The sequence below is a fragment of the Xanthobacter oligotrophicus genome (assembly GCF_008364685.1).
GTDB classification, from domain to species: domain Bacteria; phylum Pseudomonadota; class Alphaproteobacteria; order Rhizobiales; family Xanthobacteraceae; genus Xanthobacter; species Xanthobacter oligotrophicus.
This window is the reverse complement of sequence record NZ_VTTL01000004.1, coordinates 377,743-421,558: the sequence shown is the minus strand read 5'-3', so window position 1 is coordinate 421,558 and position 43,816 is coordinate 377,743. Positions and strand designations below refer to the sequence as shown.

Below are 43,816 nucleotides of genomic sequence, written 5' to 3'. Positions count from 1 at the left end.
GTCTTGCCATGATCCACGTGACCGATCGTGCCGATGTTGCAGTGCGGCTTCGAGCGGTTGAACTTCTCTTTGGCCATTGGACTCTCCGTTGGGTCTCTCTGGCGAACCTGAAGGGTGAAACTCGTGAGGCTCAGACCGACGCCGTCAGGCGTACTTGGCCTGGACCTCCTGGGCGACGTTCGACGGCACCTGCTCGTAGTGGTCGAACTGCATGGTGAAGGTGGCACGACCCTGACTGAACGAGCGCAGGGTGTTCACGTAGCCGAACATGTTGGCGAGAGGCACCATCGCGTTGACCACGTTGGCGTTGCCGCGCATGTCCTGGCCCTGGATCTGGCCACGGCGGGAGTTGAGATCGCCGATGACGGAGCCGGTGTAATCCTCCGGCGTCACCACCTCGACCTTCATGATGGGCTCGAGCAGGACCGGGCTGCCCTTCTGGAGGGCCTCACGGAACGCCGCGCGAGACGCGATCTCGAACGCCAGGGCGGACGAGTCCACTTCGTGGAAGGCGCCGTCGATGAGCTGCACCTTCACGTCCACCACCGGGAAGCCCGCCAGCACGCCGGCGCCAAGCACGCTCTCGAGGCCCTTCTGGACACCCGGGATGTACTCCTTCGGCACCGCACCGCCGACGATGGCGCTCTCAAAGGCAAAGCCCTTGCCCACCTCGTTCGGCTCCACGATGAACTTCACCCGCGCGAACTGGCCGGTACCGCCGGTCTGCTTCTTGTGGGTGTAGTCCACCTCGTACTTCTTCGTGATGGTCTCACGATAGGCGACCTGGGGAGCGCCGATGTTGGCGTCCACCTTGTAGGTGCGCTTCAGGATGTCGACCTTGATGTCGAGGTGCAGTTCGCCCATCCCCTTGAGGATGGTCTGGCCGCTCTCGAAATCGGTGGACACGCGGAAGGACGGATCCTCGGCGGCCAGCTTGGAGAGGGCGATGCCCAGCTTCTCCTGGTCGGCCTTGGACTTCGGCTCGATGGCGATCTCGATGACCGGCTCCGGGAATTCCATCTTTTCCAGGATCACGGCCTTCGTGGGATCGCACAGCGTGTCGCCCGTGCGCACATCCTTGAGGCCGGCGAGGGCGACGATGTCACCCGCATAGGCTTCCTTGATGTCTTCCCGGTTGTTGGCGTGCATCAGCAGCATCCGCCCGACGCGCTCACGCTTGTCGCGGGTGGAGTTGAGCAGGCCCATGCCGGTTTCCATCTTGCCGGCATAGACCCGGCAGAAGGTGATGGTGCCGACGAAGGGATCGTCCATGATCTTGAACGCGAGAACCGCGGTCGGCTCCTCGTCCGAAGGCAGGCGAACCGTGTCTTCCTCGGTCTTGAAGTCGATGCCCTTGATGGCGCCGCGATCGATGGGGGACGGCAGGAAGTCCACCACCGCGTCGAGCAGGGGCTGAACGCCCTTGTTCTTGAAGGCGGAGCCGCAGAACACGGGGTTGAACTTGCGCCCGATCACCGCCTTGCGGATCAGCGACTTGAGGGTCGCCTCATCCGGCTCGACGCCGTCGAGGTAAGCGGTCATGGCGTCGTCGTCGAGCTCGACGGCGGCTTCCACCAGCTTGTTGCGGTATTCGGCAGCCTTATCGGCGAGATCCGCGGGGATCTCCTCGTCGTGATACTTGGCGCCGAGGGCTTCATCTTCCCACACGACCGCCTTCATGCGGACGAGGTCGATGATGCCCTTGAAGTTGTTCTCGGAACCGATCGGCAGCTGGCAGCACACGGGGTTGCCGGCCACGCGGTCGATGATCATCTCGACGCAGCGGTAGAAGTCGGCGCCGATCTTGTCCATCTTGTTGACGAACACGATGCGCGGCACGTTGTACTTGTCCGCCTGGCGCCACACGGTCTCGGTCTGCGGCTCGACGCCCTGGTTGCCGTCCAGCACGCACACGGCGCCGTCGAGCACGCGGAGCGAACGCTCCACCTCGATGGTGAAGTCCACGTGCCCGGGGGTGTCGATGATGTTCAGGCGCTTGCCCGACCAGATGGCAGTCGTCGCGGCCGACGTGATGGTGATGCCGCGTTCCTGCTCCTGGGTCATCCAATCCATGGTGGCGGCGCCATCATGGACTTCACCGATCTTGTGGCTCTTGCCGGTGTAATAGAGGATCCGCTCCGTGGTCGTGGTCTTGCCGGCATCGATGTGCGCCATGATGCCGAAGTTGCGGTAGTCCTCGATCGCGTGAGTACGGGGCATGGAAGTCGTCCTCTCCGATCACCAGCGATAATGCGAGAAGGCGCGGTTGGCTTCCGCCATCCGGTGCGTATCTTCGCGCTTCTTCACGGCGGCGCCGCGATTGTTGGCAGCATCGAGCAGCTCGGCGGAGAGACGCTCCACCATGGTCTTCTCGTTGCGGGCACGGGCCGAGGCGATGAGCCAGCGGATCGCCAGGGTCTGGCGACGCTCGTTCCGCACTTCGACGGGCACCTGGTAGGTGGCACCACCCACGCGGCGGGAGCGAACTTCCACCGCGGGAGCCACGTTTTCGAGCGCCTGGATGAACACATCCACCGGATCGTGCTTGGCCTTGGTCTCGACCACGTCGAGAGCGCCATAGACGATGCCTTCGGCGACCGACTTCTTGCCATCACGCATCACGGAATTCATGAAGCGGGACAGAGTGGTGGACCCGTACTTGGGATCCGGAATGACTTCGCGGCGCTCGGCCTTGTGACGACGGGACATCGTTCAGTTCCTCAACCTAGCCGGATCACTTGGGCCGCTTCGCGCCGTACTTCGAACGGCGCTGCTTGCGGTTCTTGACGCCCTGGGTGTCCAGCACGCCGCGCAGGATGTGGTAACGCACACCCGGAAGATCCTTCACGCGGCCGCCGCGGATCATCACCACGGAGTGCTCCTGAAGGTTGTGGCCTTCACCGGGGATGTAGCCGATCACTTCGTAGCTGTTGGTGAGCCGCACCTTGGCGACCTTACGCAGAGCCGAGTTCGGCTTCTTCGGGGTCGTCGTGTAGACGCGGGTGCAAACGCCGCGCTTCTGGGGGCTCGCCTGAAGCGCCGGCGCCTTGTCGCGCGCCTTCTGCGCTTCGCGCGGCTTACGGATCAGCTGGTTGATCGTCGGCATGTACGCCTTCGCCTCGTCCTGATCTGCGGCCTGGGGCCGCATTCTTCATTCGACGACCTTTTTCAGGGGCCGCCACGATTGACCCCTAGGGGCCTCAAATTCCGCTCGCACCAACGAACACGAAAGGCGCCGTCCACGGCCCAAACGGGTGCGGACACGCCTTTCTCGCGACAGAGGATCACAGCGCGCAATTCCCGTGAGGGACGACGCCGCGATCATGCACCTGAAGTTATCGCAGTGCTGTTCCTGGCAGCGTTTCGGCTCTTGGGATCGTCTCGCTCCCGGCTGGGAAGCCTTGGGAGGTGAGAAACCGATCACTCAGACGCCGACCGCCTGCCGCGAAGTGGGCTGCTTCTAGCCGCAGAGTCGCTGTGCGTCAAGCCTTCGTTGAGAAATGGGCGGAGAGAAACGCCCGATTCAGAAGGCTTCGGACCACCATCTGGCCATCCAAAGGGGCTGGCGACGGCAAACCTGGCCGAATTACGCCTGCGAAGGCGGCAGAATCGGCCACCGCCCAAACAAATGGCACCGTATTGGGTGGTGTCTTCGGCTGTGTCCCTGCCCCATCACGCGATGCGACGGGGCAGGGACACAGATTCGCGATGAGTCGAAACGACCGGATCAGCCCAGGAGGGCGGCGACGCCGTCGCGCTCTTCGAGCAGCTCGTTCAGGGTCTTGTCGAACATGGTCTTGGAGAAGTCGTCCAGGGGCAGGCCCTTGACCACCTCGTACGCGCCCCCGCTACACACCGCCGGGACACCGAACACGATGCCCTCGGGCACGCCATAGGAGCCGTCGGAGGCGACGCCCATGGAGACCCACTTGCCATCGGTGCCGTGGATCCAGTCATGCATGTGGTCCACGGCGGCGTTGGCGGCCGAGGCGGCCGACGACAGGCCACGGGCCTCGATGATGGCGGCGCCGCGCTTGCCAACCTTGGGCAGCAGGGTCTCGCGGTACCAGGTCTCGTCGTTGATGAGCTCCGGCAGCGGCTTGCCGTTCGCGGTGGCGAAGCGGTAGTCGGCGTACATGGTCGGGGAGTGGTTGCCCCACACCGCCACCTTCTCGATGTCCGCCGTGGCGATGCCGGCCTTGGCCGCGAACTGCGACAGGGCGCGGTTGTGGTCCAGGCGGAGCATGGCGGTGATGTTCTTCGCCGGCAGGTCCGGGGCGCTCTTGGCGGTGATGTAGGCGTTGGTGTTGGCCGGATTGCCCACCACCAGCACCTTCACGTCGCGCTTGGCCACCTCGTTCAGCGCCTTGCCCTGGACCTTGAAGATCTCGGCGTTGGCGGACAGCAGGTCGGCGCGCTCCATGCCCTTCGAGCGCGGACGGGCGCCGACGAGCACCGCGGCGTCGATGTCCTTGAACGCCACCTTCGGATCGTCGGTGATGACCACGCCGGCCAGGTTCGGGAACGCGCAGTCCTCAAGCTCCATCACGACGCCGCCAACGGCGGCCTGCGCCTGCGGCAGGTCCAGAAGCTGGAGGATGACCGGCTGGTCCTTGCCGTACATGTCGCCGTTGGCGATGCGGAAAAGCAGCGAATAGCAAATCTGACCGGCGGCGCCCGTGACAGCGACGCGAACGGCGGGTTTGGTCATGAGAAGAAGCCCTTTGCCTTAGGTCGAGCCCCGAAGGCTCGGGCGCGCAATCTATGCCGCAGCGCGGCGGAAGGAAAGGCGCGAGGCGGAGCCGATTCGGGGCTTGCCGTGGGACCTTGGTCTTAGGTGGGGCGGGCACGCCACGCGTCCGCCCGAGCGATGGCAACGAGGGATGTCCCGCGCCCAAGAGTTCGGGCACAGGACATCGGCGTTGGGCAGCGCGTATTCAGGTTTGGCGCGTGCGGCGAGCGCCCATTGCGCCAAATGGCCCAGTTCAGGACTTCGGAAACTTCGATTGCTTCAGGAAAACCACCAGTTCCTCGAAGTCGTCCTCACCGACGGCATATTGCGCGTCGATGATGCGGGGCACGGTGATCGCGATCACGCCGCCGCCCGCCGTGGCCACGAGCCGGCAATCGACGGGCGGGTCGAACGGGCCTGGACCGTCAGCCGTGCAGGAAATCTCCGAGTCTGAGACGGCCCGGATATTGTAGAGGTCATAAGCGATGAGACTCTTGGGACGATCAAGGCTCGGATTTTGGCCCACGCCCCATGTCGCCATTTGGATAAAGGCGGTCGTCTGGGTCTTTTTTTCCAGATAGATCCGAATTTTTTCGCCGGACCTGCCACTCGACCAGACGGTTGCTGTTGGCATGCTTCCCCCCGTCCGAGCGGAAAAGCGGGATCGTAAAGCCCCCTGCCCTGCAGATGACATGAGCGCATCCACAGCACTGCCGCGCCCCGCCCGGAAACAAGCGCGACCGTGTCCCCAAGCATGTAGGGAAGCTGAAAGCAATCTTAGATTGTAGTTATCGACGACACAACTTGAAACCGCGCTGCGCGGCGGCACTTGTCCCGGCGCGCACGGCAACCCAGACCGCTATTGATGCCGTCGGCCTCTTCAGGCCATCGCGAAAGGCCGTTCCCCCGCCCTCACAGCACGATCACGTGGTTGGCGAGTTCGTTGCGGTCCTCGGGGCGGCACGGCAGGGGGCCGGAGAGAAGTTCGCCCGCCTTCTCCACGCCGCAGACCAGTCCATCCGCCAGGCTTCCCTTCCGGGCGCGGGAGGCCACGGCATCGCAGATGTCCTGCCAGGCGCCGTGGCCGAGGGGCGTGTGGACGCCCTCGTCCGCCACCACCTCCACCAGCCGCTCGCGGGCGGCGGCATAGATGAGGATGCCGGTGCGCCCCACCGTCTGGGGAATGCCATAGGCGAGGAAGGTCTCGATGGCGGCGCTGCGGGCGGCCGCCTTCAGGGCAAGGCGGGGGATCACCCGGTGGACCACGCCCGGCAGCATGAGGAGCGAGGCCAGCGCCACGAACAGCACCGCCTGCACGGCGAGCAGCTCCAGCGCCGGCAGGGGCCAAAGCAGGGCGACGAACCAGGGCACGACCAGCGCCGCGAGGGAGGCCCACAGCACCGAGAAGAAGGGGTGCTGCACCAGCGGCGCGCGGGCCACCACCACGCGAATCTCGGCCGAAGTTTTCGTTTCGGCGGCCGCAATGGCATCGGCGATGCGCGCCAGCGCCGCGTCCGACAGGCCGGCGACGCTGGCGTCGGAGGACGGCAGATCCCGTTCGGCGGCGCTCATGGCGTGTTCCCTTCCCTCGGCGGCCCTGCCGCTCATGCTGAATGGGCAGCCCGCCCATTGCCGGCATGCCTCACCTTTTTACCACACTCGACGAATCGCCTCACCAGTCGCCGGAGGCACCGCCGCCGCCGGATGAGCCGCCGCCACCCGACCAGCCCCCGCCGCCACCCGATCCCCCGCCGGACCCGGAACCCCAGTCCCAGGTGGACGCGGAGCCGCCGGCCCACGCGCCTCCCGCCGACCTGCCGCTCCGCCTGCTGGCCGTCGCGCCGCCGCCCGGCCCGCCCCTGCCCCGCGTCACCCGCCAGATGATGAAGCCCCAGAAGGCAATCATGGCGATGAGGAAGATGAGATTGTCCACCTCCTCCTCGGTCCAGCCGCTCTGCTCCAGCCGCTTGGCGCGGGCACGGGCCTCGTCGGGATCGAGATTGAGGATTTCGAGGATGGCGTCGGTGCCCTTCACGATGCCGCCGGCCATGTCGCCGGCCTTGAAGGCGGGCACGATGGCGTTGCGGATGATGGTGGAGGACACCGCGTCGGTCAGGATGCCCTCAAGGCCGTAGCCGACTTCGATGCGCACCTTGCGATCGGTTGGAGCGACGAGCAGGAGCACGCCGTTGTTCTTCTTCGCCTGCCCGATCTGCCAGAAGCGGAACAGGCGGTTGGCGTAATCCTCCACCGAGGTGCCCTGGAGCGAGGGCACGGTGGCCACCACCACCTGGTCGGTGGCCTTGGCCTCCTGCGCCGCGAGCTTGGCGTCGAGGGTCGCGAGGGTCCCCGCGTCGAGCACGTGGGCGGCATCCACCACCCGGCCGGTGAGCGGGGGAAACGTCAGCTCCGCCCGCGCCGGCGCCCCGGCAAGGAGCACAAGCGCGAAAAGGACCGGCACCAGCACCTGGACGGATTTGGACAGGCGGAGCATGGCCGCCTCCCTCAGGTTCAGTTGAACTTCACCTTGGGCACCTGCATCTGCTGCTCGGAGATGGTGAAGGTCTCCATGGGCCGGTAGCCGCGATAGAAGGTGGACGCCCACAGCAGGCCGGGGAAGGTCTTCAGCTCGGTGTTATAGACCCGCACCGCCTCGATATAATCGCGCCGCGCCACGGCGATGCGGTTCTCGGTGCCCTCGATCTGCGATTGCAGGGCCAGGAAGTTCTGGTTCGACTTCAGGTCCGGATAGGCTTCCGACACCGCGATCAGCCGGCCGAGTGCGCTGGAGAGGCCCGCCTGCGCATCCTGGAACTGCTTGAACTGGGCCGGGTCGGTGACGGTGGAGGCATCCACCCGGATCGAGGTGGCCTTGGCCCGCGCCTCGATGACCGAGGTCAGCACGTCCTTCTCCTGGGCGGCATAGCCCTTCACTGTTTCCACCAGGTTGGGAATGAGGTCGGAACGGCGCTGGTACTGGTTCATCACCTCGCTCCAGGCGGCCTTGGCGCGCTCCTCCTCGGTGGGAATCACGTTGATCCCGCAGCCGGCCAGCATCAGCCCGGCGAGCACGGCGAAGAGCGGCGCCCGCAACCGGGCGAAATGCTGGAGTGCGGTGGACTTGAGCGCGATGATCATGGCGGCCCCTTCCCTGTCTCGGCGCGCTTATAACACGGCAAGGCTCGGGAAAGGTCCCTGGGAGGATCCCTCAGGGAGGCACCCTCGGAGAGGCACCTTCGGAGAGGCACCTTCACTTGGGTCCGAGATAGCCCGGCAGGTCCTGGGCCTCGTCGAGGCGGGAGAGCTTCACCGCCAGCTTCTCCGCCAGCACACTGTCGCTCTGGAGCAGCCGCGTGGTCATGAAGGAGCGGTAGTAGTTGCCCCACATGAACTCCTGGAACGGCGTGTCCTCGTTGGAATAGGCCCGCCCCCGCACGCCGCGGGCCAGCGTGCGCCACGGGTTGTCGGTCAGTTCGCTGATGTGCTCGGGGATCTTGATGCAGGGCCGCCGGTTGCCGTCCACGTCGATGGGCCAGCAGAAGCCCTGCGTCTCCATCTGGTGCCAGAAGGTCGGCACGTCCAGGTCGGACCAGTCGGCCCGGGGCGCGCCCACCATCACCGTATCGTGGCCGATCTCCAGCAGCGCCCGGCACAGGTGGTGGTGGTCGATCATGTAGAGGCGCTTCCTGGGCCCGAGCACGCAGGGCACCGCCTTCTCCTCCAGCAGCGTCCGCAGCTCGCGCCGGGAGAGCGAGGCCATGGTCTTCGCCCGGCGCCGCACCTCGGAAAGCCCGAGGGTGAGCTGGGTGGGGCGAAGCCCATCGATGGCCACCTCGCGCAGGCCGTTCTGCATCGAATCAGGGGGCCTCTGGTCGGTCATGGTCTTCTCCCTTGAGCGTCTTCAGCAAAAACGGATCCGGCGCGGGGCCAGCTTGGCCGAAAACGCACGCGGCGGCACCCCGCCCGGGATGCCGCCGCGCCGATGCCTGATGCCAGACCGATATCAGCCGGGCGAGATCATGTTCTCGGGGCGCACGACAGCGTCGAACTCCTCGTTGGTCACATAGCCGCCGCCGACGGCCTCCTCGCGCAGGGTGGTGCCGTTCTTGTGGGCGGTCTTGGCGATCTTGGCGGCGTTATCGTAGCCGATCTTCGGGGCCAGCGCGGTGACGAGCATGAGCGAGCGCTCCAGCGCCGCCTTGATGTTGTCCTCTCGCGCCTCGATGCCGACGACGCAATTGTCGGTGAAGCTCACCGCCGCGTCCGCCATCAGCCGCACCGACTGGAGGAAGTTGTAGGCCATCACCGGGTTGTAGACGTTCAGCTCGAAGTGGCCCTGGCTGCCGGCGAAGGTGAGAGCGGCGTTGTTGCCGAAGATCTGCACGCAGACCTGGGTCAGCGCCTCGCACTGGGTGGGGTTCACCTTGCCCGGCATGATGGACGAGCCAGGCTCGTTCTCCGGCAGCGACAGCTCGCCGAGGCCCGAGCGCGGGCCCGAGCCGAGCAGGCGGATGTCGTTGGCGATCTTGAACAGGGAGGCCGCCACCGTGTTGATGGCGCTGTGCGAGAACACCATGGCGTCATGTGCCGCCAGCGCCTCGAACTTGTTGGGTGCCGAGGTGAAGGACAGGCCGGTGATGGCGGCGATCTTGTCCGCCACCGCTTCGGCAAAGCCCACCGGCGCGTTGAGGCCGGTGCCCACCGCAGTGCCGCCCTGGGCCAGCTCCATGAGTGCCGGCAGGGTCATCTCCACGCGCCGGATGCCGTTCTCCACCTGCTGGGTGTAGCCGGAGAATTCCTGGCCCAGCGTCAGGGGGGTGGCGTCCTGGGTGTGGGTGCGGCCGATCTTGATGATGCCCGCCCACTGCTGCGCCTTGTCGTTCAGGGCGTTGCGCAGCTTCTGCAGGGCCGGCAGCAGCCGGTGGACGATCTCCTCCGCGCAGGCGATGTGCATGGCGGTGGGGTAGGTGTCGTTGGACGACTGGCTCATGTTGACGTGATCGTTGGGATGCACCGGCTTCTTGGAGCCCATCTCCCCGCCGAGCATCTGGATGGCCCGGTTCGAGATCACCTCGTTGGCGTTCATGTTGGACTGGGTGCCCGAGCCGGTCTGCCAGACGGCGAGCGGGAAATGGGCGTCGAGCTTGCCCTCGATGACTTCCTGGGCGGCGGCGACGATGGCGTCGGCGATCTTGGGATCGAGCCGGCCGAGGTCGCGGTTTACTTCCGCTGCGGCACGCTTGACGATGCCAAGGGCGCGCACCACCGGGAGCGGCTGCTTTTCCCAGCCGATCTTGAAGTTCCCCAGCGAGCGCTGCGCCTGCGCACCCCAATAACGATCGGATTCAACTTCGATGGGACCGAACGTGTCGGTCTCGATGCGGGTGCTCATCGCCTTAGCCTTTCCATGGTCTCGCGGGCGGCGGGCTCATAGCACGGCTGGCGGCCTTCGGGGGAGTTAGACATGTAGGCTAAAATAATTCCAAGGCGGTAGCCGGGGGATGTTACCTCTCCAAGAATTCGCCATATCTTTAGCGTGTCCTGAGGTATTAGTATCTCATAGGGCTCGTGGGCCTGACGCGGTGCGCCGGCCGTAGAAGATCACCGGCCGCCGGGTGCGGAGGAAACCGGCGACAAGGTGAGGGAAGAGTTGGGCGACGTGGTCAATCTTCATCGGGCGCGCAAGGCGCGGGTCCGTCAGGCGGCGCAGACGGCGGCCGATGAGAACCGGATCCGATTCGGACGGACCAAGGCCGATCGTCAAAGGCTGGCAGACGAGCTTGAGCGGCAGCGACGCCACCTTGAGGGCCACGCCCTGACCGAGAGGGAAGAACATGAAAAGCCCCGTGGTTAAGAGATCCATCGTCATCGCCGGCCACAAGACCAGCGTCAGCCTCGAGGACGCCTTCTGGGAGGCGTTGAAGGAGATTGCCAGCGGCCGCCGGCTCACCCTGTCCGACCTCGTGGCGACCATCGACTCCGCCCGCACTCAGGGCAACCTGTCGTCCGCCATCCGCCTCTTCGTCCTCGATTACTATCGCGGCGTGGCAACGGCGGCCCGGACCCAGGCCGTGGGAGAACGCATTCCCGCGGCAAGCCCTCCCGTTGCGTAAAGCGCGGCTCGACCTTATCTGCGAACGAGGCTGCCGCGCGTCGCGTTGAAAGGCGACGCGCGGTTTCCTATAACCGCCAGACCCGGCGGGGTGGCTCAACGTGCTGGCTTCCGCCGGCGCCGGGCTGGCCACCTCGAATGGGTCCGCCTGTCGGATCGGGTTCGGTGCGGCATGCCGCATGGGCCCGGCGGAGGCTCGCAGCGACGCGTGTGCCGATGGCGGCACCGCTCACGGGAGACGACGGATGTCGTGGAAGAATCAGAGTGGCGGCCCATGGGGTAATGGGCCGCGGGGTCCCTGGGGTTCGGGACCGTCTTCATCAGGACCGACGCCGCCAGATCTCGAAGACTTGATCCGCCGCAGCCAGGACCGCCTGCGCACCATGATACCCGGCTCCTTCGGCGCCAAGGGCATCATCCTGGTGGTCGCGCTCGTGGTTGCCGGCTGGTTCCTCTCCGGCTTCTATCGCGTGCAGCCCGACGAGCAGGGCGCGGTGCTGCGCTTCGGCAAGTTCGTGGGTGTCACCCAGCCCGGCCTCAACTATCACTGGCCCTACCCGATCGAGACGGTGCTGACCCCCCGGGTCACCTTCGTCAACCGCATCGACATCGGCATGCGCACCGGCGAGGACACCCGGCGCGGCACCTCGGTGATGCGCGATGTCCCGGAAGAAAGCCTCATGCTCACCGGCGACGAGAATATCGTTGATGTGGATTTCGCCGTGTTCTGGCGCATCTCCAACGCTGAGCAGTATCTGTTCAACGTCCAGAACCCCGAGGGCACCATCAAGGCGGTGGCCGAGAGCGCCATGCGCGAGGTCATCGGGCGCACCAACATCCAGCCCATCCTCACCGGCGCCCGTCAGGGCATCGAGACCGGGGTGCAGGAGCTGATGCAGTCGGTGCTCAACAGCTACAAGGCCGGCGTTGAAGTCACGCAGGTGCAGATGCAGAAGGTGGACCCCCCCAGCCAGGTCATCGACGCCTTCCGCGACGTGCAGGCCGCGCGCGCCGACGCCGAGCGCTCCCAGAACGAGGCGCAGACCTACGCCAACCGCGTCCTCCCCGAGGCCCGTGGCGAGGCGTCCCGCATCGAGAATGCCGCCCAGGGCTATCGCGAGCGCACTGTGGTGGAAGCCCGCGGCCAGGCGGCGCGCTTCCTCAAGATCTATGACGAGTACCAGAAGGCCAAGGTGGTGACGCGCGAGCGCATGTATCTCGAGACCATGGAGCGCGTGCTCGGCGGCGTGGACAAGGTGATCGTGGATTCCGCCGGCACCCGACAGGGGCCAGGGGGCGTATCCGCCGGTGGGCCGGGCGGCGTCGTGCCCGTGCTGCCGCTCAACGACCTCCTCCGCCGCCAGCCGGCGCCTGCCGCCCAGACCCAGGGAGCCACGCGATGAGAAACCCGATCCTCGGCGGGGTCGTCGCCATTCTCGGCGTCGTCGCCCTCGTCCTCATCTATTCCGCGGCCTTCATCGTCCAGCAGACGCAGCAGGCGCTGGTGCTGCGGCTCGGCGAGCCGCTGGCCCCCGTGACCACGCCGGGACTGCACTGGAAGGTGCCGTTTATCGACAGCGTGGTCTATATCGACAACCGCATCCTGGACCTGGAAAACCCCTCCCAGGAGGTGATCGCCTCGGACCAGAAGCGGCTGGTGGTGGACGCGTTCGCGCGCTACCGTATCACCGCTCCGCTGCGCTTCTTCCAGTCGGTGGGGACGGTGCAGGGCGCCAACTCGCGCCTCTCCACGGTGCTGAACTCGGCGCTACGCCGCGTTCTGGGCGAGAACAGCTTCATCAGCCTGGTGCGTGACGGCCGCGAGGGCCTGATGCACCAGATCGCCGAGCAGGTGAACCGGGAGGCGGCGAACTTCGGCATCACCGTGGTGGATGTGCGCATCCGCCGCGCCGACCTGCCAGAGGCCAACAGCCAGGCGGTGTTCCAACGCATGCAGACGGAACGCCAGCGTGAGGCCGCCGAGATCCGCGCCCAAGGCAACGAGGCCGCCCAGCGGTTGCGCGCCCGGGCCGATCGCGAGGTGACCATCGTGGTGGCGGAGGCCAACTCGAAGGGCGAGCAGCTGCGCGGCGAGGGCGACGCGGAACGCAACCGCATCTTCGCCGACGCGTTCGGGCGCGATCCGGACTTCTTCTCCTTCTACCGGTCCATGCAGGCCTATGAAGCCAGCATCAAGCCCAGCGACACCCGGATGGTGCTGAGCCCGGATGCTCGCTTCTTCCGCTACTTCCAGGACCCCGTGAGCGCGGTGGCTCCCCCCGCTCCCGCGGCCGGAAACTGAAAAAGGGGCCGGGTGCGGCATGAAGGACCTGATCGCCGCGCTCGGCCTCATGCTGGCCATCGAGGGCCTGTGCCTCGCCGCTTTTCCGGCGGCGTGGCGCCGGGCCATGGAGGCCATCCTCCACGCCCCGGAGACGCCCATGCGCCTCGCCGGGCTGGGGGTCGGCGCCCTCGGCGTGCTGGTGGTGTTTCTCATCCGGACCTTTTGAGCCCGGGACCTTGGCCCCTGACCGGGGTCGAGACGGCCTCAATCGTGCCTGAACGCCCGACCGCCCCGCCCGCCCATGAAACGGCGGGCGGGGCGGTCGCGTTTTAGCCGCATTGCGACCGCACCGATTCGCATCGGAGCAGGCGCTCTCCGGCCGCCTTGCGGTCAGGGGTCCCTGCTCCAGTCTTGAATGCGGAGACGACGCCTGCGCCGGGTCGGTCGGACCTGGGTGGACCCGCCTCCGGTGCAGCTGACGCCGGATCGTGACCGCCCGGGGCTTGCGCCCGCGCGGCGGCCGGTTCAGCCTCAAGGAACGACCGCCGCGTCGAGGAGAGACATGCCCCACCCGCTTCGTTCCTCAGCTCCTGCCGCCCGCCTGCCCGCATTCGTCCTGGCAGCCGCCCTCGCACTCCTCACCGCAACCCTCGCCCCGGCTCCCCTCCTCGCCGCGCCCGGCAAGGGGCCGGACACCGTGGCGGACGTGGCCGAGCGGGTCATGGACGCGGTGGTGAACATCTCCACCTCGCAGAACGTGGCGGCCTCGCGCTCGGTGCCCCAGCCGCAGCTGCCGCCGGGCTCGCCGTTCGAGGACTTCTTCGACGAATTCTTCAAGCGTCGGCAGGATGACGGCGGCGAGCAGCGCTCGCGGCGCGTGTCCTCCCTCGGCTCGGGCTTCGTCATCGACCCGTCCGGCCTCATCGTGACCAACAATCACGTGATCGCCGACGCCGACGAGATCTTCGCCAATTTCAACGACGGCTCAAAGTTGAAGGCCGAGCTGATCGGCCGCGACACCAAGACCGACCTCGCCCTGCTGCGGGTGAAGCCCGACAAGCCGCTGGTGGCGGTGAAGTTCGGCGACAGCGAGAAGCTGCGGGTGGGCGACTGGGTGATGGCCATCGGCAACCCGTTCGGCCTCGGCGGCACGCTCACGGTGGGCGTGGTCTCCGCCCGCAACCGCGACATCAATTCCGGCCCCTACGACAATTTCATCCAGACCGATGCCGCCATCAATCGCGGCAATTCCGGTGGGCCGCTGTTCAACATGGATGGCGAGGTCATCGGCATCAACACCGCCATCATCTCCCCCTCGGGCGGCTCCATCGGCATCGGCTTCGCGGTGCCGGCCGCCACCGCCAAGCCGGTGATCGCCCAGCTCGGCGAGTTCAAGGAGGTCCGTCGCGGCTGGATCGGGGTGCGCATCCAGCCGGTCACCGACGACATCGCCGAGAGCCTCGGCCTCGGCAAGCCGCGCGGCGCGCTCATCGGCGTGGTCTCGGAGAACAGCCCGGCGGCCAGGGGCGGCATCAAGGCCGGCGACGTGATCGTGAAATTCAACGGCCGCGACATCAAGGAGGTGCGCGACCTCACCCGCACCGTGGCCGACGCCATGGCCGACACCGACGTGGAGGTGGTGGTGGTCCGCAAGGGCAAGGAAGAGACCCTGCACCTGAAGGTCGCCCGCATGCCCGAGGACGACAAGCCGGAGACCCCCAAGCCCGCCAGCGACTCCCAGAAGGTGGCGCCCAAAAAGGCCCTCGGCATCGAGCTGTCGGCCATGAGCGACGAGCTGCGCAAGCGCTATTCCATCAAGAGCGAGATCAACGGCGTGGTCATCACCGGCGTCGATGCCTCCACCCCCGCCTCGGACAAGGGGCTGAAGGCTGGTCAGGTCATCGTCCAGGTGGGCCAGGAGGCGGTGGCGAGCCCCTCAGACGTGGAGAAGCAGGTGGACGCCCTGCGCAAGCAGGGCAAGCGCTCCGCCCTGCTCCTCGTCTCCGATGGCGAGGGCAAGCAGGAGTTCGTGACGATCCCACTGAATTGACGGCGGTGGCGCCGCCCTCATCCCCGGGACTGTCCAGGGGCATGGCGGCGGCGCAACGGCATGGGGAGAACCCATACCGCCTCAGGCGGTGTGGAACTCGCTCAGCGCATATCCCTGCATGTACAGCAGCGCGGTGAGGTCGCCGTGGTCGATGCGCACGTGGGCTGCCGCCGCCACCGCCGGCTTGGCGTGATAGGCGACGCCGATCCCCGCCTCCTGCAGCATGGCGAGGTCGTTGGCGCCATCGCCCACCGCCATGGTCTCGGACGGGGCGAGGTGCATGCGGTCGCGCAGCTCCTCAAGGGCGGCGAGCTTGGCGTCGCGGCCGAGGATGGGCTCTTCCACCGCGCCGACAAAGCGGCCATCGTCGATGAGCAGGATGTTGGCCCGATGCTCGTCGAAGCCGATGCGCTCGGCGATGGCGCTGGTGAACACGGTGAAGCCGCCGGAGACCAGCGCCGTATAGGCCCCATTCGCCTTCATGGTGCCCACCAGCTCGAGCCCGCCGGGGGTGAGCTTGATGCGGTCGCGCAGCACATCGGCCACCACGCCGGCAGGCAGGCCGCGCAGCAGCGCCACCCGCTCGCGCAGCGCCGGCTCGAAGGCGATCTCGCCGCGCATGGCCCGCTCGGTGATGGCGGCCACATGGGCCTTCACACCCACGAGGTCGGCCAGTTCGTCGATGCATTCCTGCCCGATCATGGTGGAATCCATGTCGGCGAGGAAAAGCTGCTTGCGCCGGGCAGCCTCTAGCTGCACCACCACGTCGATGGGCGCATCCCCGAGGGCGGCGCGCACGGCATCGGCCAGTTCCCGGGCATCGGTGCCCAGCGGCGGGGCGAAATGGATATCCACGGCCACGTCGGGGGCGAGCACCAGCGCTTCCTGCGCCTCGGGCAGCACCGCGCGCGCATCGTGGATTGCCTCCCGGGTCAAAGCCGGGGCAGATGGGTTTGAGATCAGCGTCGCGACATAGGCCATGGCAGGATCGGTACTCGAACAGGGGAATGGGCCGCAGGCGGTGCTCATCGCAGGTCCCACCGCCAGCGGCAAGTCGGCCCTCGCGATGGCGCTCGCCGAGCGACTCACGGGCATCGTTCTCAATGCAGATTCCATGCAAGTCTATGGCGATCTTCGGGTCCTCACGGCGCGGCCGACCGTCGCGGAGGCCGCGCGGGTGCCCCACGGCCTCTACGGCCACGTGGATGCGGACACCGACTATTCCGTGGGCCGCTGGCTCGCGGACGCCACCTGCGCCCTCGCCGCCGCGCGAGGACAGGGCCTTGTGCCGATCTTCGTCGGCGGCACCGGCCTCTATTTCCGCGCGCTGACACAGGGCCTTGCCGAAATCCCGCCGGTGCCGGAAGCGGTGCGGATCGAGGTGCGCGGCGCGGCGGAGGACCTCGACAGCGCCGCCCTGCATACCCGCCTTGCGGACATGGACCCGCAGACCGCCGCCCGCCTCCAGCCGAACGACCGCCAGCGGGTACTGCGGGCACTGGAGGTCATCACCGCCAGCGGACGCTCGCTTTCGGACTGGCAGAAGGATGCGCCGCGCCCGGTGCTGGATGCCTTCCGCTGTGTGCGTCTCGTGCTGGAGATGGACCGCGCGGTGCTGCGCCAGCGCATCGATGCGCGCTTCGAGGCCATGATGGCGGACGGCGCGCTGGAGGAGGTTCGGGCGCTGGCGGCGCGCCGGCTCGATCCCGCTCGCACGGTGCTCAAGGCCCACGGCGCCCCGGCTCTGACCCGTCATCTCGCCGGCGAGATGACGCTGGACGCCGCCATCGCCGAGGGCCAGAGCGACACCCGCCGCTACGCCAAGCGGCAGGAAACCTTCTTCCGCCACCAGATGGCGGACTGGCCCCGCGCCACGCCGGAGACGGCGCTGGATGCATTGCTTGGCATGATCAAGCACCCCACGCCCTGAGGCGGCAGCAAGGGCTCAGCGGCCTTCGGGGGGCGTCCCCTCCCCTTCCGCCAGAAGCCGCTTGAAGTGGGCCTCCTCGTCGGCGGAGAGGCGCTGGGGCGCGACCGCGCGGCGACGCTTCAGGCCGAAGACCGCGGCAAGCGCCCCCAACACCAGCACCAGCACCGGCGCCGCCCACAGCAAAGCGTTGCGCCAGGACATGACCGGGCGCAGCAACACGAACTCGCCGTAGCGCGCCACCATGAAGTCCATCACCTGCCCGTCGCTGTCCCCCGCCTTCAATCGCTCGCGCACGATGAGGCGCAGGTCCTTGGCGAGCGGGGCGTCGGAATCGTCGATGGACTGGTTCTGGCAGACCATGCAGCGCAATTCGGCCGAGATGGCGCGGGCGCGACTTTCCAGCACCGGATCGCCCAGCACCTCGTCCGGCTGCACCGCAAGGGCGGGCAGCGCGAAGCTGGCGACGAGGAGAAGGGCGGCGAGGAGGCGGCGCATGCCCATCACTCCGCCGGCACCGCGGCGCGGGGGCGCTTGGTGGCGGGGCGGGGGGCGCCCACGCGCAGGCGGCGGTCGGCCAGCGAGAGCGCGCCGCCGAGCGCCATCACCACCGCGCCGAGCCAGATCAGCGTCACGAACGGCTTGTAGGTGGCGCGCATGGAGATGTGGCCGTCCGGGCTCTCCTCGCCCATGCTCACATAGAGCTGGCTGAGGCCGAAGGTGCGGATGCCGGCTTCGGTGGTGGCCATCTGCCGGGCCGCGAACATGCGGCGGGAGGCCTCGATGGTGCCCTGCGGCTCGCCGTCCTCGCGGATGGAGAACACCGCCGTGCGGGCGCGGAAATTGGCCCCGGTGCGGTTCTCCAGCCGGTCGAGGGTGAGGCTGCGGGCGCCGATGGTGACGGTGTCGCCGAGCTTCACCGAGGCGATCTTCTCCAGGCTCCAGCCGGTCTCGCACACGATGCCGAGCAGGCACACCCCGACACCGAAGTGGGCGATAGCGGTGCCATAGGCGGAACGCGGCGTCCCGGCAAGGCGCGCCAGCGCCACCCGCGCCGTCACCCGGCCGAGGCCCGCGCGCTCGGCGATGTCGGTGAGCGCCCCCAGCATGATGAACACCGCGAGCCCCACCGCCAGCGGCGCCAGCACCGGCCCGCCCGTGGTGGCGGCGGCGATGACCACCGCGGCCACCACCGCGAGGGCGGCGGCCAGCATCAGGCGCTGGGCGACGCCCATGAGGTCGCCGCGCTTCCAGGCCAGCAGCGGGCCGAACGGCATGGCGAACACCAGAGGCACCATCAGCCCGCCGAAGGCGAGGTTGAAATAGGGCGGCCCCACCGTGATCTTCGCCCCCGTCAACGCCTCCAGCGCCAGCGGGTAGAGCGTGCCCACCAGCACCGCAGCCGTGGCGGCGGTGAGGAACAGGTTGTTGAGGACGAGGGCGCCTTCCCGCGAGATGGGCGCGAACAGCCCGCCCTGCTTCAGCTCCGATGCGCGGAACGCGAACAAGGTCAGCCCGCCGGCGATGAAGAAGGTGAGGATGGCGAGGATGAACACGCCCCGCGCCGGATCGGTGGCAAAGGCGTGCACCGAAGTCAGCACCCCCGAGCGCACCAGGAAGGTGCCCACCAGCGACAGCGAGAAGGCGAGGATGGCGAGGAGAATGGTCCACACCTTCAGGGCGTCGCGCTTCTCCATCACCACGGCGGAATGCAGCAGCGCGGTGGCCGCGAGCCACGGCATGAGGGAGGCGTTCTCCACCGGGTCCCAGAACCACCAGCCGCCCCAGCCCAACTCGTAATAGGCCCAGTAGGAGCCCATGGCGATGCCCAGCGTCAGGAAGATCCAGGCGGCCAGCGTCCACGGGCGCACCCAGCGCGCCCAGGCGGCGTCGATCCGCCCCTCGATCAGCGCCGCGATGGCGAAGGCAAAGGAGATGGAGAGCCCCACATAGCCGAGATAAAGCAGCGGCGGATGGATGGCGAGGCCGGGGTCCTGGAGGATGGGGTTGAGGTCACGCCCCTCCGCCGGCGCCGGCACCAGGCGCGCGAACGGGTTGGAGGTGAACAGGATGAACGAGAGGAAGGCCGCCGCCACCGCGCCCTGCACCGCCAGCACCAGCGCCTTCAGCCGGTCCGGCAGGTTGGTGCCGAACAGCACCACCAGTGCGCCGAAAAAGGCGAGCACGAACACCCACAGGAGCATGGAGCCCTCGTGGTTCCCCCAGGTAGAGGTAACCTTGTAGATGAGCGGCATCTGGGAGTGGGAATTCTCAGCCACGTTCACCACGGTGAAGTCCGAGGTGACGTAGAGCTGCACCAGCGCGCCGAAGGCGAAGGCGATGAAGCCGAACAGGGCCAAGGCGATGGGCCCGGCCGAACTCATCAGCACCGGGTCGTTGCGCCGGGCGCCCCAGGCCGGCAGCACCACCTGCGCCAGCGAGAGGGCGAAGGCGAGGGCGAGGGCGTACTGGCCGATTTCCGCGATCATGGCTCAGCTCCCCGGCGCGCGCTGGACGGGCGAAGCGGTGCCGGGCGTGGGGCCTCCTTCCTGCCAGCGGCCCTGCTTCTTCAGGGCGTCGGCCACCTCGCGGGGCATGTATTTCTCGTCGTGTTTGGCGAGCACGCTGTCGGCCTTGAAGCTGCCGTCGCTCTGGAGCGCGCCTTCGGCCACCACCCCCTGCCCTTCCCGGAACAGGTCCGGCAGGATGCCGGAATAGGCCACCTTCACCGCGGCGTTGCCGTCGGTGACCTTGAAGGTGGTGACGGTGCCGGACTTGACGACGCTGCCGGTCTCCACCAGCCCGCCGAGGCGCAGGCGCGCGCCGGGGGCCACCTGCTGCTGCGCCACTTCCGTGGGCGAGCGGAAGAACACGATGGTGTCGTTGAGGGCGGACAGGATGAGCCCCGCCGCGAGCGCGAGCACGCCGAGTCCTGCTCCGATGAGAACCAGCCGCCGGCCTTTGCGCGTCATCCTTTGTCTCCCGGTCCCGTCCTTGCCGCGAGCTCCTTCTCGGCGGCATCGAGCCGCCCGAGAGCTTCTGCATTGTCCTTGAAGGTGGCGCGTGCCGTTTTCAGGGCCTCCGCCGCCTTGTCCTTGTCGCCGAGCACGCCATAGGCCCGCACCAGGCGCAGCCAGCCCTCGATATCGTTGGGCTCGGTGGAAAGCCGCTCGGCGAGACGGGCCACCATGCCACGAACCATGGCGTTGCGCTCGTCGGTCGACAGGGAGGCAGCCGCCGCCACATCCGCCGCGGCGGGACCGGGCTGGACGGGCGCACCTGCAACCGGGGCCGCCGGAGCGACCCCGCCCACCCGTGCGAGGGCGGCCGCCACCATGGGCCGATAGGGCGCGTTGGCCGGCGTGCGGGCGAGCAACTGGCCCCAGATCCGCGCCGCATCCTCGGCGCGGCCGTCCTGCTCGGCGGCGAGGCCGAGGAAATAGGCCGAGCGCGGCTCATTGGGGTCGAGGGCCAGCGCATCGGCGAAGGCGCGGGCGGCATCGGCGGTCACGAGGCCGTCGGAGGCGACCACCAGCGCTTCGCCTCGGGACGAATGGCGCACGGCGGAGGGACCGAGGATGCGGATGGCCTCGGCATAGGCGCGGGCGGCATCCTCCGGCCGCCCAATGCGCAGGTAGACCGGCGCCAGGATCTCGTATCCGGCCCCGTCATTGGGATTCTTCTGGAGATGCTCCTCCACCCGCCGCACCAGGATGGCCACGTCGCTGCGGTCGGGCGCCGCCGTCAGGCGCTCGGCCAGCGGCGCGCCGGGAAGCCGGGGGGAGCCGAGCCTCCCATAGAGGCCGGCCGCGAAGACGGGCACGAACAGCAGCGCGAACACGGCGGCAGCGCGACGACGCCGTGTGACCTGGCGCGCGACGCGAGCCGGATCCTCGATCGCGGCCGCCTCCTGCGCGGAATCGGCCGCGAGCATGCGCCGCGCCACCTCGATGCGCGCGGCTTCCGCCTCCGCCTTGGGCAGGCGGCCGGACTTGGCGTCGCGGGCGATCTCGGCGAGCTGGTCGCGATAGACCGCAAGGTCGGCATCATGCGCGCCCCGCGCGGCGCGGACGCGCGACAGGGGCCACAGCACGGCAAGCGCCGCGAGGGCGGTCATGAGCGCAAAGGCTGCGAACAGGGACAGTGAGATCATCACCTCAGAGCCGTTAGCGGGTGAAAGGATGGCTGCATAGGCCACATGCCGTCCCAGCGGCGCGGAGCCGCAGGGTGCGCTCCGACTTGTGATCGGCCCCAAGGGCACGGCGGGCACAATCGACTTCGCACAGCCGATCCGGTACACCAACCCTTACCGCGCCGCATCATGCAGTGCAGCGGAGCACCATAGGACGCGCGAGCGCGCGCCACGGGACCAACGGAGCGTCGGCCATGGGCCTCTTCGACAATATGGTGGGTGGTATCCTGAGCAATATGCTGAGCAAGGCCGGCACCGACGGCGCCGGCAGTCTGCTGGAGACCGTGCTGAACGGCCCCATGGGGCAGATGCTGCCCGGCCTGCTCAACTCCGCCTTTGCCAAGACCCCCTTCGGCAGCCTCGACGGCGTGCTGGAGCAGCTCCAGCACGCCGGTCTCTCGGATGCGGTGGCGAGCTGGATCTCCAACGGCCCCAACGCCCCGGTCAGCGCCGAGCAGATCACGGCGGCCCTGGGCGCGGACCGGCTGGGAGAGGTGGCGACCACCCTCGGCCTCTCGGCGGACCAGCTGCCGGACCTTCTGGCGCAGCACCTGCCCACCATCATCGATCGCCTGAGCCCCGAGGGCGTACTGAACGTGCCGGGACGCTGAGTTCGTAGCGCCGAACCCGCGCCAAGCTCGCGCGATTTTCGGCGGCGCGTTATAGAGTGGGGCTGAGGAAGACAGACATGAGCGGCGATGCGCGGGCGCGGGGGCGCCGCCGGACCCGCTGAACCGAGCCCGAACCGTGACCGAGCGCGAACCGACCGACCCCAAGGCCCGCGACGAAAAGGCCCGCGACGACAAGCGCCCTAACGAGGTGCGCCTCGATTCGGCTCGCCCCGGCCCGGCGCGTTCCTCCTTCGGCACGCGCCTGCGCGGGTTGATGCTCGATTTCGACGCCCTGCTCGACAGCGGGCTGTTCAGCCTCGGCGCACGCACCCGCCGGGCGGTCTCCGCCTATGCGGCCTTCACCGAGCGGTTCAACCTCACCGGCGTGTCTCGCTTCGCCGCCGGCATGGCCTCCGAGGGCCTGACCCTGTCGCTGGCCGGCGCGCTGGTGATGCTGGCGCTGGCCATTCCGGCCTTCCGCGAGACCTCCGACGACTGGCTCAAGCGCACCGAACTCGCCGTCACCTTCCTTGATCGCTACGGAAACACCATCGGCGAACGGGGCGTGAAGCAGAACGACACGGTGCCGCTGGAGGACATTCCCGACAACCTCATCAAGGCAACGCTGGCCACCGAGGACCGGCGCTTCTACGAGCACTGGGGCATCGATGTCGCCGGCACGTTCCGCGCCGTGGTCACCAATGCGCGGGCGGGCGGCGTGCGGCAGGGTGGCTCCTCGCTCTCCCAGCAGCTCGCCAAGAACCTGTTCCTGTCCAACGAGCGCACCATCGAGCGCAAGATCAAGGAGGCCTTCCTCGCTATCTGGCTGGAGGCGCGGCTGACCAAGAGCCAAATCCTGAAGCTCTATCTCGACCGCGCCTATCTCGGCGGCGGCGCCTACGGGGTGGACGCGGCGGCGCGCTATTATTTCGGCAAGTCGGTGCGCGAGGTAAACCTCGCCGAGGCCGCCATGATGGCCGGCCTGTTCAAGGCGCCGTCCAAATACGCCCCCCACGTCAACCTGCCCGCCGCCCGAGCCCGCGCCTCCACCGTGCTCGACAATCTGGTGGATGCCGGCTTCATGACGGAAGGCCAGGTGTTCGGCGCCCGCCGCAACCCGGCCACCCCGGTGGACCGCCGCGACGACGACGTGCCGGACTTCTATCTCGACTACGCCTTCGGCGAGGTGAAGAAGCTGGTGGACCAGCTGCCTCCCTCGGTGGTGGAGCGCAACTTCATCGTGCGCACCGGCCTCGACCCCAACATCCAGAAGGTGGCGGACGCGGCGCTGGAGACCTCTCTCGCCGAGTTCGGCCGCGACTACAAGGTGAAGCAGGGCGGCATCGTGGTGATGGAGCCCAACGGCACCCTGCGCACCATGGTGGGCGGGCGCGACTATGGCGAGAGCCAGTTCAACCGCGCCACCGACGCCCTGCGCCAGCCCGGCTCCTCCTTCAAGCCCTTCGTCTACACGGTGGCGCTGATGAACGGCTTCAAGCCGTCCACCATCGTGCAGGACGCGCCCATCTGCCTCGGCAACTGGTGCCCGCAGAATTACGGCCGCTCCTACATGGGGTCCATCACCCTGAAGACGGCGCTCCAGCATTCGCTGAACACGGTGGCGGTGCGCCTCGCGGAGAAGTTCGGCCGCAAGAAGATCGTCGATCTCGCCCACCAGATGGGCATTCGCACCCAGCTGCCCATCAGCGCGCCGCTGCCGCTGGGCGCCGCCGAGGTGACCCTGTTCGACATGACCACCGCCTATTCGGTGTTCGCGAACGGCGGCAAGAGCGTCTATCCCCACGCGGTGGTGGAGATGCGCGTCGGCAATGGCGAGGTGGTGTGGCGCTTCGACCGCGACGCACCCAAGAGCGTGCAGATCATCCCCACCCAGCAGCTCTATGACATCAACGACATGCTGAACAACGTGGTGGAGAACGGCACCGGCCGCCGCGCCCGCCTCGTCAATTCCAAGGTGGCGGGCAAGACCGGCACCACCAATGCCTATCGCGATGCCTGGTTCATGGGCTTCACCGGCAATTATGTGGCTGGCGTGTGGTTCGGCAACGACGACTATGCCGTGATGAACAAGATGACCGGCGGCACCCTGCCCGCCATGACCTGGCAGAAGGTGATGGCCTATGCCCACCAGGGCATCGAGATCAAGCCGATCCCCGGCGTCACCACGCCGATCCCGAAGCTGGACGAAACGCCGGCGACCATGACCGTGCCGGGCCTTGAGACCGAGCGGCCGATCACCCTCTCCCCGCGCGCGGCGGAACGGCTCGCGGCGCTGGAGCGCATGCTGAAGGAGGCCGAGGTGCGCCTCACCGACGCCACCCCCGCCACGGCGCCCCAGCCGACAGCCCGCGCTACCAGCCCCGCGGTCCCCGGTGCTGCTCCCATGCCCGCCCCGGTGCAGCGCAACTGAGCACAGGCCAAACGGCGCATCGCGTCCCGGACCAGCGACGGCGCAGCCGGAGCGCCGAGCCGGGACCCAGCGCAGCAGGCAATCGGGTGTCCCGGGAAGCGCCTGCGGCGGAGTCCTTGCACCGCGCTGCGCTTCGTTGCAGTCGGCCGGGGCACGGATGGCTGACGCCCTCAGCCCTCTTCGCCCGGCCCCTTCGGCATGCGCCAGACGCCGTAGCGCCAGAAGCGATACCAGCGCGCCTCCGCCGGCAGGCAGCTAGGCACCGGGTCGTAGCCGTGCCCGCCCCAGGGATTGCAGCGGCAGATGCGGGCGGTGGCCATCACCGAGCCAGCGAGCGCGCCATGGCGCATCACCGCCTCCTCCGCATATTCCGAGCAGGTGGGCAGATAGCGGCACTGGCGGCCCATGAAGGACGACAGGGTGTAGCGATAGAACAGGATCGGCAGGCGCATCACATGGCGCGGTAGCCTCGCGATGAAGCCCGCCACTCCCGGCTGCGCCGCGCTGGCGTCCACCGGTCTGCCCCCTGCCCGTTCCCCGCCCATGTGGTTCCTGTTGCCTCAGATTCGCCATGGTGAACGGCGCTGATGAATGCCATCCAATCCCACAAACGTGGCCGGGCCGTGTTGGTCCCGGCGACCGCCACGGCTCCGCCCTGCGGAGGTAAACCCGTGACAAGCGATCCTGCCTCAACCGCCGCGACCGAACCCGCTGCGTCCACCGCGCCGCTGGCCTTGGTGGTGCGCGCCCTCGCCTTCGCGACGCTGCGCCACACCGACCAGCGCCGCAAGGGTCGGCGCGCCCAGCCCTATGTCAACCATCTGGCGGAGGTGGCCCTTCTCGTGAGCGAAGCGACCGGTGGGCAGGACGCCGCCCTGGTCGCCGCCGCCCTGCTCCACGACGTGGTGGAGGACCAGGATGTGACCGCCGCCGAGATCGAGGCCACCTTCGGGTCCGACGTGGCGGCCCTCGTCATGGAGGTCACCGACGACAAGGCCCTGGAAGCCGCCGAGCGCAAGCGCCTGCAGGTGGTCCACGCCCCGCATCTGTCCGCCCGCGCCAAGGTGCTGAAGCTCGCCGACAAGACCGCGAACCTGCGTTCGCTGGCCGAGGACCCGCCGCAGGACTGGGCCCCCGCCCGCGCCCGGGCCTATGTGGAATGGTCCCGTGCCGTGGCGGAGGGCCTCGCCGGCGCCTGCCCGGCGCTGGAAGCCGCCTTCGATCAGGCCGCGGAGGAAGCCATCGCCGCCATCGATACCCGCGCTGCGCAAAGCACGGCAGGCTGAGGTCTCAGCTGGTCGCGGAAGCGGCTTCGCCGGCGAGCTGATCCTTGGCGGCGCGCGCGGCCTCGATCTGGTCGATGGCGTCCACCACCGCGTCGAAGGTGAGCATGGTGGAGGCGTGGCGGGCCTTGTAGTCGCGCACCGGCTCCAGCACCTTCAACTCGTCCCAGCGGCCGTCCGGGTGCGGGCCATTGTCGCGCAGCATCTTCCACATGGCCTCGCGCACCGCGCGCAGTTCCGCCGTGCTAGCGCCGATCACATGGCGCGCCATCAGCGAGGAGGAGGCCTGGCCGAGGGCGCAGGCGCGCACCTCGTGGGCGAAATCCGCCACCCGGTCGCCGTCCAGCACCAGATCCACCGTCACCGTGGAACCGCACAGGCGCGAATGGGCCTTGGCGCTCGCCTGCGGCGCGGCAAGCCGGCCGATGCGCGGGATATCGGCGGCGAGGGCGAGGATGCGGGCGTTATAGACGTCGTTGATCATGGGCGGCTTCCCCTGCCCTCGGGGGGCGGGTCGGTTGCGAAGGACGGGCGGCGCGGGCATGCGCCCTGCCGGCTCAAGCTTCTTATATAGCCTCGGGAGCAACGGGCGGAAGGGCGGCCGGCGCACGAGCCGTGCACGGCATCGCGACACCTCCGCCCGGCGCGCCGCCCTTGCGAAAACGGGCATTCGGCCCCATCATAATTCTAGGTCCGGCTTTTCGGATCTCGGAACAGGATACGGACGGCAAAGCCGCCGCCGGATAAACCGGCGGGGCGCGGTTTGAGCGACACCGCGCATGCGTAGCCGACGACCGGTGACACTCCCGCTTCCACGGGTTGGCCCTGATGGGCGCTGCCGGGAGCGGGTCGAACGGAGTTGGGCATGGACGCGGTTGTGAAGTTGTTCAAGGCGCAGGCCGAGAACGAAGAGCGTGAGCGCAAGCTCAAGGCGGCAGCCAAGGCTGCCTCCAAGGTTGTGGCGCGGCCGGATGGCGCGCCCCCGGTACCCAAGGTTCATCCCCCGCTGCCGGATGGCACCCCTCGCCCCTCGCGGCAGGAGGCGGAAGCCGCCGTGCGCACCCTGCTCGCCTATATCGGCGAGGACCCCGCCCGCGAAGGCCTGCTCGACACGCCGAAGCGTGTGGTGAAGTCCTATGACGAGCTGTTCTCCGGCTATGGCGAGGACAGCGAAGAGTTGCTGGAGCGCACCTTCGGCGAGATCGGCACCTTCGACGATTTCGTGCTGGTGCGCGACATTCCCTTCCACTCCCATTGCGAGCACCACATGGTGCCGTTCGTGGGCAAGGCGCATATCGCCTATTTCCCGGTCGAGCGGGTGGTGGGCCTGTCCAAGATCGCGCGGGTGGTGGACATCTTCGCCCGCCGCCTGCAGACGCAGGAGCACCTGACCTCGCAGATCACCACCACCCTCGACGAAGGCCTGCGCCCGCGCGGCGTGGCGGTGATGATCGAGGCCGAGCACATGTGCATGTCCATGCGCGGCATCACCAAGCAGGGCGTCTCCACCCTCACCACCCAGTTCACCGGCGTGTTCCGGGACGACCCGGCCGAGCAGGTGCGCTTCATCACCCTGGTGCGCTCCAAGTCTTGAAAACAGGTCCTGAAGGCGGGTCCTGACCGCAGGTCCTGACTTAGGGCACAGTTGACATTCACATTTCATCGGGGCGTTCCTGCCATGCGGGGACGCCCCGTTCCGTTCGATGAGAGACCATGAGCTCCGAGACCACACCCGCCTTCGCCTTCCCCGCCGCCGGCAAGGGCGCGGCGCTGGAGGAGGACACCATCCTCTCCCCCCGCTTCGACGCCAACGGCCTCATCACCTGCGTGGCGGTGGATGCCGGGACCGGCGAGGTGCTGATGCTCGCCCACATGAATGCGCAGGCCCTCGCCCTCACCATCGAGACCGGCGAGGCGCATTATTTCAGCCGCTCCCGCGGCAAGCTCTGGAAGAAGGGCGAGACCTCCGGCCACACCCAGAAGGTGCGGGAGATGCGCATCGACTGCGACCAGGACGCGGTGGTGATCAAGGTGGAGATGGGCGGCACGGGCGCTGCCTGCCACACCGGTAGGCGCTCCTGTTTCTACCGCACGGTACCGTTGGGCGTGACGCCGTCGGCCGAAGTGCGGCTCGCCTTCACCGGCGATGCGCCGCGCTTCGATCCCGCCGCCGTCTACGGCAAGGACGGCCACGGTCACGACCACTAGAGCGTTTTCCGCTCGCCCTTACCCGCGGGAATCGCTCTAGACTGTTGTTTCAACGCATTTTCTTCACGCGAACCGGTGTCCACTTCGCTCGAAAATGCTTTTAAACGGTAAAACAGCGCCACGCTTCCGACACCGGAAATTAGTAACCTGCTGCCAGGCTCTGGAGCACGCGCCGATCCTGCCATCGCAAGCGGGGCGGACACCGCGTTCTCTGTCTCGAGGTTCAGGGACGGATTTACCGATCAGCCTGGTTCAGGCTGATCGGACCCGGCTCCAGGAGGCGCGCATGTTCCAGTCCCTCCACTGGCGCTCGACCCCGGCGGCCGCCCCCGAAGCGGCCGGCCCGGAAACCGCGTCGCCGACGCGCTCTCCCCCCGGCTCCCCCCCGAAGCCCCCCGGCGCCACCGACGACGGCGCGCCTCCCGATTTCGGCACCCCCGCCCACCGGCCCATACGAGACCGCGACCGGGGTCGCCCCGCCATCGGCATCGCGCTGGGCGGCGGCGCGGCGCGGGGCTTTGCCCATATCGGCGTGCTGAAGGTGCTGCGGCAGGCGGGCATCCACCCCGCCGTGGTGGCCGGCACCTCCATCGGCGCGGTGGTGGGGGGCATCGCCGCCGCCGGAAAGCTCGACGAACTGGAAGAGTGGGCGATCAGCCTCACCAAGCGCAATGTACTGGGACTGCTGGATTTCGCCCTGGGCGGGGCGGGCCTTATAGGCGGCCGGCGGCTGGTAGAGCTGATGCGCCGGAACGTGGGCGAGGTCTCCATCGAGGACCTGCCGGTGGTGTTCGCCGCCATCGCCACCGAGCTGGGCACCGGCCACGAGATCTGGCTCACCCGCGGCGATTTCGTGGAGGCGATCCGCGCCTCCTACGCCCTGCCCGGCATCTTCACCCCGGTGAAGGTGGGCGGGCGCTGGCTGATGGACGGGGCGCTGGTCAATCCCGTCCCGGTCTCCGCCGCCCGCGCCATGGGGGCGCGCATGGTCATCGCGGTGAATCTCAATGCCGACGTGTTCGGCCACGGCACGGTCATCCAGGACCATGGCGGCGTGGTGGAGCGGGTGGCCGAGGCGGCGCTGGGAGAGAAGAAAGAAGGCATCGCCGCCATGCTGAGCCCGGAGCGGCTGAAGCGGCAGTTCTTCGCCGGCCACGGCAGCCACGCCAGCGACGGGCCGCGCGGGCTCTCCACCGTGATGATCGACGCCTTCAACATCACCCAGGACCGCATCGCCCGCTCGCGGCTGGCCGGCGACCCGCCCGACATCATGCTCTCCCCCAAGCTCGGGAAAATCGGCCTGTTCGAGTTTCCCCGGGCACGGGAAGCCATCGCCGCCGGGGTCGAGGCGGCGGAGCGCGCGCTCCCCGACATCCAGGACGCCATGGTGGCGTTGGGCGCCTGAAGGGGCGGCCCCGCGAGCCATGCGCCGGGCGCGGTGAACGAGCGCGCGCCGACGGCTCATATCAATGGCCCGTGAACTTTGCTCATGAGCCATTGGTCAAGCCCGCGCGGCGCTTGAGCGTGCCCACTTGGCCTCGGTCGCCGACCGAGGCCGATGGTATAAGGTGGCGCATTGTCGACCCACGAAAGCACAGCGATGTTCTACGAGCCCGCCAAGCGCAATCACGGCCTGCCCCACGCGCCGCTGAAGGCCATCGTCGCCCCCCGGCCCATCGGCTGGATCTCCTCGCTCACCCCGGACGGGGTAGCGAATCTCGCGCCCTATTCCTTCTTCAACATGATCAGCGAGACGCCCGCCCTCGTCATGTTCTCGTCCCAAGGCGCCAAGGACAGCCTCGCCAACATCGAGGCCACCGGCGAGTTCGTGTGCAACCTTGCCACCCTCGACCTGGTGGACAAGGTGAACCTCACCTCCGCCCCCGTGGCCCGCAACCTCAGCGAGTTCGACACCGCGGACATCGCCCGCGCGCCGTCGCGGCTGGTCAAGCCGCCCCGCGTCGCCGCCGCGCCCTGCGCGCTGGAATGCGTCTATGTGGAGACCTTCCGCCCGCGCGGCCGCGACGGGGTGGAGGCCAACGCCTACATGATCATCGGCGAGATCGTCGGGGTCCATATCGACGATGCCGCCATCATCGACGGGCGGGTGGACATCGCGGCGCTGAAGGTGATCGCCCGCTGCGGCTATCTCGACTACGCGCCGGTGGACCGCCTGATCGAGCGCGAGCGCCCGCCCGGCGGCGGCATGGACATGAAGGCCCGCGCCCCGGTGGGGTGAGGCGTTCTCACTTCTTCCACCCCTGACACAGCATGGCTCGCTCAGTCGGCGCGTAAATGACGATATCGGGCCGGAAGCGCTCCAGCACTCCCGTATCGAAGCGGCAGGCCGCGTGGTGCGCCCAGACATAGTCAGATGCGCGCGAGAGCATGAGCGCGAGCCAAGGGTCGAACGTAAACGAATCGCCTAGGACCAGGATCCGCGGCCCCGCGTGACCGCTGCGGTAGGCCCGGTTCTTGAAGCCTGGCGGAAGGTAAATATCCGTCGTGGGAGATGGGAGGATCATGCCGGGCAGCGGCTCTAGCGCCGGCGGCAGCACCATCGGCCCTTTGGGCGGGTACTGAACGTCCGGCACCGTCGGCTCCCTTCTGCCGGATATGCGCTGGAGGTCGCCCGAGTAAATGAGCTCGGCCGGTTCGAGCGCGTCGACCGGATCGGCCTCGAGATCAGGTCGGCCGACGGCTGCCATGACCGCGTTGAACGCGAGCAGCGCGCCGCGATGATTCCAATGCGTGTCGTAGCGCAGATGCACGGGGCCGGTCTTCTGAGCCTCAGCAAAGATGGGACGCACATCCACAAAGGTCACGCCGCGGTGACGCAGGGCCTCGGCCATCAGATCATATTCAGTTGGTGTCCTGATCAGACGGCGCGCATAGGCCGGAAGGTCTTTGGCATTTGTGGTGTGCCCATTGGGAGCGACCACGACGGCGAAAGACCCGCCCATAGCCGTCACCGTGTGGGACAGGTGCTCCAGGAAATCCGCCGTCTTGCGTACCGCATCCTGCCGCACCAACTGGCCGATGGATTGCTCCAGAGCCTTGTCTTCGTTGAGGAAGAGTGTCCCGTGCTCGCCCTCCACCACACGGTTGCTCTGGCTGTCGCCGATAAAGCGCACGTACGAGCGGTTCGCCCCCAGCACCGCGCCGCGGAAGCCGAAGGTATTGTTGATGTAGGGGTCGAGGCGGCGTGCCGCGTCTTCCCACCAGCGCGCCTCCGGCGCCAGCACCGTGCGCATGGGCGCCGGCACGTCCGGAAGGAAATGGCCGAGAGCCGGCAGCAGCAGGATGCCCACGAAGATCGCGGCCCACCAGCGGCGGAAGGACATCAGCAGTGGCATGGTCTGTCCCCCTGCAAAAGCATTTTCGAGCGAAGTGGGTACCGGTTCGCGTGAAGAAAATGCGCCAAACGAAAAACTCTAAAAGCGGAAATAGAGGAAGGGCGAATAGGTCGCCGCGCCCACCGAGAGGACGCACAGGGCGAACAGCGCCCACACCACCAGCGTATCCACCGTGCCGAACAGGGCAAGGCGCACCCTGGGACTGAGCGCCCGCGCGCCGGGGCGCGGCAGGCCGAACATGGCGAGCGGCCAGGCCAGCACCATGATGACCATGGTGACGGGCTTCAGCGTCACCTGCAGCTGGGCGGCGAGCGGGCCGACGCCGTTCAGCCCCACCAGTCCCTCGAACAGCTCCATGGCGGCGGGCAGCGTATCGGTACGGAACCAGACCCAGCCGGACAGCACCACCAACAGCACATAGGCGTGGGACACGAGCCGCGGCGCCTTTCTCAGCGCGGCGCCGAAGCGGGTGCGCTCCAGCACCAGGAAGGTGCCGTGGTGGATGCCCCAGATCACGAAGGTCCAGCTCGCCCCGTGCCACAGGCCGCAGAGCAGGAACACGGTCCACAGGTTCACCGCCGTGTGCACATGACCCGCCCGGTTGCCGCCCAGCGGAATGTACACATAGTCGCGGAACCAGTTGGACAGGCTCATGTGCCAGCGCCGCCAGAAGTCGCTGATGGAGCGCGAGCCATAGGGCAGGTTGAAGTTGCGCGGGAACTTCAGCCCCATGGCGATGGCAAGGCCGATGGCCATGTTGGAATAGCCGCCGAAGTCGAAATAGATCTGCAGCGCATAGGCGGTGAGGCCGAGCCACGCCTCGCCGAGATTGGGGTGGGGCGTGTTGTCGAACACGGCGGCGACCACGGGCGCCACCTCGTCGGCGATCAGCACCTTCCACGACAGGCCGATGATGAAGATGCGCAGGCCCGCCGACACCCGCCCGAGCGTGGTGCGCCTCGTGTGGATCCGGTGCTCGATGGTGGAGTAGCGCACGATGGGGCCGGCCACCAGCTGCGGGAACATGGTGATGTAGACCGCGATCTCCTCGAACCGCCCGTTGGCCCCGGCTTTCCGGCGGTAGACGTCCACGAGGTAGGAGATGGCGTGGAAGGTGAAGAAGGAGATGCCCAGCGGCAACGCCGGATGCACCACCGGCAGCGCGACGCCGAGGGGATCGAGCAGCACGTTCAGGTTCTGCGCCAGGAAGCCGGCATATTTGAAGGCGATGAGGCCGCAAAGGTTGGCGGCCACGGCCAGCGCCAGCATCCTCAGCCGCCAGCGCTCGCTGCGCTTGTCGATGAAGAGGGCGAACAGGTAGTTGCCGACGATGGAGACGGCGAGCACCGCCACGTTGGCAAGGCCGCCCCAGGCATAGAAGACCAGCGAGAAGGCCAGCAGGACGAGGTTCTTCGCCCGGACGCCCGGCGTCGCGAAGTAGCACAGCAGAAACGCCGGCAGGAAATAGAAGAGGAAGGTGACCGAGGAGAAGACCATGGACCGCCGGAAGCCGTTATGCCCTTTTTGACGCGAGCACGCGGGAGCGCTCGACACATCTGGACGGAAGCCCTTCCGTCCGGCCGCCTCTAATACACGAATTGCTCGCGCAGGATACGCTCCTCGAGCCCGTGGTCCGGATCGAACAGCATGTCGATGGAGGAGGAGGCATCGAGCCGGGCCGAGACGGCGATGATGTCGCGCACCTCGAAATGGTCCGCCGCCGCGCTCACCGGACGCTTGTCGGCCTCCATCACCGCGATGTCGATGCGCGCCTTGTCCGGCACCAGCGCCCCACGCCAGCGGCGGGGCCGGAACGGCGAGATGGGGGTGAGCGCCAAAAGCGCCGTGCCCAGCGGCAGGATCGGCCCGTGGGCGGAGAGGTTGTAGGCGGTGGAGCCGGCCGGCGTCGCCACGATGACGCCGTCGCAGATCAATTCCTCCAGCCGCACCCGGCCGTCGATGGAGATGCGCAGCTTGGCCGCCTGGTAGGTCTGGCGCAGCAGCGACACCTCGTTGAAAGCCGGCGCCCGGTGGCGGGTGCCGCTGGCGTCCACCGCCTCCATGATGAGGGGATGGATGGTCACCTGAAGGGCGGCGGTGAGGCGCTCCACCAGCCCCTCTTCCCGGTAGGTGTTCATGAGGAAGCCCACCGAGCCGCGATGCATGCCGTAGATGGGCAGGCCGCGATCGCGGAAGCGGTGCAGGGCCTGCAGCATCAGGCCGTCGCCGCCGAGGGCGACGATGACATCCGCCTCCTCCTGCTCCACCGCGCCATAGCGCGCCATCAGGCGCTCCCGCGCGGCCTCCGCCTCCGGCGTCTGGCTGGCGACGAAGGCGATCCTGTTGAAGCGGCGGGGAGCTTCGCTCATGGGTGCGGCGGCCTGGTCGGCATCCGGCGCTGAGCGCCGGGCACGCGGGGAATGGGGTTTGTGGTCTAGCGGCCCGGCCGCCGTCTGTCGAGGCGTCGGCACGGGCGGATGCCATGTCCGGCCAGTCGCCTTCGCCGCCGGCCACGCATCGGCTATGAAGTGCCGCCGGATCGGGAGAAGACCATGCAGCAGCGCCTCGTCTACACCACATTCCCCTCGCGCGATGCCGCGGAAGAGGTCGCCCGTGCGCTGGTGGAGGCGCGGCTCGTCGCCTGCGCCAACATCCTGCCGGGCATGGTCTCGATCTTCCGCTGGGAGGGGCAGGTCGAGCGCGCGGACGAGGTGGTGATGATCCTGAAGACCACCGCCGCCCGCGCGAGCGATGTGGTGGAGGCGGTGCGCGCCCGCCATCCCTATGAGATTCCAGCCATCCTGGTGCTGCCGGTGGAGGGCGGGCTTGCCGCCTATCTCGGCTGGATCGGCGCCGAGGTGGCGGATGCACCGGCCTGAGGCGGAAGCCCCGCGCTACGAGCCCCGCCGGCTCACAGCACCGGGCGCCAGTAGACCGGGATGTAGCGGAAGCCCTCGCCGTCCTTCTCCAGGTGCGCGGCGCCGGGGAAGGGGAAGTGATAGCCGGCCACCTGCGTGCGCTCGGCGGCGAGCCGCTCATAGGTCTTGCGCCGCACCTCCTGCGCCATCACCGGGTCCATGTCGAACACCGCGTGCCAGGTGGGATTGCGCACGAACAGCGCCGGCAGGTTGGTGATGTCGGACTGGATGAAGAGGGCGTCCGATCCCGAGGCGAGTGTGAAGGAGGTGTGCCCCGGCGTGTGGCCGGGCGTGCCCACGGCGGTGAGGCCGGGGGCCAGCTCCTTGTCCCAGGCGTAGCGCTCCACCTTGTCGCCGAACGGCTGGAACACGCGGCGCACATTCTGGAAATTGGGCTTCAGGCCGTCGGGGGCGCGACTCATCTGGCCCTCGTCCATCCAGAACGCCCATTCGCGCGCCGGCACGCTCACCTGCGCATTGGGGTAGGCCGGCGCGCCCTCCGGGGTGAGGAGGCCGTTGATATGGTCCGGGTGGAAATGGGAAATGATGACGTGATCCACCGTGGCCGGATCGACGCCGATACCGGCGAGGGTAGAGCGCACCTGCCCTACCGGACCCGGCTTGCCGCCGTTTCCGGTATCCACCAGCACGCGCTTGCCGCCCATGTCGAGCAGCAGCACGGTGAAGGAGATGGGAACCTCGTTCTCCGGCAGAAAGGCCGCCTTCAGGGCAGCGTTCACGGCTTCGCGGGGCTGGTTGCGCACGAAGGTGTCGGCCAGGGGAATGGTGCGCATGCCGTCGGACACGGCGGTGACCACCACGTCGCCCACCTTGTAGCGATAGGCGCTCGGCACCTGCCCGGCCTGCGGCGCGGCGGCAGCGGGCGCGGCCGGAGGAGTCTGTGCATGTGCCATTCCGCTTCCTGCCACAAGGCCGCCGGCCAGTGTGCCGGCACCCGCGAGCATGGCGCCCGTGGCACCGGCCGTTCCGGCCAGAAGGGTCCGCCGAGAAACCTCGGTCATCAATCTCTCCTCGCTGCATGAAGACGAGGGGAGATTAGGCAGGCGGTATCGCAAGGTCGATGCCGCAGCGGCATTTCGCTCTCACATCGCCGCGAGCAGAAAGGGCCGGCCCGCGCAAACGGACCGGCCCTTTCAAACCACGGATTGTGCGGGACGGATGCGCCTCAGCGCACCGGCGGGGCGTACTGGATGCCGCCCATGCTCCACAGCTGGTTGATGCCACGCGGAATGCCGAGCTTGGAGGCGGCGCCCACGTTGCGCTCGAAGCTCTCGCCGTAATTGCCCACCGCCTTCACGATGCGCACGACGAAATCATTAGTCACGCCCAACTGCTCTCCGTAATTGCCGTCCGTGCCCACGAGGCGGCGCACTTCCGGCTTCTTGGATGCGAGCGCCGCATCGATGGTGGCGGTGGAGACGCCGAGTTCCTCGGCGTTGATCGTGGCGAAGATGGTCCACTTGACGAGGTTGAACCACTGGTCGTCGCCCTGGCGCACCACGGGGCCGAGGGGCTCCTTGGAGATCACGTCGGGCAGCACGATGTGGTCAGCCGGCTTCGCCATGGTCAGGCGCAGGGCATAAAGCTGCGACACGTCCGTGGTGAGGGTGTCGCACTTGCCCTCTTCATAGGCCTTCACCAGGTCGGTGCTGGTGGGCAGGGTGACGAGTTCCAGCGTCATCCCGTTGGCGGCGAAATAGTCCTTGGTGTTGTCCTCGGCGGTGGTGCCGGCCTGGACGCAGACCTTGGACTTGTCCAGCTCCAGGGCGGACGTGACCTTGCGGGAGTCGCGCACCAGGAAGCCCTGGCCGTCATAATAATTGATGGCGGTGAACAGCAGGCCGAGCTTGGCCTCGCGCTCCAGCGTCCAGGTGGAGTTGCGCGAGAGCACGTCGATCTCGCCCTTGGAGAGGGCGGGGAAGCGCTCGTCCGCCGACAGCGGCACGAACTTCACCTTGCTCGGGTCGTTGAAGATGGCGGCGGCGAGGCCCCGGCACACATCCACGTCGAAGCCGGTCCACTTGCCGGAGGCGTCGGGCGCCGAGAAGCCGGGCAGGCCCTTGGACACGCCGCAGACCAGTTCGCCGCGGTCCTTCACCGTCTTCAGGGTCTGCGCCGAGGCCGCCGTTGCGGCAAGCGCAAGGGTGGCGCCGGCGAGAAGCGCCAGGATCGTCTTCATGAATGCCCCCAGTGAGAAATAAGGAGAAAAAGGACCGCCCTCAGAGGGCGGCCTGCTGGCGCACGACGACCTTGGTACCCACGGGCACGCGGCCGTAGAGGTCGATGATGTCGCTGTTCACGAGGCGGAAGCAGCCCGAGGACACGGCAAAGCCGATGGTCTGCGGCTGGTTGGTGCCGTGGATGCGGTAGACGGTACCGCTGATGTAGAGCGCGCGGGCGCCCATGGGGTTGCCGGGGCCGCCGGCCATGAAGCGCGGCAGGTAGGGCTGGCGCTGGATCATCTCCGCCGGGGGGGTCCAGTCGGGCCACTCGGACTTGCGCTCGATGCTCTTGAGGCCGGACCACTGGAAGCCGTCGCGACCCACGCCGATGCCGTAGCGCATGGCGCGGTTGTCGCCCTGCACCAGGTACAGGAAGCGCTCGTTGGTGTGGATGACGATGGTGCCGGGCTTCTCGGTGGTACGGAAATACACCGGCTGGCGACGGAAGGCGGGGTCCATCTGGGCGTAGTCGTCCTGCGGCGCCTCGAGGCCCGGCTGGTCGTCGATGTCCATCACGGCGCCCGGCGCGCCGCGCGGGCCGATCTGGGCGCTGGCAGCGGAAGCGAAGGCGAACACGCCGACCTGGAGCAGGGCGGCGAAGGTCAAGGTCTTGAACGTGGATGGCATCATGCCGGCCTCTCTTTACGCGTCCGAGGGCGAATCCGCCCTTTTGACAGCGGTGACACGTGAATAGGTCGGAAGCGGGGCAGGACATTCCGCTCCGTGGCCAACCCATTCCCCTCCCCGGCGTGAACCGCCCTGCCCCCGGTCCGGACCCGATCCATCAGGTCCGGTCGGACGACGCCGGCATGGCGAACACTCACGACCCCGCTCACGGGATTAGCCGAGGCCGCGCGCGAGGAAAAGGGGGATTGCGGCCCGGGCAGTGCAGCATTTTCCACCCAAAGCGTTGCCGAACGGTATCCACCTGGGCACATCCGCGTGAACACTGCCCGCCAGCCCCCTCAATCCCCCGTTCTGGACGCGGGCACCCGCTCTCGCTTAAAAGACCCGCGTGACCATGAAAAGACGCCTACCTGCGTGGTCCGCAGGAGTGGGCGGCAAGGAGTTGCCTCATGATTTCCCTGACCTTCCCCGACGGCGCCAAGCGCGACTATGCCGAGGGGACGTCCGGCGCGGACATCGCCGCCGCCATCTCCAAATCCCTGGCCAAGAAGGCGGTCGCCGTCACCCTCGACGGCGCGCTCACCGACCTTTCCGAGCCCATCACCCGCGACGCGAAGCTGGAGATCGTCACCCGCGACGACCCGCGCGCGCTGGAGTTGATCCGCCACGACTGCTCGCACGTCATGGCCGAGGCGGTGCAGGAGCTGTGGCCGGGCACGCAGGTGACCATCGGCCCGGTGATCGAGAACGGCTTTTATTACGACTTCGCCCGCAATGCCCCCTTCACCACCGAGGACCTGCCGGTCATCGAGAAGAAGATGCGCGAGATCATCGCCCGCGACCGGCCCTTCACCAAGGAAGTGTGGACCCGCGACGAGGCCAAGCGCGTGTTCGCCGCCAAGGGCGAGGGCTACAAGGTCGAGCTGGTGGACGCCATCCCCGCCGACCAGGACGTGAAGATCTACAAGCAGGGCGAGTGGTTCGACCTCTGCCGCGGCCCGCACATGCCCTCCACGGGCAAGATCGGCACCGCCTTCAAGCTGATGAAGGTGGCCGGCGCCTATTGGCGCGGTGATTCGAACAACCCGATGCTCACCCGCATCTACGGCACCGCCTGGCAGGACGAGAAGGAGCTTGCCGCCTACATCCATCGCCTGGAGGAGGCGGAGAAGCGCGACCATCGCCGCCTCGGCCGCGAGATGGATCTGTTCCACTTCCAGGAGGAAGGCCCCGGAACGGTGTTCTGGCACCCCAAGGGTTGGACCCTGTTCCAGGAGCTGGTGGCCTACATGCGCCGGCGCCTGAAGGCCGACTACAGCGAGGTCAACGCCCCGCAGGTGCTCGACGCCTCTCTTTGGGAGACCTCCGGCCACTGGGGCTGGTACAAGGAAAACATGTTCAAGGTGCAGTCCGCGGGCGACGAGACCAAGGACGAGCGCGTGTTCGCCTTGAAGCCCATGAACTGCCCTGGCCATGTGCAGATCTTCAAGCATGGTCTGAAGAGTTACCGCGATCTGCCTCTGCGCCTTGCCGAATTCGGCGCGGTGCATCGCTACGAGCCGTCCGGCGCGCTGCATGGCCTCATGCGCGTACGCGGCTTCACCCAGGACGACGCCCACGTCTTCTGCACCGAGGAGCAGATGGCGGCGGAGTGCCTGAAGATCAACGACCTGATCCTCTCCACCTACGCCGATTTCGGCTTCGAGGAGATCGTCGTGAAGCTCTCCACGCGCCCCGAGAAGCGCGTGGGCTCGGATGCCGTGTGGGACCACGCCGAAGAGGTGATGACCCGCGTGCTCGGCCAGATCGAGGCCGCCTCGGGCGGGCGCATCAAGACCGGCATCCTGCCCGGCGAGGGCGCCTTCTATGGCCCCAAGTTCGAATACACCCTGAAGGACGCCATCGGCCGTGAATGGCAATGCGGCACCACCCAGGTGGACTTCAACCTGCCGGAGCGGTTCGGTGCCTTCTATGTGGACGCGGACGGCCAGAAGAAGACGCCGGTGATGATCCACCGCGCCATCTGCGGCTCCATGGAGCGCTTCACCGGCATCCTCATCGAGCATTTCGCCGGCCACTTCCCGCTGTGGCTCGCCCCCACCCAGGTGGTGGTGGCCACCATCACCTCGGATGCGGACGACTATGCCGCCGAGGTGGCGGAGCTGCTGAAGGCGGAAGGCCTGCGCGTGGAACTCGACGTGCGCAACGAGAAGATCAACCTGAAGGTGCGCGAGCACTCCCTCGCCAAGGTGCCGGTGCTGCTGGTGGCGGGCAAGAAGGAGGCGGCCGAGCGCACCCTCTCCATCCGCCGCCTCGGCTCCAACGCCCAGACCGGCGGAACGCTGGACGAGGTGGTTGCGGCGCTGGTGGATGAGGCGGTGCCGCCGGATCTCAAGCGCAAGGCTCTCGCCAAGGCCCAGCAGGCGGCGTGAGCACGTTGAACGCGAATGGAAAGGGCGGGTGGCTCAGGCCTCCCGCCTTTTTCTATGGGGCGTCCTGAGGGGCCGGGCGTCGGCCTATTTCTTGAGGTTCGCGATGTAGGCCGCAAGGTCCGTCGCGTCCGCGCGCGTCAGGGAGACCTGCGGCATCTGCGGATGCGGATTCGCCAGCCGCGACACCAGCCAGTCGGCGCTCACACCGCCGTCCCGTTCGGCGATGGCGAAGAAGGTCGGCGCGTCGCTCGCGGCGCTCTGGGGCTGGGCGCCCACCACATGGCAGTTCGCGCACAGGCCGGTGGCGAGCACCCGGCCGGCCTCGGGATCGCCGGCTCGGGCGGCAGCGACAGGCCCGGACAGCAGCAGGAAGGCGAAGGCGGCTCCCGGCAGAAGCCGGGCGGCGGACTTGAGCACCATGGTCGTTCGTCCCTCGGTCTTATCGTTGGGGCACCACTTTCGAGGTACCCGATCCGAGGCACGCTGGCGGGCTATTTCGCCAGCACCTCGATTTCCTGGTTCTTACCGGCTTCCACCTTGATCTCGCGGCTGAAATTCTTGCCGTCCTTGCGCGCGATGGCGGTGTAGTCGCCCTCCGACAGCACGAAGGTGGGGAAGGCGCCGATGGATTCCTTGATGGTATCACCGCCGGGGGTGATCACCGTCCACTGGGTGTCGGCCTGCGCCTCGCCGCCCGCCACCTTCACCAGCTTCAGCATGATCTGCGCGGCACGGTGATGCACGGTGGCGTCGGTGAGCTTGCCGGGGGCGACGGTGACGTCCGCGCGCACCACGGCATTGGCGTCACCATAGGTGGACACCACGTGATAGGTGCCCTCGGGCAGCAGCACCACCTCGCCGGCGCCGGCGCCGCGATAATAGGGCTGGCTGGAGGTGCGGCCCTGCAGGAACGAGCCCTCGAAGATGTCGAAGGTCAGCTTCTGGGCGGGGATGGGCTTGTCGTCCACGTCGGCGGACAAGCGCAGGGCGCCGGCCGGCACGTCGAACGCCTGGCGGCGCGAGAGCGGCCCCATCTGCACCCGCTGGGCGAGCGTGGCGAAGCCGTAGGACACGTGGACGATATAGCCGCCCGGATTGAGGAAGAAGACCGGCGTCGCCTCGGAGCTTTCCGCCACCAGCGGGAAGGCGCCGGTGCTTTCCGGCTGGTCGGCGAAGACGCGCCAGACGAGGCCGCGAGGGATCGCCGCGCCATCGGCCCCGAACCGGGCAAACACGCCAAGCGCCGCCTTGCCGGGTGGCGCCTGCGGCAGCACCGCATGGGGCTCGCGGCTCGACGGGGCGGGAGCGGGAGCGCCACCACCGCCGGGGGCCTGGAACGCCGGGCGCGGCGCGTTGGGCGGGGTCTGGAACGGCCCGGCCGGCGGCGGCGCGGCAGGGGGGCCGAGGAACTGCATGGTTTGCGCAGCGGCATCGCGCGGGGCGGCGAGCACCGGCGCGGCCACGGCCAGCACGGCGCACGCCAGCGCCGCAAGCCGCAGCCCCCGGCGGCGCGGCACAGGGCAGCGAACGGCGGGAGAGCGGCCAAAAGCGCGGGCGAAGCGGATCATGTGTGCTGACGTGCACAATATTCGGGGCGGATTCAAGTCGGCGCCGTTGCGTCAGCTTCGTCCCGCCGCGCCGGAACCGCGCGATCGCCGTCAGGGGAAATGACATTACGCCGGGATTTTCCGGCCACGCCTTTGCCGGCCCGCACCCTGTTCAAACCGGCGGCACTTGCCCTTATGGTGCCGCTCTACCCGCCTTGCCTCTCTCCATTCTTCAGCAGAGCCATTGCCCCATGCCCGACGCTCTCGAACTCCTCGCCACCCGCCGCTCCTCCCGCGTCATCGACCTGGTCGAACCCGGCCCGTCGGCGGACGAGCTGGACACCCTTCTCACCATCGCCTCCCGCGTGCCGGACCATGGCAAGCTGGCCCCCTGGCGCTTCATCGTGTTCGAGGGCGAGGGCCGCGCGCGTGCCGGCGGCAAGCTCGCCGAGGTGCTGGCGGCGTCCGATCCCGGCGTGTCGGAGAAGCGGCTGGAGGACGAGCGCGGTCGCTTTCTGCGCGCGCCGGTGGTGGTGGCGGTGGTCTCGCGCGCCGCCCCGCATGTGAAAATCCCGGAATTCGAGCAGCTCATGTCCTCGGCCGCCGCCTGCCAGAACCTGCTGATCGCCGCCGCCGCCCTCGGCTATGGCGCCACCTGGCTCTCCGAATGGCCGACCTATGATGCCGAGGCCCGCGCGGCGCTGGGCCTGGACACCTTCGAGCGCATCACCGGCTTCATCTATATCGGCACCGCCACCCAGAAGCTGGAAGACCGCCCCCGCCCCGACCTCGCCGCCGTGGTGACGCGGTTCTGAAGGCTCACTCGTCCGACAGCGGGTGCAGGTCGCGGACCATGCTTTTCAGCCGCTCGTCGAGGACGTGGGTGTAGATCTGGGTGGTGGAGACATCGGCATGGCCGAGCAGGGTCTGCACCACCCGCAGGTCGGCGCCGTGTGCCAGCAGATGGCTGGCGAAGGCGTGGCGCAGCACATGGGGCGACAGCTTCGCCGGATCGAGCCCCGCCGCCAGCGCCAACTCCTTCAGATCCCGCGCCGCCTGCTGGCGGGTGACGTGGCCGCTCTCGCTGCCGGACGGGAACAGCCAGCGCGAGGCCTCCAGCCCCGCCGCCCGCCGCGCGGCGAGGAAGGCCAGCATGGCCACCTTCGCCGGTCCCGAGAGTGGGACGAGGCGCTCCTTGCGCCCCTTGCCGGTGACAAGGATGGCCTCGCCCTGCGCCCGCGCGGCAGCGGCGGGCAGCGCCACCAATTCCGACACGCGCAGCCCGCTGGCGTAGAGCAGCTCCACCATGCAGGCGACCCGCCGCAGCCGCAGCATTTCGGCCCGACCCGCCTTCGCCGCGCCGGCTGCCGGCTCCGTCCCCTGCCCCTCGCCCCCCTGCCCCGCATTCAGGCTCGCCTCGGCTTGGGCGGCGCGCGAATGGGCGGTGTCGATGAGGCGGGTGACCTCCGCCACGCTCAGCACCTTGGGCAGGGGCCGGCCGCGCTTCGGGCCTTCCAGCACGGCGGCGGGATCGTCGGCGCGATGGCCCTCGGCGAACAGGAAGCGGTAGAACTGGCGCAGGGCCGACAGCCGCCGCGCCACCGTGGTGGCGGCAAAGCCGCGGGCGGACAGGTCCGCCAGATAGGCGCGGATCGCCGATGTGTCGGCCTCGGCGAGGCGCACCGGGGCGAGGAATTCGGCAAGGTCGGTGAGATCGCGGCGATAGGCGTCGAGGGTGTTGGGCCCGCCGCCGCGCTCGATCGCCTGCATGTCCAGGAACAGCGCCAGCGGTCCCGATGCGGCCAGCCCCTTCTTGGACGACCCCTTTTCAGGTGCCCCGTTTTCGGAAGGCCCGTCTTGGGGCGGCCCATCTTGGGGCAGCCCTTCACCGCTCATTTGCCGATCTTCTCGGCCGGCACGGTAAAGGTGATTTCGCGCTGCTGCGGCTCCACCTTGTTGGCGAGCGCCCACATGGCCGCATAGACGAGGCCGCACAGCACGGCCAGGACCGCCAGCAAGCGGAAGAGCGTCGGCACCTTCGCCTCCTCGTGCCGGGCCGCGAATCGACCCGCGCGGCCCCTCATGCCGAGAGGTGCCACGCCGGGCCGTCTTGTTCAACCGCATTGCCGGCTCGCGTTGCGGATGCTAGAGCCGCACCCGTCCGGTCCGCCGTTCGCGCGCAGGTTTGTATGCGCACGGCCATGCCGCCGCAGCGAGGAAGGCGCGGGTGCAGACCCAGAACATCCCCCCGTCCCGCAAGGACACCGAGACCAGCGAAGCCGGGACCAGCGAAGCCACCCAGGCCGCGCCCGCCGGCGTGACGCCTGTTCCGGCGATTCCTGCCCCGGCGATTCCTGCCCCGGTGACGCCTGCCGACATGGTCCATCGCCTCGGGCGCCGCTCCATCGTGCTGGTGGGCATGCCGGGGGCTGGCAAGTCGTCGGTGGGCCGCAGGCTCGCCAAGCGGCTCGGCCTGCCTTTCGTGGACGCCGACGAGGAGATCGAGCGCGCCGCCTGCATGAGCATTCCGGAAATCTTCGCCCGCCGCGGCGAGGTGGAGTTCCGCGAGGGCGAGAAGCGGGTGGTGGCACGGCTGCTCCAGTCCGGTCCCAGCGTGCTCGCCACCGGAGGCGGCGCGTTCATGAATGGCGAGACCCGCGACGCGGTGGCCCGCCAGGGCGTCTCCGTCTGGCTGCGCGCGGACCTCCACACCCTGCTCAAGCGCGTGAAGAAGCGCACCGACCGCCCCCTCCTCGCCCAGGGCGACCCGGCGGCCAAGCTCGCTACCCTGCTACAGCAGCGCGGCGACACCTACGCCCTCGCCGACGTGATCGTGGACAGCCGCGACGTGGTGCACGAGATG

Annotated in this window: 45 protein-coding genes (1 of these 45 cut by a window edge); 18 read left to right on the top strand and 27 right to left on the bottom strand. The window is 68.2% G+C overall.

Going from position 1 to position 43,816, the window contains the following annotated elements:
* Positions 1–144: 144 nt before the first annotated feature.
* The 10 genes from fusA to fumC form a co-directional block, all read right to left on the bottom strand.
* Positions 145–2,220, bottom strand: coding sequence for an elongation factor G (gene fusA / locus FZ033_RS08925; RefSeq protein WP_149575789.1), 2,076 nt, complete (start codon positions 2,218–2,220; stop codon positions 145–147).
* 18 nt (positions 2,221–2,238) lie between these two features.
* Positions 2,239–2,709 carry a 30S ribosomal protein S7 gene (gene rpsG / locus FZ033_RS08920; RefSeq protein WP_012113698.1) on the bottom strand — a complete coding sequence of 157 codons (471 nt, stop codon included), beginning with the start codon at positions 2,707–2,709 and terminating at the stop codon, positions 2,239–2,241.
* Positions 2,710–2,734: 25 nt separating this feature from the next.
* The gene (rpsL, locus tag FZ033_RS08915) at positions 2,735–3,106 is read right to left on the bottom strand and encodes a 30S ribosomal protein S12 (RefSeq protein WP_012113697.1); all 372 of its coding nucleotides are present in this window, start codon (positions 3,104–3,106) and stop codon (positions 2,735–2,737) included.
* A 621-nt stretch (positions 3,107–3,727) separates the two neighbouring features.
* Positions 3,728–4,711 carry a malate dehydrogenase gene (locus FZ033_RS08910; RefSeq protein WP_149575788.1) on the bottom strand — a complete coding sequence of 328 codons (984 nt, stop codon included), beginning with the start codon at positions 4,709–4,711 and terminating at the stop codon, positions 3,728–3,730.
* A gap of 274 nt (positions 4,712–4,985) precedes the next feature.
* Positions 4,986–5,366: a hypothetical protein gene (locus tag FZ033_RS08905; protein ID WP_149575787.1), complete on the bottom strand. Its 381-nt coding sequence runs from the start codon at positions 5,364–5,366 to the stop codon at positions 4,986–4,988.
* Positions 5,367–5,644: 278 nt separating this feature from the next.
* Positions 5,645–6,304 carry a TPM domain-containing protein gene (locus FZ033_RS08900; protein WP_149575786.1) on the bottom strand — a complete coding sequence of 220 codons (660 nt, stop codon included), beginning with the start codon at positions 6,302–6,304 and terminating at the stop codon, positions 5,645–5,647.
* Between the two features lie 100 nt (positions 6,305–6,404).
* Entirely contained in the window at positions 6,405–7,226 is an 822-nt protein-coding gene (locus tag FZ033_RS08895; protein ID WP_149575785.1) for a TPM domain-containing protein, read from the bottom strand.
* A 17-nt stretch (positions 7,227–7,243) separates the two neighbouring features.
* Positions 7,244–7,870, bottom strand: coding sequence for a LemA family protein (locus FZ033_RS08890; protein ID WP_149575784.1), 627 nt, complete (start codon positions 7,868–7,870; stop codon positions 7,244–7,246).
* Positions 7,871–7,982: 112 nt separating this feature from the next.
* A complete protein-coding gene (locus FZ033_RS08885; protein ID WP_149575783.1) occupies positions 7,983–8,612 on the bottom strand; it encodes a ParB-like protein in 630 nt (209 codons plus the stop codon).
* A gap of 123 nt (positions 8,613–8,735) precedes the next feature.
* The gene (gene fumC, locus FZ033_RS08880) at positions 8,736–10,124 is read right to left on the bottom strand and encodes a class II fumarate hydratase (RefSeq protein ID WP_149575782.1); all 1,389 of its coding nucleotides are present in this window, start codon (positions 10,122–10,124) and stop codon (positions 8,736–8,738) included.
* Positions 10,125–10,370: 246 nt separating this feature from the next.
* Here fumC and FZ033_RS08875 point away from each other — a divergent pair, with 246 nt between their 5' ends.
* The 6 genes from FZ033_RS08875 (at position 10,371) to FZ033_RS08850 (ending at position 15,178) form a co-directional block, all read left to right on the top strand.
* Positions 10,371–10,586 carry a DUF4169 family protein gene (locus FZ033_RS08875; RefSeq protein ID WP_331251170.1) on the top strand — a complete coding sequence of 72 codons (216 nt, stop codon included), beginning with the start codon at positions 10,371–10,373 and terminating at the stop codon, positions 10,584–10,586.
* Positions 10,567–10,845, top strand: coding sequence for a ribbon-helix-helix domain-containing protein (locus FZ033_RS08870; RefSeq protein ID WP_149575780.1), 279 nt, complete (start codon positions 10,567–10,569; stop codon positions 10,843–10,845). The genes FZ033_RS08875 and FZ033_RS08870 overlap by 20 nt, the downstream gene beginning before the upstream one ends.
* Before the next feature lie 244 nt (positions 10,846–11,089).
* Positions 11,090–12,247, top strand: coding sequence for an FtsH protease activity modulator HflK (hflK, locus tag FZ033_RS08865; RefSeq protein ID WP_149575779.1), 1,158 nt, complete (start codon positions 11,090–11,092; stop codon positions 12,245–12,247).
* A complete protein-coding gene (gene hflC / locus FZ033_RS08860; RefSeq protein WP_012113686.1) occupies positions 12,244–13,146 on the top strand; it encodes a protease modulator HflC in 903 nt (300 codons plus the stop codon). The genes hflK and hflC overlap by 4 nt, the downstream gene beginning before the upstream one ends.
* A 19-nt stretch (positions 13,147–13,165) precedes the next feature.
* Positions 13,166–13,354 carry a DUF2065 domain-containing protein gene (locus tag FZ033_RS08855; RefSeq protein ID WP_149575778.1) on the top strand — a complete coding sequence of 63 codons (189 nt, stop codon included), beginning with the start codon at positions 13,166–13,168 and terminating at the stop codon, positions 13,352–13,354.
* Between the two features lie 336 nt (positions 13,355–13,690).
* Positions 13,691–15,178, top strand: a complete 1,488-nt coding sequence (locus FZ033_RS08850; RefSeq protein WP_149575777.1) for a Do family serine endopeptidase — start codon at positions 13,691–13,693, stop codon at positions 15,176–15,178.
* Positions 15,179–15,259: 81 nt separating this feature from the next.
* On the opposite strand, the gene serB is transcribed toward FZ033_RS08850, so the two are convergent.
* Entirely contained in the window at positions 15,260–16,159 is a 900-nt protein-coding gene (gene serB / locus FZ033_RS08845; protein ID WP_149575776.1) for a phosphoserine phosphatase SerB, read from the bottom strand.
* Here serB and miaA point away from each other — a divergent pair.
* A complete protein-coding gene (gene miaA, locus FZ033_RS08840) occupies positions 16,158–17,108 on the top strand; it encodes a tRNA (adenosine(37)-N6)-dimethylallyltransferase MiaA (RefSeq protein ID WP_149575775.1) in 951 nt (316 codons plus the stop codon). The genes serB and miaA overlap by 2 nt on opposite strands.
* 15 nt (positions 17,109–17,123) lie before the next feature.
* On the opposite strand, the gene FZ033_RS08835 is transcribed toward miaA, so the two are convergent.
* Genes FZ033_RS08835 through ccmI form a run of 4 tightly spaced genes read right to left on the bottom strand, consistent with a single transcriptional unit; the run spans position 17,124 to position 21,249 of the window.
* Positions 17,124–17,603 (bottom strand): cytochrome c-type biogenesis protein, encoded by a 480-nt coding sequence (locus tag FZ033_RS08835; protein ID WP_149575774.1) that lies wholly within the window; start codon positions 17,601–17,603, stop codon positions 17,124–17,126.
* 5 nt (positions 17,604–17,608) lie between these two features.
* Positions 17,609–19,594 (bottom strand): heme lyase CcmF/NrfE family subunit, encoded by a 1,986-nt coding sequence (locus FZ033_RS08830; RefSeq protein WP_149575773.1) that lies wholly within the window; start codon positions 19,592–19,594, stop codon positions 17,609–17,611.
* A 3-nt stretch (positions 19,595–19,597) separates the two neighbouring features.
* Positions 19,598–20,077 carry a cytochrome c maturation protein CcmE gene (gene ccmE / locus FZ033_RS08825; RefSeq protein ID WP_149575772.1) on the bottom strand — a complete coding sequence of 160 codons (480 nt, stop codon included), beginning with the start codon at positions 20,075–20,077 and terminating at the stop codon, positions 19,598–19,600.
* The gene (gene ccmI / locus FZ033_RS08820; protein ID WP_149575815.1) at positions 20,074–21,249 is read right to left on the bottom strand and encodes a c-type cytochrome biogenesis protein CcmI; all 1,176 of its coding nucleotides are present in this window, start codon (positions 21,247–21,249) and stop codon (positions 20,074–20,076) included. The genes ccmE and ccmI overlap by 4 nt, the downstream gene beginning before the upstream one ends.
* A 242-nt stretch (positions 21,250–21,491) precedes the next feature.
* Here ccmI and FZ033_RS08815 point away from each other — a divergent pair, with 242 nt between their 5' ends.
* Both FZ033_RS08815 and FZ033_RS08810 read left to right on the top strand, forming a co-directional pair.
* A complete protein-coding gene (locus FZ033_RS08815; protein ID WP_210247873.1) occupies positions 21,492–21,908 on the top strand; it encodes a YidB family protein in 417 nt (138 codons plus the stop codon).
* Positions 21,909–22,044: 136 nt separating this feature from the next.
* The gene (locus FZ033_RS08810; protein WP_149575770.1) at positions 22,045–24,339 is read left to right on the top strand and encodes a transglycosylase domain-containing protein; all 2,295 of its coding nucleotides are present in this window, start codon (positions 22,045–22,047) and stop codon (positions 24,337–24,339) included.
* Between the two features lie 170 nt (positions 24,340–24,509).
* Here FZ033_RS08810 and yidD read toward each other — a convergent pair whose 3' ends face one another.
* Positions 24,510–24,854 (bottom strand): membrane protein insertion efficiency factor YidD, encoded by a 345-nt coding sequence (yidD, locus tag FZ033_RS08805; RefSeq protein ID WP_408068471.1) that lies wholly within the window; start codon positions 24,852–24,854, stop codon positions 24,510–24,512.
* A 156-nt stretch (positions 24,855–25,010) separates the two neighbouring features.
* Between yidD and FZ033_RS08800 the strand changes: the two genes are divergently transcribed.
* On the top strand, positions 25,011–25,625 hold the full coding sequence (locus FZ033_RS08800) for an HD domain-containing protein (RefSeq protein ID WP_149575768.1): 615 nt from the start codon (positions 25,011–25,013) through the stop codon (positions 25,623–25,625).
* Between the two features lie 4 nt (positions 25,626–25,629).
* Here FZ033_RS08800 and FZ033_RS08795 read toward each other — a convergent pair whose 3' ends face one another.
* A complete protein-coding gene (locus tag FZ033_RS08795) occupies positions 25,630–26,106 on the bottom strand; it encodes an iron-sulfur cluster assembly scaffold protein (RefSeq protein ID WP_149575767.1) in 477 nt (158 codons plus the stop codon).
* 381 nt (positions 26,107–26,487) lie between these two features.
* Here FZ033_RS08795 and folE point away from each other — a divergent pair, with 381 nt between their 5' ends.
* The 4 genes from folE (at position 26,488) to FZ033_RS08775 (ending at position 30,069) form a co-directional block, all read left to right on the top strand.
* Complete coding sequence (gene folE / locus FZ033_RS08790) at positions 26,488–27,216, top strand: GTP cyclohydrolase I FolE (protein WP_149575766.1); 729 nt, start codon at positions 26,488–26,490, stop codon at positions 27,214–27,216.
* Between the two features lie 119 nt (positions 27,217–27,335).
* Positions 27,336–27,830: a phosphoribosyl-AMP cyclohydrolase gene (gene hisI / locus FZ033_RS08785; protein ID WP_149575765.1), complete on the top strand. Its 495-nt coding sequence runs from the start codon at positions 27,336–27,338 to the stop codon at positions 27,828–27,830.
* Positions 27,831–28,116: 286 nt separating this feature from the next.
* Complete coding sequence (locus tag FZ033_RS08780; protein WP_149575764.1) at positions 28,117–29,235, top strand: patatin-like phospholipase family protein; 1,119 nt, start codon at positions 28,117–28,119, stop codon at positions 29,233–29,235.
* Positions 29,236–29,430: 195 nt separating this feature from the next.
* On the top strand, positions 29,431–30,069 hold the full coding sequence (locus FZ033_RS08775; RefSeq protein ID WP_149575763.1) for a flavin reductase family protein: 639 nt from the start codon (positions 29,431–29,433) through the stop codon (positions 30,067–30,069).
* Between the two features lie 7 nt (positions 30,070–30,076).
* Here FZ033_RS08775 and FZ033_RS08770 read toward each other — a convergent pair whose 3' ends face one another.
* The 3 genes from FZ033_RS08770 to FZ033_RS08760 form a co-directional block, all read right to left on the bottom strand.
* The gene (locus FZ033_RS08770; protein WP_149575762.1) at positions 30,077–31,186 is read right to left on the bottom strand and encodes an alginate O-acetyltransferase AlgX-related protein; all 1,110 of its coding nucleotides are present in this window, start codon (positions 31,184–31,186) and stop codon (positions 30,077–30,079) included.
* 78 nt (positions 31,187–31,264) lie between these two features.
* Positions 31,265–32,683: an MBOAT family O-acyltransferase gene (locus FZ033_RS08765; protein ID WP_149575761.1), complete on the bottom strand. Its 1,419-nt coding sequence runs from the start codon at positions 32,681–32,683 to the stop codon at positions 31,265–31,267.
* 89 nt (positions 32,684–32,772) lie between these two features.
* Entirely contained in the window at positions 32,773–33,555 is a 783-nt protein-coding gene (locus FZ033_RS08760) for an NAD kinase (RefSeq protein WP_149575760.1), read from the bottom strand.
* A 183-nt stretch (positions 33,556–33,738) separates the two neighbouring features.
* On the opposite strand from FZ033_RS08760, the gene cutA reads away from it, so the two are divergent.
* Entirely contained in the window at positions 33,739–34,065 is a 327-nt protein-coding gene (gene cutA, locus FZ033_RS08755; RefSeq protein ID WP_149575759.1) for a divalent-cation tolerance protein CutA, read from the top strand.
* Positions 34,066–34,097: 32 nt separating this feature from the next.
* Here cutA and FZ033_RS08750 read toward each other — a convergent pair whose 3' ends face one another.
* The 3 genes from FZ033_RS08750 to FZ033_RS08740 form a co-directional block, all read right to left on the bottom strand.
* Positions 34,098–35,126 carry an MBL fold metallo-hydrolase gene (locus FZ033_RS08750; protein ID WP_149575758.1) on the bottom strand — a complete coding sequence of 343 codons (1,029 nt, stop codon included), beginning with the start codon at positions 35,124–35,126 and terminating at the stop codon, positions 34,098–34,100.
* 164 nt (positions 35,127–35,290) lie between these two features.
* On the bottom strand, positions 35,291–36,304 hold the full coding sequence (locus FZ033_RS08745; protein ID WP_149575757.1) for an amino acid ABC transporter substrate-binding protein: 1,014 nt from the start codon (positions 36,302–36,304) through the stop codon (positions 35,291–35,293).
* A 40-nt stretch (positions 36,305–36,344) separates the two neighbouring features.
* A complete protein-coding gene (locus FZ033_RS08740) occupies positions 36,345–36,977 on the bottom strand; it encodes a L,D-transpeptidase (protein ID WP_149575756.1) in 633 nt (210 codons plus the stop codon).
* A 446-nt stretch (positions 36,978–37,423) separates the two neighbouring features.
* Here FZ033_RS08740 and thrS point away from each other — a divergent pair, with 446 nt between their 5' ends.
* Complete coding sequence (gene thrS, locus FZ033_RS08735; protein ID WP_149575755.1) at positions 37,424–39,406, top strand: threonine--tRNA ligase; 1,983 nt, start codon at positions 37,424–37,426, stop codon at positions 39,404–39,406.
* Between the two features lie 84 nt (positions 39,407–39,490).
* Here the strand turns inward: thrS and FZ033_RS08730 are convergent, their stop codons facing one another.
* Positions 39,491–39,826 carry a c-type cytochrome gene (locus FZ033_RS08730; protein WP_149575754.1) on the bottom strand — a complete coding sequence of 112 codons (336 nt, stop codon included), beginning with the start codon at positions 39,824–39,826 and terminating at the stop codon, positions 39,491–39,493.
* 71 nt (positions 39,827–39,897) lie between these two features.
* Complete coding sequence (locus tag FZ033_RS08725) at positions 39,898–40,974, bottom strand: hypothetical protein (RefSeq protein ID WP_149575753.1); 1,077 nt, start codon at positions 40,972–40,974, stop codon at positions 39,898–39,900.
* 230 nt (positions 40,975–41,204) lie between these two features.
* Between FZ033_RS08725 and FZ033_RS08720 the strand changes: the two genes are divergently transcribed.
* Positions 41,205–41,768: a nitroreductase family protein gene (locus FZ033_RS08720; protein WP_149575752.1), complete on the top strand. Its 564-nt coding sequence runs from the start codon at positions 41,205–41,207 to the stop codon at positions 41,766–41,768.
* Positions 41,769–41,772: 4 nt separating this feature from the next.
* On the opposite strand, the gene FZ033_RS08715 is transcribed toward FZ033_RS08720, so the two are convergent.
* Complete coding sequence (locus FZ033_RS08715; RefSeq protein ID WP_149575751.1) at positions 41,773–42,849, bottom strand: site-specific tyrosine recombinase XerD; 1,077 nt, start codon at positions 42,847–42,849, stop codon at positions 41,773–41,775.
* Positions 42,846–42,989: a potassium-transporting ATPase subunit C gene (locus FZ033_RS08710; RefSeq protein WP_149575750.1), complete on the bottom strand. Its 144-nt coding sequence runs from the start codon at positions 42,987–42,989 to the stop codon at positions 42,846–42,848. The genes FZ033_RS08715 and FZ033_RS08710 overlap by 4 nt, the downstream gene beginning before the upstream one ends.
* 341 nt (positions 42,990–43,330) lie before the next feature.
* Here FZ033_RS08710 and aroB point away from each other — a divergent pair, with 341 nt between their 5' ends.
* A protein-coding gene (aroB, locus tag FZ033_RS08705; protein WP_149575814.1) for a 3-dehydroquinate synthase crosses the window boundary here: on the top strand, positions 43,331–43,816 show its start. Its footprint extends 1,254 nt past the window's final position; 486 of the gene's 1,740 nt are visible here — the first part of the coding sequence; it begins with the start codon at positions 43,331–43,333; its stop codon lies beyond the right edge, outside the window.

Excerpts from the sequence above, each read along its gene's own strand:
- fusA (WP_149575789.1), bottom strand. The coding sequence starts at position 2,220 with ATGCCCCGTACTCACGCGATCGAGGACTACCGCAACTTCGGCATCATG.
- rpsG (WP_012113698.1), bottom strand. The coding sequence starts at position 2,709 with ATGTCCCGTCGTCACAAGGCCGAGCGCCGCGAAGTCATTCCGGATCCC.
- rpsL (WP_012113697.1), bottom strand. The coding sequence starts at position 3,106 with ATGCCGACGATCAACCAGCTGATCCGTAAGCCGCGCGAAGCGCAGAAG.
- FZ033_RS08910 (WP_149575788.1), bottom strand. The coding sequence starts at position 4,711 with ATGACCAAACCCGCCGTTCGCGTCGCTGTCACGGGCGCCGCCGGTCAG.
- FZ033_RS08905 (WP_149575787.1), bottom strand. The coding sequence starts at position 5,366 with ATGCCAACAGCAACCGTCTGGTCGAGTGGCAGGTCCGGCGAAAAAATT.
- FZ033_RS08900 (WP_149575786.1), bottom strand. The coding sequence starts at position 6,304 with ATGAGCGCCGCCGAACGGGATCTGCCGTCCTCCGACGCCAGCGTCGCC.
- FZ033_RS08895 (WP_149575785.1), bottom strand. The coding sequence starts at position 7,226 with ATGCTCCGCCTGTCCAAATCCGTCCAGGTGCTGGTGCCGGTCCTTTTC.
- FZ033_RS08890 (WP_149575784.1), bottom strand. The coding sequence starts at position 7,870 with ATGATCATCGCGCTCAAGTCCACCGCACTCCAGCATTTCGCCCGGTTG.
- FZ033_RS08885 (WP_149575783.1), bottom strand. The coding sequence starts at position 8,612 with ATGACCGACCAGAGGCCCCCTGATTCGATGCAGAACGGCCTGCGCGAG.
- fumC (WP_149575782.1), bottom strand. The coding sequence starts at position 10,124 with ATGAGCACCCGCATCGAGACCGACACGTTCGGTCCCATCGAAGTTGAA.
- FZ033_RS08870 (WP_149575780.1), top strand. The coding sequence starts at position 10,567 with ATGAAAAGCCCCGTGGTTAAGAGATCCATCGTCATCGCCGGCCACAAG.
- hflK (WP_149575779.1), top strand. The coding sequence starts at position 11,090 with ATGTCGTGGAAGAATCAGAGTGGCGGCCCATGGGGTAATGGGCCGCGG.
- hflC (WP_012113686.1), top strand. The coding sequence starts at position 12,244 with ATGAGAAACCCGATCCTCGGCGGGGTCGTCGCCATTCTCGGCGTCGTC.
- FZ033_RS08855 (WP_149575778.1), top strand. The coding sequence starts at position 13,166 with ATGAAGGACCTGATCGCCGCGCTCGGCCTCATGCTGGCCATCGAGGGC.
- FZ033_RS08850 (WP_149575777.1), top strand. The coding sequence starts at position 13,691 with ATGCCCCACCCGCTTCGTTCCTCAGCTCCTGCCGCCCGCCTGCCCGCA.
- miaA (WP_149575775.1), top strand. The coding sequence starts at position 16,158 with ATGGCAGGATCGGTACTCGAACAGGGGAATGGGCCGCAGGCGGTGCTC.
- serB (WP_149575776.1), bottom strand. The coding sequence starts at position 16,159 with ATGGCCTATGTCGCGACGCTGATCTCAAACCCATCTGCCCCGGCTTTG.
- FZ033_RS08835 (WP_149575774.1), bottom strand. The coding sequence starts at position 17,603 with ATGCGCCGCCTCCTCGCCGCCCTTCTCCTCGTCGCCAGCTTCGCGCTG.
- FZ033_RS08830 (WP_149575773.1), bottom strand. The coding sequence starts at position 19,594 with ATGATCGCGGAAATCGGCCAGTACGCCCTCGCCCTCGCCTTCGCCCTC.
- ccmE (WP_149575772.1), bottom strand. The coding sequence starts at position 20,077 with ATGACGCGCAAAGGCCGGCGGCTGGTTCTCATCGGAGCAGGACTCGGC.
- FZ033_RS08815 (WP_210247873.1), top strand. The coding sequence starts at position 21,492 with ATGGGCCTCTTCGACAATATGGTGGGTGGTATCCTGAGCAATATGCTG.
- FZ033_RS08795 (WP_149575767.1), bottom strand. The coding sequence starts at position 26,106 with ATGATCAACGACGTCTATAACGCCCGCATCCTCGCCCTCGCCGCCGAT.
- folE (WP_149575766.1), top strand. The coding sequence starts at position 26,488 with ATGGACGCGGTTGTGAAGTTGTTCAAGGCGCAGGCCGAGAACGAAGAG.
- hisI (WP_149575765.1), top strand. The coding sequence starts at position 27,336 with ATGAGCTCCGAGACCACACCCGCCTTCGCCTTCCCCGCCGCCGGCAAG.
- FZ033_RS08780 (WP_149575764.1), top strand. The coding sequence starts at position 28,117 with ATGTTCCAGTCCCTCCACTGGCGCTCGACCCCGGCGGCCGCCCCCGAA.
- FZ033_RS08775 (WP_149575763.1), top strand. The coding sequence starts at position 29,431 with ATGTTCTACGAGCCCGCCAAGCGCAATCACGGCCTGCCCCACGCGCCG.
- FZ033_RS08770 (WP_149575762.1), bottom strand. The coding sequence starts at position 31,186 with ATGCCACTGCTGATGTCCTTCCGCCGCTGGTGGGCCGCGATCTTCGTG.
- FZ033_RS08765 (WP_149575761.1), bottom strand. The coding sequence starts at position 32,683 with ATGGTCTTCTCCTCGGTCACCTTCCTCTTCTATTTCCTGCCGGCGTTT.
- FZ033_RS08760 (WP_149575760.1), bottom strand. The coding sequence starts at position 33,555 with ATGAGCGAAGCTCCCCGCCGCTTCAACAGGATCGCCTTCGTCGCCAGC.
- cutA (WP_149575759.1), top strand. The coding sequence starts at position 33,739 with ATGCAGCAGCGCCTCGTCTACACCACATTCCCCTCGCGCGATGCCGCG.
- FZ033_RS08750 (WP_149575758.1), bottom strand. The coding sequence starts at position 35,126 with ATGACCGAGGTTTCTCGGCGGACCCTTCTGGCCGGAACGGCCGGTGCC.
- FZ033_RS08745 (WP_149575757.1), bottom strand. The coding sequence starts at position 36,304 with ATGAAGACGATCCTGGCGCTTCTCGCCGGCGCCACCCTTGCGCTTGCC.
- FZ033_RS08740 (WP_149575756.1), bottom strand. The coding sequence starts at position 36,977 with ATGATGCCATCCACGTTCAAGACCTTGACCTTCGCCGCCCTGCTCCAG.
- thrS (WP_149575755.1), top strand. The coding sequence starts at position 37,424 with ATGATTTCCCTGACCTTCCCCGACGGCGCCAAGCGCGACTATGCCGAG.
- FZ033_RS08730 (WP_149575754.1), bottom strand. The coding sequence starts at position 39,826 with ATGGTGCTCAAGTCCGCCGCCCGGCTTCTGCCGGGAGCCGCCTTCGCC.
- FZ033_RS08725 (WP_149575753.1), bottom strand. The coding sequence starts at position 40,974 with ATGATCCGCTTCGCCCGCGCTTTTGGCCGCTCTCCCGCCGTTCGCTGC.
- FZ033_RS08720 (WP_149575752.1), top strand. The coding sequence starts at position 41,205 with ATGCCCGACGCTCTCGAACTCCTCGCCACCCGCCGCTCCTCCCGCGTC.
- FZ033_RS08715 (WP_149575751.1), bottom strand. The coding sequence starts at position 42,849 with ATGAGCGGTGAAGGGCTGCCCCAAGATGGGCCGCCCCAAGACGGGCCT.